Consider the following 57671-nt stretch of genomic DNA (forward strand, 5'->3'; position numbering starts at 1 on the left):
GCCATATCGCCTGAGACGAAAGCGCCGGTTTTTTCTGCCCCAGCTGAATCAGACGCATAATCTGATGTACCGGATAGTCATAAACATATGTATAATTACAGCTGGCGCTGCAATTCCCGCACTGGTAACATTTTGAAATCTGCTGCCCGCTGCGTTCTTCAACCACGCGGATAAAACTCTCATCCCGGGTCTTTTGAATCTGGAGGCATTCCATAGCGTCTGAGTCTTCCTTTCTGCTGCACGGAATCTGCAAAATATAAGGTAACGCTGCAGAGTTAAACGCCGATACAACTTACCACAACTCAACCAAATTACCACTCTCGTCGAATATCATTTCCAAAGGCAATCCAATAACATCCAAGTCACTTCTTTTTTTCGTTTCATCCATAAATCCATGAGAAACAAACACCTCGAATAAATCAGACGTATTTCTAATCCATACGATTTTTACACTATCCATTTCGACCGGCCCTGCCGTTGCCAGGGCAAAATCCAGCGCTTCTCTATCATTTTCACAAATAACTGGAATTCTTGCCTTTTCAGGCGTTGTTGCCGTAATACTATTCACATACGTCGATCTGTAGTCAATTTTATCAAATACTTTTCGGGTGATGAAATCAGCCAATCCCATACCGATGGCATTTCCATGACTACCGTCCGACAAATTTCTTAAAATAATTCTCGTGATTTTTGGATGTGTCAAAGGCGTTTCATATATATTCATCAGACGACCCACCACCTTGGTGTCCATCCCCGTACCGCTTATATGCTTGCCGCATTCATCAACTATCAGAATATCAATATCGTCAAAAGGTAACTTTGGCGTAATACCTCTCGATAATTCCAATAGTTTTTTTTCGGTTTCGTAAATATTTCCAGCATCAACCGCCGTAATCTGCGCTGTTTTCCCGTATCCGTTTTCTATTATTCCGATACCGATGCATATCGGCGCATTTTTTATAATGCTTTTCCCAATAGCCGTTAAAACCTTTTCATAGCCATATTTTACAGCGTACTTGTGGGCAATAATTGCCCCTTTATGCTTCCCCATTCCGATGACCATCATCTTCATCAGACCGCTTTCGATACATCCATTAAATTCCGTATGCTTTTTGATCCGATTGACAACGATGATGTGATCGGCTTCGGAGGCATGCTTATCTATATATACAGGAATACCGTTTTCCGTCTCCCCGATGTTTACGGTTTCCATTGAAGAAACAACCGGAACACCCATAGTGCGTTCTGAAATTCCGTAATCTTCTATAATCTCGAGCTGACCGGATGCTGTAGCTCCCCCGTGTGACCCCATAGCCGGGAATATGAACGGATCGGCTCCGATGGTTTTTATTTCATCAACAACGGTTTTGATAATTTCCGCGATATTCGAAATTCCGCGACTCCCAGCTGTAATCGCCACCCTGTCCCCGGGCTGAATTTTATCGCTAATATTAATTTTTTTTAATTCCGACCTGACTTCAGCATCAATATCCTTTACTTCACGTGAATCCACCCTTTGTCTGATTTTCACCATTTTTGGATATAACATGTATATCTACCTCGCAGCCTCAGCTTTCTCAAATTCAGCTTTATTCAAACCCTGAAATTTTAACCACAACCGAACACTCATTAAACCGGCATGTATACATCTTTTTTTGAAGCCCGGGCTTCATTATTTTTTACTGTCGACAGTACGATGCTTCATACACGGAGTTCAAACGCATTACGCGATCGTAATTTATATCATTTGTTAAAAATATCCGGTAGTGGCATCCTGAATTGCCGAATTCTCAAATCCGTTCGGAGCAAATTGACAGATGACGACAACTGCAACAGACCTGCCTTCTGCGACAAGGACTTCCGAACATACCGGATTGAAAGGTATAACTCAGATCACCGGTCCTACCATGTAGATATCCATGGAATTCGTATAGCCGGATATCTCGGCTTTTGTCAGTTTTCCGGATGCGACATTCAGTATCTCCTGAAATATCCTATTTCCCGCACTCGACAAGCTTTCAGTACCCGCTATTACGGAATTGACCTCAATATCCATATGATCTCTGAGTTTTTCCCATGTCACCTGATTTCCGGTAATCTTGATAACCGGAACAAAAGGAAAACCCTGCGGAGCCCCCCGTCCAGTGGTAAAACAAATGACAGTACAGCCGGCAGCCGCAAGTCCTGTTAAAATTTCCGGCTCCCGGCCAGGTGAGTCTATCACGACAAGCCCCTTTACTTGAGGAATTTCGCCATACTCATACAGTTCCTGTATCGGAGCATTTCCGGCTTTCGCAATCGCCCCCAGAGATTTTTCCTCGATTGTCGTCAAACCGCCCTTGATATTACCGCCGGTGGGTTGCCCGCCCCGGATATCGGCACCGGCCGATTTTGCTCTGTTCTCCATTCGTTGAACAAAATCCAGAACCTTCTGCCCGACCCGTTCATCTTTACCATGTTTGGCAAGCAGATGCTCGGCTCCGATAAACTCGGTCACTTCTCCCAACACGGAAGAGCCTCCATTTTCAATTACCAGATCCGAGGCAATCCCCAATGATGGATTTGGCGCCAAGCCGGAGGTGGTATCGGAACTTCCGCATTTCAAACCCAACACGATATCACTGACCGAACACGGCTCCTTCTGGATGCAGGATGCTTCCTGGACCAGCTCCTGAGCCAGAAGCGTTCCTTTTGCAATCGAGTTGACGGCCCCACCGATTTCCTGAATAACAACCGTTTCAACACGTTTTCCGGATTCGGCAATTTCTCTGGCCACTCTTTCAACCGAAGTACTCTCACAGCCCAGACTTATCAAAAGAACAGACGCCAGATTCGGATTTTTTCCGAGTCCAATCAACGTTCTATTCACACGCTCGATGTCAACCGGAGTTTGACAACAGCCTTGATGATGCATAAAACAGGTCGTCCCCTGAACCCGTCTGGAAATTTCATCCGCGACTTCATTGGCGCACACCACCGTCGCTATGATACCGACATAGTTCCGGGTCCCTACCGTCCCGTTACTTCTTTTGTAACCGTTAAATTCCATATTAATTACCCCCGCCTTCCAAATCACCACGTCCACGAAGACTTTCTATGTTGTGAATATGAGCATGGGTACCGGACGCAATATCTTGTGTGGCCCGTCCGATGATTTCACCATATTTTAATATGTCCTCTCCTTTGGATATACTTTTGACAGCGAATTTATGACCATACGAAACAAATTCCTGAGCCAGCACCTGGATCTGCTTTTCATCCATTCCGACCCTCACTTGTTCTCCGGCCTTTATATCACGCAACGCGGTTGCCACATTATCAATGTGGTTGATCATAATCGCATCAATTTTCATATTATGCTTTCCTTTTTATAATTTCGATCTCACCTTTTTCCGTATCCACTTTCACGGTATCTCCGGTATTGATAATATCGACAACATCTTCACTGAAGCCGTAAATCATTGGTGTCCGTACCAAAAGTGCTCCGGCCACGGTCTGCCCCATACCGTCGTTGCATACCATCGCTCTGGGCGCCTTTCCGCTGCGAAACAGGTAATAATAGCCAAAAGTATCTCCGGCCCCGCCCTTACCTTTGGGGAAAACCAAAATTTTATCCGCTACATTCTTGCCACGCGCTTCATGACCGATTTCAACGATTTCACCCGTTTCCCAGTTGGTCCCGGCCCAGAATGCAACCAGATCCGTTGTCACCAGCGCTTCACCTTCCACGACTCCCATGTTACCAATGCTTTTCCCTTTATATGTCGTCATAATTATTTTCTCCCTTCCCATTTACCTGATACAGCGGACTGAACACATTCTCTAGTGCTTCCGAATCGAACCTTGCGCGAGCCGTCCGAAGAAAAACCAGCATAAAAGAACACGGCCTTAATGGAATTGGTTGCAATGGTCCCTTTTGCCTGAGTACCGGCAAAAGCAATACACATATCGGGTACAATAATTCCACCGGCATTCCGAATGACCTGAACATACCCCAGATCCGCGGCCTGCTCGAGCATTGTCTTCTGTGTGGTCACGATAAGCTTGACATCTTTATGGACTTTTTTACCCTCAAGTTCTTCAGCAACCTCTTTTAGCTCTCTTAACGTCAGATGGGGGCAGCCCATCAGAATAAAATCAACATCCGAACCGGTAGCCGTATTGGCAAGCGCATAGGCTTCATCGATGTCATGTTTGTCAATCACAAACTCGTTCAAAGGTTTTTTGCCCATCAGTGCAGCCTTCAATGTCGGCGCTTCCGGAGTAATTCCGACGATATGCATCAGGGCCAACCCGGATTCGACTGCTATCACGGCCAGCAGATGCTTCATATCGGTGATCGGAGTATCCTTGGGAACACCTAAAAATACAGGCCTCTTGTCTTTACACTTTCTACTGGTCGCCAGGCTGAACGCATCCCAGTCCGCGTCATTGAAATTCTTGAAGTTCAAATCTTCAGAAAGTCTGATAACAACTTCCCCGTGCCTGTTTTCATCCAGATGGGCGCCTTCGTTGGGGACATAACCTGTAATAGCCGCTGCCAGGGATTTAACGCCGTCATCCCGTTCACACCTGGAACCAAACATGGTGTTGAACCATAGCGTTGCGATAGACTCGGAAATACTCACATGTTCTCCCAGCCACCCCCTGTAATAATAAAACGGCATGGCCGTGTATGTGGGCACTACACCCAGCTTTTCATAAAAATTTGCCGCATTTCCCTGAATTTCCGTCATTTCTTTTATAACATCATCCGAATACATCAGATCTTTTGCGATAGACATATCACAAAATTTAGGTTCAATCGTGCAGGGAACTTTCAGCTGTTTGACATCCTGCGTCAATTCATACGTCATATCATGGGCCCACTGGCCCTGCAGGCCATAGGGCATGAACATCACATCCGGCGGCATGAGATGCGCATAATTTATTTTAACAAGTTCATCAGCCTCCTGTGCTTCGCCGATTCCGACCAAGATTTCCATGGATTTTTGAACACCACGTCCTTCTTTCCCCGCCAGCATGTCTTTTTGCTCTTTATTCAGTTTCATAAAAGCTCCTTTACAAATTATTAATATTTCGAAAGCTTATTCATTTTCAACATGCAACATTCATTATAAATTCCCGTTTGCTATTTATGCTGCTACAGTTTCCTCCTTTCCTGTAGTATTTACTGTTTTTTCACAGCCATCAACGAGATGGATGAGTGTTTATTTTTATCAGGGGCAAATAACATTTCATGTATTTGTGTTTTACACATCCGATAAATACCCCTGTTTGATAAGCGCAATGCTCCAGCACATAGATAAAAAAGAAAACCGGGTAGGACAGGTTTGGTTTTCTGATGCAAAAATCAACGCCCGAGCAAATCATCAACAATCCAAAACCGGCAATCCAGACAGGAAAATAAATCAGCCCTGTTATAATGAATAAAATTAAAAAATATCGAATCATGAAAAAACCGGCATAATAGAATAATGATAAATGGCTTTTGAGCGTAGATAGACACAACTTTTTCAACGTAATTTCTTTTCCGATATCCGGATTGATTTTTTTTAAATTTTCTTTCTTACGGATGACATCCAGACCGTAAAAGAGGATGCACAAGCCTGCGAGCACGGGAATATTTAAAATAATCGCCGCAAAAAAAGCGATAAACGACAGGCTTGAACACACCGGCGCTACAAACTGTTTTTTTTTATCCGGATGATATTTATATAATGCCGCTTCAGACGTTCCGTATTCGGCTCTTCTTTTCAACATTTTCCCCAAATGATTTCTATGCTTGTGGGCAACCGATCCAAACGGCACGTACAACAAAAAATAGCCCTTCTTTCTCATTCTCCAGCATAAATCGACATCTTCTCCCACGTGCATGCCGCTTGTAAAAGCGCCGGCCGTTTCAAAAACGTCTCTTTGAATAAACATATTGCATGTGGGTACATAAAAATTTGATTCCGAGGACGCACCGAATAATATCCGCTTTCCCATGTTCAACGACGAAAATGCCGCTTCGTAGCGATCCAGCCGGCTACTTTTAAAATAACTGTCCACAAATCCCCCCACGGCACCCATGCCCTCCAGAGAAAAAAATGGGACTATTTTTTTCAACCATCCCTGTTCGGCAACGCAATCACTATCCAAAAATGCCAGGATATCTCCCGTTGCCTTTCTCGCCCCAACATTTCGGCTGGCTGCAGGTCCCCGGGAGATGGATTGTGAAATGAGCTTGACGTTAAAATCACGAACACGGGCAACGGTGTCATCGTTCGATCCGTCATCCACAACAATGATTTCAAGTTTATTTTTTGGATAATCGACGTTTGAAAGAGCGGAAAGACACTCAACGATATCTTTCGGCCGGTTTCTTACCGGAATAATTACGGATACCGACGGAAAATCGCCGTCATCTGGTATGAAATCATTTTGAAATAATTTAAGATATCCTTTTTGAATCATGATAAACAGCGTTTGGGTCAGCTGCTTTGACTCCGCTCGTTCTTTATCTTCGTAGATATCGCTCATTCGGCACCCTCGACCGGATATTTTTTCAATAACGCGGTTGACAGACTGCGGTACACGAATGAATCGCAACGGAGCATCGGTTGCCAGATACCATTTTGAATTCAGATTTTTTATATGTACATTATCTGCCAATTGAATACTTAGTGATCTGAGCATCATCAATCTCACCTTTTCCGGTTGACACCGCTTCGCTATCCAAAAATACTGCCAGTCAATTTCAAATTTTCCGAATAAAAGGCTATCTATCCCAGCCGCGGATCAGCATTTGTATTCGCAGATAATTTTTTTTTTGATTAAACATTTTAGGATGTGTGACCCAAATTCACTTCCCCATAGGAGGATTTTATTTAATTTTCAAATCTGGGTCACACAAAACAGCTTCATCTCCGTATATTTTTTATTACCACCAGACTTCCATCTGTACGCCGCATGTATAGCCGTCAGTCTCGTTTATGAAGGCGTCTCCCCCGACCAGGCCTTTAAAATCATCCGCCCAGTCTGCATACGTCGCAAACAAACGAACACTTGGACGGGCAAAGAAAAAATCGCCGGCCGATATCTGGAGGCACGGTGTCACCTTATACAACATCCCGTTATATCCATTGGATTCGCTGTCGACATAATCCATACCTGCCTCGACACATGCCGACAAATATTTGCTGAAATGCCATGTGGGACGAAGTCCAAAAGAAAACCAGTCGGTCTGCGAATCTTGATCGGTTCCGTCATCCATGATTCGATAGACCAGCGCAGTCTGCATGGAAAACTTTTCACACGGTTGAATTGTAAATTGATCGGTAATCAGGAATTGAGAGGAGTTATCCAGCGTAGGGGTCGGTGACTGGACATTCGGAGTAAAATCCGAGCCGGTTCCTTCCCCGTATTGAATCGAAAATTTGTTCGATCCGCCCAAAATTTCATTCAGGCTGTATACCATGCCCACCGCATACCCGTCCGCATCCGGATACTCCTGTGCGACGTTATTGGTATCCAGGTAATTTCCTCCCTCAACCCATGAGGGGGCCACCCATATCGTGCAATCCCCGACCGGCGCGCTGAAATCAAACCGGATATCAAACATGTTTTTGGAGACCCGTCCGACCTCCTCAATCTGATAACCGCCATCGGTCCCCTGCATAAAGGCAACGGCAAGCTTTCCGAATCCCAGATCGATATCTTCAACACCGCCGCCGTTACCGGTCGAATTCAGGAAGAAAAAATCGTTGATATGGATCCAGTCCCGCCGATACCAGCGTTTACCAGCCCAGAATTTTACCTCGGGAAATGCCTTCAGCACATTACCGGTTTCCACATATGCCTCGGACACCTTCACATGGTCCGTATCGTCATACCCAGTGTTTGCGTGAGTTTCATCCTGATACGTAATTTTAAAATAGGATTTAAAAAAAGCCCCGTCACTATCCGGATTGGTCCAGTTTTTAGCAAGATCCATTTCCAGCCAGGTATCAACTTCATTGCCCAGACGGTATTTAGCGCCAGCCCCGGGTGCCATGAACACTTCCTGGTCCCCACCTTCCGAATTTACACCTGCACCCGCCCGGCCGTAGCCATGAAATTCAACTCCCTTGAGTGCATCCAACGATTTGATTGTTTCCTGAGTTTCCTCGGACGTTGACTTGATTTGCTCATTCTGGGATTGAAGATCCATCAACTTCTGTTCCAGTTCAAGCAGCTTGGCGTTTTGCTGATTTTTAATGTCCTGAATTTCCTGTTTCAATAAATTAATTTGATCTGTGCTTTCCTGAGCCCAGACCGTCGATCCGCAGGCAATCAGCGTCATGCTCAACAGCAGAAGCATTCCCCGTTTAATTTCTCCCCATTTCTGCCACCAGTTTTGCTCCATCCCCACCATTCTCCTTCCTCTCCGTCAGCATAAAAATAGTTCTCTTCAGACCTCCAACAACTTGTGCAATCCTCTGTCAAAAATCATTTGCTTGTAGTACATTCTTCCCTTGGCTTTTATAAAATCAAGCATGGCACCGCCTTCCATAATTTGACTATATCTGACCGAGCCCGGCTCCGTACATTGCCGGCATAATTCCATACTGCCTACTTTTTTACGTATTTCCGCCGCTCCTGGCGAGGTCAGGATTTCGCTCAGGGATGCATATCTCAAATCGCCCACGCACGCATCCTGAATGGGACAGGGATATACCTTTCGGTCATAATCTATGAAGACGTAGTCAAACAGCGCTGTACACGTCCATTGTTTTTCACCGGATATGATGCTTTCGAAAATTTTTTTATAATAAAAATCCAGGTCCTTTTTCTCATCAGCATAAAACGTCGCGATCTTTTTCTGATCTCCTGCAGTCAATTCCAGTTGAGATCTGTACTTGTCATTCCTGAATCTCTTTTTTGATATAATGACAGAAGATATAATGGGAAACATTTGACGCTGTGATGCAAAATGAAACAGTTCTTCCAGTTCATTCACATTGGCATGCATAATGGTGGATTTGAGCATCGGAAAAAAGAAATCCGAATATATTTTTCTTAATTCCACCATCCCGTCGATGGTTGCTTTCTGCTTTTCAAAAGCACCCCGAGTTCCACGAATGATATCATGGGTGTTGCCGATACCGTCCAACGATGATACCGGTACAAAATCGATCCCCAATCCCTTGAGCCTTGCCAGAACCCTTTCCAGCGTTGTCAAAATTTTATCCGTCAGATAACCGTTTGAAGGCACAATGATCGTCTGCAGTTTTTTCAAATTTCCGTGCTTTAATTTCAGATCAACAATTCCAAATATTATCGCTTCCAGATCGTCCCTTAAATAAGGCTCTCCCCCGGTCAGATCGATCTCAACCAAATTTTGCATATAAGGATCCGACAAATAGCCCAGGATTTCATCAACTGTCATTTCCTGTGTTATCAAGTCCGGATTTTCTTTACCGATTTTCCATATGCTGCACATAATACAATGAGAATTGCAGCGCCCGGTAACGGCAATACTGACTCCCAACGGTTTCATGGGGGCACCGGTTTTTTTCAAACGTTGGTATCGAATGCTGTTGTTCAAAAGACGCTGTTCGATATACACCGCTTTTTCGTCAAAAGCGGCGACCGTTTCAGGCAATTCTTGTTTTGTATATGGCATCATGCAACACTTTCCCGAAGCTGAAGCTGAACCTGATATATGCATTCCGGATCCGGGCAATTCAGCTCGTTTTTAAGAAAAAATGCGACAGCCGGGCATCCCCCATGGCATATATCAAACCGGGGACAACTCCGGCACGATTCGACTTTCAAATCCCGAAGCATTTGAAATACCGACGATGTATCCCAGATTGTTTTAAGAGAGGTTTCCAGTATATTTCCTGAATAAAATTCGGCTTCCTGAAGAAACGCACAGGGATATACCCGACCGTCCGGAGATACGCTGCATGTCATTTTGGCAGCACCGCACATATTGAGTCCGAGATCCTTTCGGTCTTCGGCGGTGATGGAAAAAAAAGAATCCCCGGTCAGCACCTCCTTGTATTTATTCAAATAATCGGAAAGGCCCATAATCTGATCCTTGGTTAACTGAAGCCGTTTCCATGCGCCTCTGGCGCTTCCTGAAGGCCTGAACCTGGATAAACGGGTTTTGGCCTTATAAAACTTTCCCATTTTATATAAATCCGGAATTTCATGATAATTTAGCCGCGTTACAACCGAATTTATGCTTAAATTTGGAAAATTATATTTATTCAACAACTCAATCCCATGGATCGAACGCTCAAAGTTTCCCTTTCCCCGGTGAAGTGCATTGACCTCAGGCGTAGCACCATCGAGGCTGACCTGAATGTAGAGCATCGGCATCGTTGAAAATTTTTTGGCGACCTCGTCATTGATCAATGTCCCGTTCGTACTGACGCATGTAACGATGTTTTTTTCGTGGCAATAATTCAGTATTTCAAACAGGTCCTCCCGCAATATGGGTTCCCCACCCCCTATGTTAACCTGAAATACCTTTAAGCGATGCAAATCATCGATAAAAGACTTACACTGTGCCAACGTCATATCTTCTTTGCAGTTTGCCATCGTTCCTGCGGACAGGCAGTGACGGCAGGACAGATTGCATTTTTTTGTAATTTCCCAAGTGACATTAACAGGGGCACTCAGCCTCCGGTTATACAGATATTCTGTTTTCAAGAATCAGCCCCCTTTCAACCAATTTTGAAAGTATTTTTTGAATTTTTTTACTTTTGCTTTCACTCAGCCGACACAGATCCGATGCATTCTGACATCCGGACAGCTGCTCAGCATCCAACAGATCACCGGAATTCACAAATGTGAGATTCGTATCCTCGGCACAGTAAAAAAGAAGTCCGAACGATTCATTTCTAACTGAAACTCCGGACGCCAATCGATAAATGACATCCTCCATTTAATTATTTCCTTTCGGCTTCATAGATGTTTACGTCCATCTTTCCGTCAATCATATCTTTGTTCTTAAGAGAAAATTCAACAAAATGAGGCTCCTTAAAATGCATTTCAATCGCATCCTGGCTTTCCCATTCCTCAAAGAACAGAAATGTATCTGAATCCTCAGCCCCCACATAAAGATTATAACTGATACATCTTTTCTCCTGTCGGGAGCATGCGATCACAACCTGTGCCAAGTTCATAAAAGCATGCTTTTTCCCAGGTTTTACTTTGAATTTTGCCGCAATCACAATCATCGTATTTCTCCTTTGTTGCACTTTAATTCAAAAACAGCTTTCAAAAGCCATCGTCACAATTTGATTAGCAAAGCCATTCAATCAACCGGTTTTCTTGCATAAAGGAAATAATCCCCTCTGCCACTTCCCCGGGTTCTCCGTTAACAACCAGACCTTTTTTTGCTTCCATCCCCCCGGACACAAATGCATCAATTCGCTGCTCAGCCGTCAAATCCGGATCCGGTGTAAATATCAAGTGAGGTTCGGGTTTAAAGGGCAGCATCTGATATTTTAACCCGATCATCACATCCGGTTTTTGATACATATGCAGCAGAGACGTTAAAGGCATTTCCACTGTTTTTATCAAAAAAATCTCTGCATCTATTTTTCCAGGCAATGATGCCTCCCTGGGTTTGTTAATAGACGCATCGACCGTCACGACGGCCGGCAATTGACATTCGATGGCCTGACGAAATCCTTTTTCCTGTTTGCGTTTAATCAAAATACTATCCATCTGATCGGAAAGAAGAACTTCGGTCGCCGCCGATACCATCGGCATACCCAGAAACTCCGCCACCCATGCCGGTGTCGGATCGGCGTGATACATATCTCCGGTATCTCCGAAAAGGAGCAAATTAAAATTATTTTCCCTGACAAACCGTGCGACGGCAAAGGCTACAGCTACGGGAATTTCATTCAGGGGCCAATCATCGGCCCAGATTCTGTATGCATCGTCCGCCCCCAGTGCCTTACATTGGCGAAGCGATCGTTCCATTTTATCCGGCCCGACGCAAACCGTTGTCACCGAACCGCCGATTTTTTCTCTGATCCGAAGCGCTGTTTCCAGTGCGTTGATATCGGACGGATTCGTTACATATACGATCCTTTTTTTATCAATTCTGCCGGTATGCCGATCAACCTCAATTGATACCGGATCCGGTACCTGTTTTATGCAGACCAATATGTTCATCCAACCCGCCTCCCCTGTTATGCTTCTCTGAAGCTGACGCCAAAACCACCGTCCGGGTAATTCCAATCAATCCCGTTATTTGCACAAATCACATAACATGTTCCGCATTCGAGACATCCCAGACATGTATGAATCACCTCATTGCCGGAAAGTGTAAATAATCCGGCCGGGCAACAAAAAAGGCACGGTCGCTCTTTACATTCAGCGCATCGTTCTTTATTAAGTATTATGTGGGATTGATCATTGATCCGAAATCTTACCGAATCCAGTTTTTCCTGTATGTTTACCATCCTATTGCCCTCCCGCCTTCATACAGATCCCTTAAAATACGCCACCACGACACCGGAGATTGTTTGATTACGGATGATATCTGACGCCAAAGTTTCTCTTTTTCCCCCTTGCACTTGAAAATATGCTCTGCTGTTCTGCAAATCATATCAGGGTATACATTCTGAACACGCTCATTATTCAAGAAATGCGGTGTTCTTCTAAATTTCTTGAAATCTTTCAAAATGTTGTGCTCATCCAGAAATGTTTCATACCGTGCCAGACTCGATGCCGAATAATCTGCATCCGATGAAGCTTTTAAAACCGTTTTTGCTGCGGCTTCACCCGAAGCCATGGCATAATTCATGCCCTGAAGATAGTATCCAGTCACCAGCACAAACCCGACGGCATCACCAACAACAATCAACCCCGGAGCATAACGACGAGGAAACATATCCCAACCGCCTTCCGGTATCAAATGAGCCGAATATTCCTTCACGACTCCGCCCCGGATCAATGGCCTGATCGATCGGTGCTGTTTGAAACATTCCAGAAATTCATACGCTTTTTCTCTTTTCTCCACGAGTGATGACAGTTGTGTTATGACACCGATGGAGATACTCGAGCCATTCGTATACAAAAAAGCGCCGCCATTAACGTCTTTGGTAACTGATCCGACGATTTCATATGCAGCGCCCTCATTGGCATTCAGCTGGAATCTTTCATCAATCCGTGACCGATCCAGCTCTATAATTTCCTTGACTCCCAATGAAATCTCATCCGCACGAAACGTTCTCTGTAAACCCGCCTGTTTGGCCAGCAATGAATTTACTCCATCTGCGGCAATAACCACGTTTGCGTAAAGCTCTCCTTGAGGGCATCGGGTACAAACCCCTGTCACCATCCCCTCTTTTTTTATCAACCCATCCACAACGGTATCCGTAATCAACAACACACCCGCGTCCACGGCTTTGCGGGCCAGCCACTGATCCAGCTTGGGACGTAAGACCGTAAAGCCGCTATATGGTGCTTTTGAAAAATGATCGCACCTGAAATCCATGGTCAATAAATGATCCGGTGACATCATCCCCAATATCCGTCTGGATATATGCCGCTCAACAGCTGCTTCCCTGTAAAAATCCGGATATAACCGTTCCAGCAGCTGCGTATCATACAACGCGCCTCCGGAAACATTTTTTGCACCCGGATATTCGCCGCGCTCAATCAGAACAACATTTAAACCCTTTTGAGCCATAACCATTGCTGCGGTTGACCCGGCAGGCCCTGCTCCAACCACAATCGCATCAAAATTCCTACGGTTTTTCATTCGCGTTCAACCCTGTTTTTTGTGAAGCTCTTTACGTTCCCGAAGTTTTCGAATCAAATCCGGTAATATTTTATGCACATCACCCACGGCCGCTAAATCCGCTATTTTCATTATGTCCGCATTCGAATCCGTATTGACTGCCACGATCTTTTTACAGTCCTTAATGCCCATAACATGCTGAATCGCCCCGGATATTCCAAACGCAAGATACAAACTAGATCGAAGAATTTTTCCACTGGCGCCGACCATTCGATCCGAAGATATCCATCCTTTATCCTGAGCCATTCTCGATCCGCCGACCGGAACCTCCATCAATTCTCCCAGTTCCCACAATTGCTCATAGGTTCGACTGTCTCCGGCTCCATTGCCACCCGAAATAACAATGTCCGCCTCGGTCAAATCAATTTCATGGTAATTGGAAGCTATAAAATTCAAATGAGTGATACGAGCGTCATTTCGACAAACCGATTCCACACTGATAATTTCGGGTTTAGTTGACCCATCGAGGGCTTCAATTCCCCGGGTATCCGGCGGAAACCCCAGTATCAAAGTATTCTCTGTTTCGACAACCGTCTGTTCCTGGGCTTCCCCGTTGCAGATCCATCGGGCCGCCTCGACGTGATGGCTATCCAGCACTTTAGCGAAAATGCATCCGGGTATAAAATAAATCATCAGCCGGGCACTCAACAAGGAGGCAACTTCCCTTCCATTGTATGTCATCCCCACAAGCAGAAGTTTGGGCGGGTTGTTCTTTAACAGATATTCCAGATTATTCAGGTATAACTCCGAATTGTAATTCGACAGGTTTGTATCCTTTACCCAGTAAATGCATTCGGCGCCGTATTCGGCCAATTGATCCATGATGGGCTTTTGATACTTGCCGAATGTAACCGCGCAAACCTTACCTCCGGTTTTCCCCTTCAGTGTTTTTCCGATTCCGAGCAGCTCTTTCGTCAAATCCGTTATTTCGCTTTCATTATTCTCAGATATAATCCAAATATCTTTTGTCATGATAACGCCCTGTATCTTGTAAATTATAGTTGTATACCCACCCTGAACCCGTCCCTTATTGCCGAATCAACCCTTCTGGGCGCAAGACAATCCCCGATACGATATAATTCCTTTATTTTGCCTTTCAGTGCGAGATACAATTCATCGTTTGCCTGGTTCGGAGTTGCCAGCACCACTTGATCAATCCCATCCCATTGTCTGACTTTTCCCGAATAATTGTGGATCGCCGTGACCGTATTTTCCTTGATTCCAATCAGGGAATAATTCGGGGAAAGCGTCACACCCTTTTCCCGGACCCGCTTATACCAGAGCTCAAGATCAAGGGTTCTGCCAAGGTCCTGCCCCACATAGAGAGAGGGAGAAATGACCTCGACAGTTTTCCCTTGATCGGCCAGCATTTCCGCAGTTCCGGTCGACTGGTGGAACCCGATCTGATCGATCATTACAAGATTTGATCCCAATGCAGGTTTTTTTGTCAGAATATCCCACAGGGTAAACACATTTTCCTGATCACAGCCTTCGATACCGGGCTTCTGAAAAATTGAGCCTGTAGCGGCAATGACCACATCGGGCATTTCCCTCAATATGTCCGCCGCGCATATTATTCGGGACAGCCGGACATCGACTTCGGTATCATTCAGAGCATTGGTAAGATTTCTGACAACATCTCCAAATTCGGATCTGTACGGCAAGCGCCCGGCAACAAGCGCCTGACCCCCGAGTTCATCATTTTGTTCGATCAACGTCACCCGATGGCCTCGCTTTGCGGCTATGCACGCTGCTTCCATTCCGGCCGGCCCGCCGCCGATAACTATAACCTTCTTCGGGGTATCCGTACGTACGTTTCTACCGACTCCCCATTTCTTTTCATTACCTGCGGCCGGATTCTGGATACATCCAATGCTTCGATTGATTCCCACCCGACCGATACAATCCTGGTTGCAGGAAAGACACATGCGAATCGAATCATCCTGACCGTTGAATGCCTTATTGGCAAACTCCGGATCACTGATTTGAGCCCGCACCATCCCTACCAGATCGGCATGTCCCTCCTGCAGAATTTTTTCAGCATGCGTCGGGTCCTTGATTCGTCCGACCGAAATTACGGGAATATTCACGGCCCTTCGAATGGCCGACGTCATATAAACGCTGTAACCGGGAGGCATCGCCATGGTCCCCTCAACCATGAAAAGGGCATGGGTAGCGATCCCCACGCTGGTATTGATGTAATCAAACAAACCCGATTCATCCACTTTTTTCGCAATAGCAACCACATCCGGAACCCCAAGCCCTCCGTCTACAAATTCCTCACCGGAAAGCCGAATACCGACGACAAAATCAGATCCGACTTCACATCGAACGGCCTCTGCAATTTCTCGAACCAGCCGGAACCTGTTTTCGGGGTTTCCACCGTATTCATCTTCTCGTTGATTACTCAGGGGCGACAGAAACTGCCTCAAAATTGATGAATGCGATCCCTGAAATTCCAGTCCGTCAAACCCCCCTTCTTTGACCAGTGAGGCCGACCGGGCATAGGATGAAACCAACTGCCGGATTTCAATCTTGTCCATCTGTTTGGGCACTTCCCGGAAAAGTGGATCCGGAATGGGAGAGGGTCCCCACACCGGCAGTGCTGTATGAATGCTCGACCCCTGTGCGCCGTTATGATTGATTTGAGCAAAGATTTTCGCGCCGTACTGATGAACCCAATTCGTCATCAACCGGTATCCGGGCAAAACCGATTCATCAAACACATCAATAAGTTTTTCATAGGCCCGATCTGTAGGATGCACCGTCTGCTCTTCCGTAATAATCAACCCGCAACCGCCTTTAGCGCGTTCAGCGTAATAATAGGAAAGTCGTTCGCTGGGCAACCCACGCTCCGCAAGATTGGTCAGGTGCGCCGGAAATACAATGCGATTTCGTAATCTTACATTCCCGATTTCAATCGGACTGAATAAATGTTTAAACCGTTTTGACATAAATATGCACCTCAGATCGTTGAACCTGCTCGGTATCCTTCCCAAATGGCTGCGCTGACATTTCTTGGCGCAACGCAGTCTCCAACTGCCAGAATTTCAAAGCCCTTTCCAACCAGAGCATCGTACAAGCGATAATTCGGATAGCCCGGTGCTGCCAACACGAACGTATCGATTCTGCTCAAAGACCAAAATTCCCGGCTGTATTTATCCTTAAGATCAACGGTCGTTCCCTTGACCCGTATCACCTGTGTTTGAGGGATAAATTCAATTCCTTTTTGGCATGCCTGTTGATACCAGTTTATAAATTCTCCATTTTTGCTCAATTGAGACGATATAAATAAATCAGAGGTTACAATTTGTATCTTCCGAACGCCGTCATTCAAAGCCAATGCGACGCCGACAGCCTGCCATGCGCCCTCCAAATCAATAATCAGAACATTTTCTCCGGCATCCTGTCCTGAAATAATATCTTCAGGCCATTTGATATCAGCGCCGGCTTCTATCTCGAATGGAATCGGAGGCCTTTGTCTTCCCTCAGCAACAATTACAACATCCGGATATTGCTTGATGATCATTTCCTCATCAGCATTATATCCCAAATTAAATTCAACCCCCGATCGAAGGGCACACCGTTCCAGATATTTGATTATTTGACCGTATCGCCCGCATCCTTCTATTTTTGAAAGTAACTTCACCCGACCGCCCGGTTCCTTTTCACGTTCAAAAAGAATTACCTTATGTCCTCTTTCAGCCGCAGTGACAGCCGCCTGCAAGCCCCCCGGGCCAGCGCCCACCACTACAACCCGTTTTAATTTACCCTCGGATATGTCCGCTTTGAATTTGATGTTTGTTTTGCCGACTTCAGGATTAACCGCACATTTCAACGTCGGATTCATTCCCGAATAAATGTAGCAATCCTGGTTGCAAAGGATACAAGGTCGGATGTCATCCATGAGATTAGATTTTATTTTAATTCCGAATGATGGATCGGCAATCAACGCACGGGTCATTTCGACAAGTTCGATTCCGTCAGTCAAAACTCGTTCCGCACTGTCGAGAGAAACAATGCTTCCGGTTGCGCACACAGGTATATTCACCGCCTCTGCCATTATTCTGGCGGGCTGGACCGCATAATCTTCAGGGTATCGCATGGATGCCCGTGTCATATGAACGCTGTACGGGCCGCCTACTTCCACAGCCAGATAATCCACCCATCCATTTTCACAAAGGTATGCCCCGATTTCCCCGCAATCTTGGGGCGTCAAGCCGCCCCATGGCGCATACTCATCGCCGCATAACCGCATACCGACAATAAAGCCGGGACCTGCTGCATGACGAACATTTTCCAGAACCTCTTTGGCAAACCGCGCGCGTCGGTTCATGTCGCCGCCGTATTCATCCGTTCGAAAATTGCTCAGTGGGGAAAGGAATTGACGCAACAGAGACAACTGACCGGCATTAATTTCCACGCCGTCAATACCGGATTCCTTCATACGAAGTGTCGCCGATACAAATCCCTTGAGAACTTCCTGAATGTCTTCTTTTTCCATTATTTTAGAAATTTCGCCAGAATTGACTTCCGGTGTTGCCGAAGGCGCCCATATTTCAGAACGGGATAAACTGCTGTCTGCCTGGCCGCCGAAATGATTCAATTGTGCCAAAACAATTGAGCCATGTTTTTGAACAGCCATAGCAATCCGTCGATACGCAGGAATCACATCGTCTCTAAAGGCGAAAATCGCTTTTTCATACGGATAATCGGATGGATGAACCACAGCGCCTTCAATTACAATCATCCCCGCCCCACCTTTCGCCCGCATTTCGTAATATCTCACATGAGATTCTCCGGGCTTATGGTTTTCAGCAAAATTTGTCCTGTGGGGGCCAAAGACGATCCGATTTTTGACTATTTTTTCCCCAATTTTTTTCTGGCTCAATATCTTACTGGATTGCTTCACAGCTGTTTTAACCCCTTTTTTGGTAATTAATTATAACGCCGGCTCAGCGCATCAACTCATCAAATATCACGGAGTTTTTTTGTTTTATTTTTTTAACTACTGAAATATTAATTTCATACCACTGGTTTTCTTGACTTCAACTTAACAGTTTTAAAAAAGGATCGGATGAAGTTAAACCTCGTATCTATCCGGGCGAGAAACTATTTGCGGGGGGATTATAGGCAATGTAACGGCAGTGGATTTTTAATTCAGGAGAGAATGCTTTTTCACATATCGGATGGATCACTTTTTTTTTCGACATCTCGATACAGCATTTTATGTGTAATAAGCTTTTGTACGGTCTGAGCACCCCTTCACCCGATCCTTCAACTTTACATCATCGCATAAAACTTTTATACGTCATGATTTATATTAAAGAACACTACCCGTCCTTACTTTCGTCAAAACATCTCTTTGGTTTTATAGAGCCGTTCAAATGAATACTTGAGGTAACGATTTAAATATTTTTTTCCTTCCGCCGGTTTTCAACTTTAAAGCAGTTATGATCATTTTGTAATTATCAGAAGCTTATCCGTTTTTATTGTGCCAGTTTCCAAAACCACCTGTATCAAACCAGCGGAAGGGCGTTGTCCATTCTAAGACTTTTCAAATCAGTCGCGCTAAACTCCTGATCTACGGATTTAATAAACCCCGCATATGCCATCAATTGCGAGTTCTTCTATTTCTACTTCCTCAATCCCTTCAATCTGATCCTTGTTTTCTTTGGTGTTATCGATTTCTTCCGGGCATGAAATGTTTTTATTAATCAGTTCCGACATTTTTTCTCCTTAAAATCCAAATAGTTAAATAATTTAATGCACTATTTCCAACTTTTATATGTTATTTAGCTTCTTATCTTCATCGTTTCCCATCCCCCCGCCCTAAAAAATAAGCGGAGAGTATTGAAACGCATGGCTACGTAATGTTTGCCTATACTAAAAGTTAAACAGATTCATATACTCTTCTCTCGGCACATCCCACACGGCATTGGTCGGCGGCAGAGGCTCTTTTGTCATCCAATCCGGAAGCCCGTCTGCTTCTTTACTGATACCGGCGTTGATGTTAAACGCTCTTTCTTTTCTGAGGACCTCTTTTCCCATTTCGAGATAATCATCCGCCGTCCAGTCGACCCCATAAAACGAACTGATCAATGCTGCGGCAATCACCGGCGGCATAAAGGTAAACATGCAAAATCCGGCAGAATCCAATGCGGCATGAAATATCTGCGCATTTCTGGATCGTTCGACCTGACCCACAGGGGACAGGGGGTCATCGGCTACCAGGCCCGCGGTATGATCACCGCCCATGGGGCTAGTGGCATACGTTACGCCCCATCCTTTAAGGGATCTGGCGGCATGTGCCGGAATCGCCTGGCCCTTGACCGCCGGAATACGATCGATTCCATAGGCTTTGCCCGTAGCAAGAGAACCACTTCCCAGTATTCTGCCCATGGGACTTCCTTTGCCGATTTCGTCTATGTAATCTTTTGCCTTAACGGAATCTCCAAATTCAAACAGGCCGACATCATTCAATATACCGATAGTTGCCCCCACCTCGATGGTATCGACACCGTAATCATCGCATTTACGTTCCATACGAGTAATTTCATCCAGATCATCGATACCAAGATTAGATCCCAGCAGACCGACGGTCTCGTATTCAAACCCCGCCGTAACGAATTTGCCGTCTTTATCATTAAAAACGGTCGAACACTTAATTACACAACCCGGCATGCATCCATGCCCTTTGACGCCGCCACGACTGTCGACCAGTTCGATATATTTTTCATGGTTTATATTGGCGACTTTATCGAAGCTTCCCGACCGATGATTATAAGAAGGAAGACTGCCCCGGTCGCTGTCTTCCTGGGTTGATCCATGGGTCCCGATCGCGTGAAAAAAAGGCGTAAACAAAAATTCCTTGATATGTTTTACTGCCTGCTGAGCCGCTTCCCGAAACTCATCCTTTCGTGCCGGCTGCCGAAGCTTTCCACCGGCATCATCCACAACAACCGCTTTGAGTTTTTTCGCACCCATTACGGCGCCGAGTCCACCCCGTCCGCAGTGTCGGGAAGGTCTTCCTTCCATGTCCGTCACGGCTACGGTAGCAGCGGCCATCCCCATTTCACCGGCCGGTCCGATACACGCAACAGCTATCTTGTTTCCATAGCGTTCCCGCAGACGATCGCAGGTATCATAATTTTTTAATCCAACGATATCTCCGGCCGGCTCCAGGAAAGCACCTTCTTTTGTTATTTTCAAAATCTGCCATTCATCTGCTTTTCCTGAGACCATCACAGCCCGCAAGCCCAACCGACTCAGAGCAAAGGCAATCGTTCCACCGGAATTGGCTTCTTTGATTCCGCCTGTTAGGGGACTTTTTCCCCCGACCGAAATCCGATTGATCTGTGGAGCCGCCGTCCCACCCAGCAATCCGGGAGCCAGAACAAATATGCTTTCCTCCGAAAGTGGATGAGCAGTCGGGGGACAGTACTCCGTCATGAGATACGCAATCATCCCACGGCCCCCTACGACAACATCTTTTGGAAAAGCCTCAGAAATCAAATTCTTTTGGCTCATATCGACTTTTAATATTGTCATCGTTTTAACCCTCCCTAACTTCCCCGATTATTTAAATTCCTTTTGTTTCGTACCTATCTTCAGGCTTAAACTTCAGCAGCCCCCAGCGTTCAATCCTCCGGCCCAGGTTAAATCAGACCTTTTTTGTGCCAAACCTCTGCTTTTGTTCTAAGCCCGTCGGTAAATGTTGTACACCAGGAAAAAGCCAATGATCATAAACGGCGTTATCAGAAACCAGTAGCCTTTCCATCCAATCGTGACAACAAGTCCGAGCCAGATACCGGGGGTTGCCCAGTTAACGATATTTCCGACAAAAGTTACAACCCCGGTCCCGGTTCCAGCTACTTTTGGGTTAAACACCAGCGGCGGCATCACGTTAAAAGTCGGCATCATGACGCCCATACCTAACGGGAAAATCACCAAACAGGATATAAACCAGTTTAAAAAACCACCCCTGGTACCCAACGTCGCCATGAGAACGGAACCAACGATCATGATCAAAAAACCCGTCATAACGACCGCTGACTGTGCCTTTAACGGATTCATATTTTTAGACATGGACGTTGTAACGGCACCGGATATAATCGCGCACACTACAAACAGAATCGTCAATGCCAATGATCCGCCAGCCAGCTGGCTTTTGGTTACCCCGTTTTCAAGCGCGAATTGGCCAAAACCGGCAAAAAACGGGTACAACATGAGCGTTCCGCACAACAGCGTCAGAGCCAGAATCCAAGTTTCCTTCAATGCCAGGACCGTTCCCAGTCCAACGGTTTCTTCCTGAGCCGCTTTCCCTTCCGCCTCTACCATGGTGGAACCCACAGCGGTCGGAGACTCTTTTCCTAGTATCAGTGCCAGCACAATTGAGATGACGCACAATACGCCAACCAGATAATAATTGCCCGGATACGGTGCCAACGAAGCCAGAAAATTTCCGATCGTCCCGCCGGCAAGCAGACACCCGATGAGAAATCCCATGGCCAACGTACTCTTTTCAGCACCAAACCACCCGATTGAGGTCACCACCAGCGGCACAAATGCAACATTGCATAATCCCTGCACCAACCGCAGGAACCATACCATCCAAAAGCTGGAAATATACGGGATGGCAAATTGCGGCACCACCAGACAAATTCCGGCAATCAGCAATGTTTTTCTAAAACCGATCTTATCATACAATGGTCCCCCGAGAAGAAAACCGACCACCTGCCCCACGGACCATATACCGAATAATCCCAAGCAACCCCACGGACCAAAGGAATTTGCATATTCAGCCGTAACGCCCAACTGTTTGGTAATTTCCCCACCCGTCATCGAAAAAATCGAAAGTGTAGACATATCAATAATAGCAAAAAAGCATGCTATTATGATCATGACCCATTTATAGCTTTGATTTTCCTGTCCCATATTGCACCCTTCATTCAATGTGTCGGGTGCGGATCCCGATGGATCCGCACCCCATTAGATTTAGAGCATCCCTACCAGCATTGCTTCGATTTCAGGCTCCGTCAGATCCCGGACATTGGCTTCCAGGTTCAAGTCGTTGACGGCATGTTTGGACATCCAGTAACAGTCATCCTTGGTAAGACCGTAAGTACTCAGGCGAACGTCCTTAATTCCGACACCGTTTCTCAACTCTTCACAGGCGTCGATAAATTTCTGAGCAGCATCCCATTTGCTCAGACCGGTGATATCAATTCCGCAGCAGTTTCTGGCCATCATTGCCATTTTTTCAGGTGCGGCAAATTTGTTCATTCTCAAGCCTTCCACCACGAATACAGCATTGGCCATTCCATGATGCATGTCATTGATCGCTGAGATCTGATGGGCCAGGGCATGAATCAGGCCGACGCCTCCGCCCAGTGCATATGTACATGCGCCCAGATGCTGAGCCCAGCACATTTTTTCACAGGCTTTATCATTCCAGCGGTTGTAAACAAATTCTCCGAGATTTTCGAACGTCATTTTCACGGCAGCCATACCGACCGCTCGGGCGCTCTCGTTCTCAAGTTTGGACATTACGCCGCCAAGTCCGTGAACCAGGGAGTCAATACCGGTCTGAGCCGCAATGTGCTCAGGCATGCAGCGGAAAAACAACGGATCATCATAGCCAACATTGGGCTGCATTCCGCCGTTTGCCATGATGTTGAATTTCCATCGGTTATCCCAGTCAGAGTAAACGGCAAACGGGGTAATTTCAGCGCCGGTACCACAGGTTGTATTGATGGCTACCTGAGGCGTCGTGATGTACTTTAGCTTCAGGGATGCTTCCATCCAATGCGGCTGAAGCAGCGCACGAGCGTCAAATATCGTTTTATCCGGGTTGGACAGAAGCAGACGAATGCCCTTACCGGTATCATGAGAGCTTCCGCCACCAATGCTGAGGACACCGTCGCATCCGGCTTCTTTGAATGCTTTTACGCCGGCTTCGGCATCCGTAATTCTGGGGTTGGAATGTGTCAAGGGACCAACTGTATAGGCAACACCGGCCTGTTTCAGAGTAGCCTGCATTTCTTCGACAATACCGGTGCCGCGCAGACCGGTTGTCACGATATAGGCATGTTTAACCCCAAGATCTTTCAGTCGATTTCCAGCTTCCGTATGGCAATTCCAACCTTGGACACAGGTACCGATCATCGGTTGTGCAACATAATTCCACGGAAACTGTTTTACGCGGGTGTTATAGGTGCTCCGCTCAACTTCAAAATTGTATTTTTCATTTCCATACTTCTGAATGGCAGGCTCATTGTTTCTTTTCTTTTCAGGTGCTCTTGCGATGATACCATCAACGAGTTTTGCATCTTTTTCACTAATCTTAAATTCTCCAGAAAATCTTGCCATTTTTTATTCCTTTTTTTTAATACGTTTTTAGGTCTCTAAATCGCTCAATTTCTGTTTTAGCCCCGTACATTCTCATACCAACAAGTTCTAACTCTCGTTTCCTGTCCCGAAAACCACCTCCTTTTCATAATGAAATTCGTGCTGAATCATCTTTTTTTCGAAACACTTTTTTGCAGTCAAAGAGTTAAATCAGCCCGGTTTAGCGCCCGTTTTTTAACTATTAATTACTTTATTCGACACAATTTTATAAAGTGACTGATAGGACCAGTTCAAATGCTCTTTCAAAAACCGTTTTGCCTCTTCTGTTTGTTCCTGTTCTAAAAATTTCAGTATTTTCTTGTGGTCTTCAACCGAATGATGTGTTCCGTCTGAGTAAAATTGCAAAAAATGATACCGCGCCAGATTCGATATCAGACATGTATATGATCGATCGATATATGGATTATCCAACGTTTGGACGAGTGCAACATGAAAATCGGTAATTTTTTTTCGAAAAACCCACAGACTTTCCGTATCCATATTGCTATGCCCGTCGATCCAGTCCGAGGTTTCAACAATCGATTCTTCAAGAACCGCCAAATTGTCATTGTTAAAAGTTTCGATAGCGTACTGCTCAACCATCCCGCGAAACTGATAGATATGCTTCAGATCGCCTATCGAAAGGTCCACAACGCTCATGCCTTTTCGGGGTGTTCCCACCAGCAACCCTTCCTGTTGCAAAATCCGAAAAGCCTCTCGAAGCGAAGGTCGGCTGATCCCCAAATTCTCAGCTAACTCGGATTCAACTATCTTTTGAGATGGCCCAAGTTTACCAGATATAATTTTTCGTCTAATCGCCTTGGTAGCTGCTTCTGTCACCCCGATAATTTCTATCATTAGCACACTCACGTTTGTATTTTTGTCTGTTTGTATTTTTGTCTGTTTGTATTTTTGTTAGTTTGTATACAATTATACATTAAGTGTCAAGAAAAAAAATAGCCTTCTAAATATTTAAATATTCATTTATAATTAAATAGTTGTGATTTTTTTAAAGCATCGGCTTAAAAATTTGGAAAAATTTCATTCGGGGATAGGGGGTTGTAAAATTGAAACAAATGCTGATTTTATTCCGGTGCAACCCGAAACGAGGGATACATTATCGATTTTTTTTGTAACAGGCTGGTGAGTCAAATTTGTCCGTCTGTTTGAAACTTTAAAATTTTGGCAACTACTTTCCAACCGCTTTCACAATTTTTTTTCAAACGGACAAATCAAACTTATATAACGAACAGGCGATAGTAAAACAAAATTTTGCTATTCACTTTCAATAAAATTAAGTTGTTGGCTCTAACGGAGAATAGCGGGGCCTGATGAATCTGCCGAGAACACCGCATATTTTTCTCTTCAATTCTTTATAATTCCCCTGAAACGCATCCATAACCGAATTCTGGAAGCGGATTCTGTAATTCCATAAAAAAATCTTTGTTTTGCCGATGATTTTTGCTGTCGGCGGCAGCAAATGCACCGTTTCACTTGCAAAAACAATTGGTTATATAAAATTAACCGCCAATTTCTTTTAAGACTAAATTAACATACGCCTCAACCGAACAATTTAAATCTAAAAATTTTGTTGATTAACGGTCCCAAATTAAGTTATTATGCAAAATTCAACCCAAATAATAGATATATTCATTTCAGCACGTTCTGGCTTCCCGCCTACTTGGAAATGACGGGTGTGGGTACTTTTTATGAGTTCATCAATAAGTAGAGCTGTTTCTAAATTTTTACTGATTGCAAACAACCATTTATTTACAAACATCCCCCATTTATATGGCGGTACAAACAAATACGAGCACAAAATCCATGATAATCTTAAGTGTTACTGAGGCGGCTATCGAACTAATTCGGAAGAAAATAATTCTGGGAGAATTTGCACCGGGCGAAAAACTCATCGAAATGAAATTATCTTCCGATTTCAACATCAGCCGTCCGCCGCTCAGGGAGGCCTTTCGCGTATTGCAGCAGGAAGGCCAGATCATCAGCGTTCCCAGAAAAGGTATCTATGTCCGGGAGCTATCCATCAAGGAAATAACCGATATTTTTCAATTTCGACAACTAATCGAATTAGATGCCTTGAGGCATCTTGAACAGGCAAACATCCGAAAAATACCAGAAATGGAAAAATTGCTGGTCGAAATAAAAGAAAGCAGATTTCAAAATTCTTTGACTCCTGAAAATATTTACAGATCTCAAAAATTAAGTTTAAACTTCCATAAAACGCTCGTCGACACGCTGAACAACTCCTATATCAGTCGAAACATTACGACGTTGATACGTAATCTGAGCAGATATATTTATATTTATTTTTCCGATGCTAAAAACTCGAATCAGGCCCATAACGATCATGAAAAAATTTTCGAATCAATCAAAAACGGAGATTACCAGACCGCCAGAAAACAATTGACGGCGCATCTGGAGGTATCAAGCAAAAATATTTCCACTATCGTCGGCCATATTCTTAAAAAGCCAAAGCCCTCTCTTACAAAATGATTCCTCTTTCTTATAAAAAGCCATCCCCCTCCTTTCGGCCCGCAGGTCAGCATTCCTGGCTCTTATACTATCATGGTGACAGTATGTTTAAAATGTGCGCGAAGTTTTGCATCCAATTATCAGGGGTTCGTTCGGGCACCATGTGATTCCTGTTTTCGGTTATGACTGACCCGGCAAATCAGTTACTTTCAAAAATGCCCTTCAGCTTTTGAAGTTCTGTCTCGGCATCATTCACCATTTCGCTCATGATTTCCCGGATACGTTTAACTGTATCGACCAGGCCGACGGACTGTCCCGCCATGATCGAACCCCCTTTTATATCCCCTTCCACAACCGCATTTCGTAACGCACCGATCCAGAAACGCTCGACTTCATGCTGGGCCTCCACACGGTCAATCTCATTTTCATCCAGTTTTTGAAGCAATTCCAGCTGGAGTTTTCCGAATTTAACGGTCCCTTCATTTTTGAGAGACCGCACAGGAATGACAGGAAGCCTGCTGTCAAATTGAGGAGTTGCCATGGCATCACGGGCATTGGCTTTTTTGAACGCCTCCTTGAAATTCGGATGCGCACTGCATTCTTCAGACATGACAAAGCGAGTTCCCATCTGAATCCCGGCTGCCCCCATCATCAGCATATGAGCCATCATACGGCCTGTTGCAATTCCACCTGCAACAAAAATCGGCACCGTGTCCACCTTGAACAGAATCTGCTGAAGAAGAACGGTCAACGATACCGGACCGATATGCCCCCCGGCTTCGGATCCTTCAAGAATGAGTGCATCAGCCCCCCGATCAATCAGACTCATTGCCAGCGTTCCGGTAGACGCGAAACAGATCACTTTTGCCCCGGAGTTTTTAGCCATTTCAATTTCGAATGATTTCGGGATAGAGCCGGCGAATACGACCACGTCACATTTTTGTTCACAGACCATCCGAAGCTGATCATGGTATACCGGAGCAACGGTAATCAGGTTAACCCCAAAGGGATTTTCTGTCATCTGACGGGTAGCGAGAATCTCGTTTTCAAATATCTCTACCGGCGAGTTACCTCCGGCCAGCAACCCGAAGCCTCCGGCATTGGCAACCGCACTGACCAGCTTGGGATCGCTGATCCATGTCATGGCGCCGCACATAATTGGAATTTCGCACCCCAGAAAATCTTTTCCGCGTTTAAAAAAATCATCGATTAACATCGCTTTATCCTTGTTTAAAATTCTGCTGTTCTACGTTTAGCCAGCGTTTTTCTCCTACCACCGCATCAAGACCGCCCCATACGTCAGTCCGGCCCCGAAGGCATCCAGGAGGACGGTCTGTCCTTCTTTTATTCGACCGTCACGTACGGCTTCATCCAATGCGGTCGGAACCGTAGCCGCGGATGTGTTTCCGTAACGATCCAGATTGATGACAATTTTTTCCATCGGCACATTGATGCGCCTTGCCACCGCTTCGATAATTCGCCGATTGGCCTGGTGCGGCACAAACCAGTCAAGATCCGCTGCCGTCATGTGATTGCTTTCCAGCGCAAAATTTGCATAATCCGAAAGCGCCCTGACCGCCACTTTGAAAATTTCAGTACCATTCATGGTAATTTTGTGCAGCTTTTGCAGATAGCGTTCAGGCGTGACCTCCATTGCGCTTCCGCCGGCCGGAATATGAAGCAGTCTCCAGAGGTCGCCGTCTGAACGCAGATGGCTGGATAAGATTTTACGCGATGAATCGAAAGGCACACTTTCGACAACTGCGGCGCCCGCACCATCGCCGAACAATATACATGAATTCCTGTCTTCCCAGTTGACAAATGAACTCAACACTTCTCCGCCGACCACCAGAGCGGTTTTTACCTGACCGCATTGAATGAATTTTTCAACGGTGGACAATCCATACAAAAATCCTGAACATGCGGCATTTACATCCATAGACCATGCATTTGACGCACCGATTTTATGTTGAAGCCAGCAGGCGGTGGACGGCATCAGTGAATCCGGTGAGCATGTGGCATAAATGATCTGATCAATGTCTTTCGGGCTCTTGCCAGCCATTTCAAGCGCCTGCAAAGCGGCAGCCTTTCCGAGGGATGAATTGCGTTCCTCAGGATCATGCGGATCGGATCCCCGCCTCTCGCATATCCCGGTTCTTTCCCGTATCCATGCGTCACTGGTTTCAGCCCCCATTTCGGCCAGCTTTTTTACGATATCCTCATTGGTAAAGGACTGTTTTGGGAAAGCAGACCCGGTTCCGGTAATTCTAGCGGCATAAATCATGGTGTAACGTTCCTTTCATTATGATTTTTACTTTACCCTCAGCGATATCCCCGGTTCAGTCGCAGATTTACAGGATTAATACGGAAGATAAAAACGGAGGCGGAAAATGGTGATAATTGGATTGAAACCGTGTTTATGACACAGGATCACGCACATAACTAATTTAGATGAAAATTTATTTCTTACATTTATTTTATATTCTATTGATTTTGAACATTATTCTATTTTGTTAAACCGTCACGAATAAGTACCCGGTTAAGTAATTTATACGCAACATAATGTCAAGCTTTTTATTTAATATTTTTTGAATTTAATTGTCTTTTACACGCGAAATCATTAAAATAAATGACCGTGACGACAGTGGATTTAAATCAATAACATATTAATATATAAAATAATATGTTATTACAAAGACACTATGGCGCCGAGCTGAACGGAAAAGCACAAAACCTTTTCACCCAATAATTGCCCCTCAATCAACGCACTGTGTTATTTACGTCAGAACGGTTTCAGCTGAAAAAATAGACTTATGTATCCGACACAATTCGGCTGAAATAATTTTATATCTATCTGTTTTTTATATTTTTATATAAATATAATACATTTTATTTATTACTCTTTTTTTAAAAAAAGAGTAAATTACGATTCATGATCGGGCTTGCTCATAAATAATTGACTGAACGTTCTGACCCAAACACGTTTCAGGCCCAATCGATGATAAATTCATCCCTTCATAATGAAAAGAGAGACGGAAAAAAACGGAGTTGATTAACGCTGCAGTCTTTACAAAAACCCTGTGAAAAATTTATTTTAAGCGGGGGCGTTGCCGTCATGAGACGGCCTGTTTCGAAAAACGCAGGTCAGCCCGAAGGAATAAACCAACACGATTTCCGGAAGTCGAAAAGTTTCAATCTTGACACCACTTGCCATTATATTTTATTTATCTATAAAAAAATTACGTTCTCGGAATTTTCCTGCCCCTGAACTCAGGCCGCGGAATGGAATCTTAACGGCCATGGTTTTTCCAGATCGTACTGTGACAATAGCATATGCAAATTCATACTGAACGGAATCCGAGATGAATGATATCAGAGTTATACTGGCTGCCAGGCCTGGGGAACCAACTGAAATCTACCTTGACGCGATCAAAAAATTCGGCATTCTTATCGATATTGTCCATTCAATCAAGGCATTACACGATTCCCTGCTTGAAACTGCTCATAATGGAATTCTGATTGACCTGCCCATCCTGATCAAATCGCCTATAACGGAAAAAAAATTTCTTTCCACCATCATCGATCAATTTCCGATTATGCAACTCAATTATGATGCCGTAAAAAACGAAATTCATTCCCTGTATTATGGCAAAACCAAGGGCGACGTGAGTCTGGATGCCTTCGTCCGAACCGAATGTCGCAGCTTTCCGGCAAGAAAGATGCGATCCGCTCTTCGGAAAAATGTCCATCTTAATGTTACCGTCTGGTACAAGACGTCTCCCCCCCCGTATGATACAGAAAAAACCGTGACACTCGACATATCCAAAGGGGGCTGCTTTATTATCACAAGCACGGCAAGGCAGATTGACTCGGATATTGAGTTTGTCATTCAGGAGTTGAGTGAACAATCACCCATTTCAGGACGGATTCGCCGTATTATCCCGTGGGGTGAAGGAATGCAGTTACCCGGCATTGGCGTGGAGTTTATTCATATCAAGGAAAACCAGCTCAACGAGCTGTGCGACAAGTTCAAGCTTTGCCAAGGCTGAGCCGGCTGGTTTTCCTTTTCCATGGCATCGGATCAGAAATCATAAATCCCGGTATAATTTTCAGGCGTGATGGCCCACAGTTCTTCCTTAACGGATTCGGATACGTCAAGTTTCCGTATAAATTCTGCGATCACATCCTGATCGATACAGATATTGGTCCGGGTCAATTCCTTGAGCGCCTCATAGGGTTTTGGATACCCTTCCCGGCGCAGAATCGTCTGGATCGCCTCGGCCACAACGACCCAGTGGTCCTGAAGGTCTTTTCGAATCACATTTTCATTTAAAATCAGCTTACCCATTCCTTTCAGCAGGGATTTCAACGCAATGAGTGTATGGGCCAGCGGAATCCCGATATTGCGGGTAACCGTCGAATCGGTCAGATCTCTCTGGAGCCTGGAAACCGGTAATTTGGCGGACAGGTGTTCAAACAGGGCATTGGCTATCCCGAGATTGCCTTCGGCATTTTCAAAATCAATGGGATTTACCTTATGCGGCATAGCCGATGATCCAACCTCTCCCGGCTTGATTTTCTGTTTTATATAATCCATAGAGATGTAAGTCCATATATCCCGGGCCAGATCAATAAAAATGGTATTGATGCGCTTTATGTTATCAAAAAAGGCCGCCAGGTTATCATAATGCTCGATCTGCGTGGTCACTTTTGAACGGTCAAGTCCTAAAACGGAATTTACGAACTGGTTTCCGAATGATATCCAGTCCATGTCCGGATACGCCACATGATGAGCGTTGAAGTTACCGGTAGCCCCCCCGAATTTTGCCGAAAACGGAACCGATTCCAAAAGCTGCATCTGGCTGTTGAGCCGGTCCACAAACACATAAAATTCTTTTCCCATGCTGGTCGGGGAAGCGGGTTGACCATGGGTACGCGCCAGCATCGGCACATCTTTCCACTGCCTGGCCATCTGCTCCAGTACGTTGACCACATCGTCCAGGACCGGTTTAACCACCTCCATCCACGCCTCCTTCAACGACAAGGGAAGCGCCGTATTGTTAATATCCTGGGAGGTCAGGCCGAAATGGATGAATTCCTTGTAAGCTTCCAGTCCCAGGTGATCAAATTTTTCTTTCAGCAGATATTCCACCGCCTTTACGTCGTGATTGGTGATTTTTTCAATATCTTTTATTTTTTCAGCGTCTTCGATGGTAAACTTTCTATAGCACTGCCGGAGCGGTTCAAATTTTGTTTTGTCAAAATCTTTTAATTGAGGAAGCGGCACGTTGCACAACGCAATAAAATATTCCACTTCCACGCGAATTCTGTATTGAATCAGAGCGCCTTCCGAAAAGTAATCCGCCAGTTTCCCGCAGGCTCCGCGGTAACGGCCATCCACCGGGGAAATGGCAGTTAAAGATGACAGCTGCATAATGTTTTACCTCATTTTATGGGTTTGGTCAGACCGGATAGCGGCATAACCGTAACAATCTTCAGGGCTGCATTTTTAGGAAGACTATAAAAAACCCTGCTGATCGTGTCAATGTCTAAAGACCGAAGGTACAGATGAATGAATAAATGAATAATCCGGATGGGAACCTGCCAGTTTTGTAGTGAATGGCGGGTGGTGGAGGCGACGACTGAGGACTCACGACTGCCGATGGTTGACTGCCTCTGCATATGGTATTATATAAATAATTTTCTAATTCATCAGACACAAGAGCCTCGGCAAAACCATATGAACATTTCAGAACACTCTCTTATCACTCTTGAGCAGGTTACCGTTCGCGTCAGAAACCGGATGATACTTTCCGGCACCAACTGGGACATCAAAACCGGTCAGAACTGGGCCGTAACGGGTCCAAACGGTTCAGGCAAGTCATCTCTGGTGAAGGCCGTTGCCGGCCGGATGCCTGTTGTGCAAGGCAGGATTCTCCGGCATAACGGTCCATCATCTATTCAATCCATCGGTTATGTATCATTTGATCTTCACCGCCAGCTGATTTCCTCGGAAGATTCAATGGATCATTCCCGTTGTTTCAGCGGCGATCTTTACAGCGAAACCACGGTGAAACAGCTCTTGCTGCCAACTACATCACACATCCACATCCGTCAGGCAGATGTGGATAACGCCGTTGAGACAATGCAAATTTTTCCCCTGCTCAATCGAACCATACGGGCACTGTCCACCGGTGAAATGCGAAAAGTTCTCATTGCCAGGGAACTCATCAAAAAACCGGAACTGTTGATACTGGACGAGCCCCTTGACGGTCTGGATGTGGACAGCCGAAAACAACTGGCCGTCATTATCGGTGAACTGACAGCAAACGGAATGCAGCTGATTCTGGTAACCCATCGGCCGGAAGAAATTATCCCCGCTGTGACCCACATGATTTGTGTTGAAAACTGCCGGGTGATTGCGCAAGGCAAAAAAGAGCATATCCTGAAACGGCATCCAGTCGACAGCCGGTCGGACTGTTTCAATCCGATATTCCTGCCATATCCTGCTTCGCCATCAATACCCAAACCCGCCGGAGATGACCGCAGGCCCCCATTGCTGATTCGAATGATCGATGTCAATGTGGACTATGGTGATGTGCGGGTGCTCCATGCCATTAACTGGACTGTCAGATCCGGGGAAAACTGGACCATTCTGGGGCCTAACGGCGCCGGGAAATCCACACTGCTCAGCCTGATTTCAGGAGATCACCCGCAGGCGTACACCAACGATATCTATCTGTTCGGACGAAAAAGAGGAAGCGGGGAAAGTATCTGGGACATCAAAAAGCATATCGGCATGATTTCTACCGAATTTCAAATCCGCTACCGAAAACGCCTGCGCGGCATCGATGTGGTGATGTCCGGCTTTTTTGATTCGGTAGGCCTTTACCACAAATTCAGCACTGAGCAAGAACACACTGGCCGATACTGGATCAGCCTTCTGGAAATCGAATATCTGGCCACCAGATGGTTTGACCAGCTCTCCTTCGGTGAGCAGCGCATGGTGCTTCTGGCCAGGGCCATGGTTAAATCCCCCCTGCTCCTGATTCTGGATGAACCCTGCCAGGGACTGGACACAATCCATCGGCACCATATGTCAGAATTGATCAATGTCATCGGTCAGCAGAGCCCGACGCATATCCTGTATGTGACCCATCATCCAGAAGAAATCCCGGCATGCACCCATTGTGTTCTGGAGTTGAAAAAAACACCGCAGGGATCTTACACCTCAGAAATTCGACGACTCCCGACCCCGACTCAGGCTCAGACTCAGACTACACCATTTTATGCTCCAGATAGTTATCGCCATGATGTCGGATCGCCCTTCGGGTAAACAATGACAAGGCCTTATCCAAGGTCAATCGAACGTTTCTTTCGCATACCAGGTCCTCTTTCACGACTACCGGACCGGCCTGCCTATACGCGCGGACCTCCCACGCCCGCCTCCGTATCACGGCAACCCGTGCCAGTTCCTGAAGCAATACCTTTTTCATCTGCTGATATTGAGGCCACAGCTGCACAACAATTTGAGCCACTTTACCCTTCCGGTCAATGCCGATGTCAAAAAGGTCCATAAACAGCATTCCACCGGGTATCATTCTCCGGCATATTTCAATGCCTCTTTCATCGCTATAACAGGTTTGACCCCGGCCATCCGAATACACCTCATATTGTGACGCCTTGAAACTCAGGAGGATATTTAACGTGCCCGGTTCCAGCTTATCTTCCTTGGGGGTAAGAACAATATTCCAGGTTTTCGGTGTAATATCGGCAGCAAACTGTCTGATTCTTTCCCTGTCAATTTCCGTAAACATTTTCTTCATTGTTACACCTGCAAAAAATTCATTTAGGCTTAAATCGTTTTTATTCCCACTTCACCCAGGAGTTGACCAGCTCGCTTTGTATAAACGTTTCCGGTGACGGGAGCTGGCTGTTTTCCGTATTTTTTCTCAGTTTCTGAAGCAGGCGGAGACTATCACCCTGCAAATCAAGCCCATGTCTGGCAAGATAACAACCGACAACCGTACCGGTTCGGCCTCTTCCGCCCCAGCAGTGAAGATAAACCGGTTTTTCATTCTCAAGAGCCCGGTCAATCCTGTCTAAAATTCTGCACATTTCACGCCGCGAAGGTACCCAGGTATCCTTAATCGGCATGCTGACCAGATCGACAGAAATTCCCATCGAATCGGCGACTCCGTCTGTGTACCCGGCATAATCAGTCAAAGCCTTACGGCTGCAACATAATTCCTCCGGCTTCATCAGGTTGATGACCAGACGAACACCCGTGCCAAACAGGCATTTCAAGTTATCAATTGTCTGATCCGGACGGTTTGCTCCCGGATACCCTCCAGCCATGAATCTGTCCGGTATCACCCAGTAAGCATGTGGAAAAGGAACACGGAGCACAGGCTTATCTGTTCCATATGAATGCTGCATAATCAAGACCTATTTTTATCTCATACAATATAAAAAAACTGGGCTTGATCATAACCGCGGCCATATTCTCTTACGTGTAGCTTCATGGCCCCGGCATCCCCCCGTATCGTGCTGGAGAAGCCGGGAACGGCCGGGACGGTTCTCACGACGTTATGGCCGCAGTTATGATCAAACCCTAAAAACTCAAAAAAATATTAGGCAGTGTTATCATACATCCCGTCAAACACAACCGGATCAACCCTATAAGGGCAAACTTCCAATTAACAGACCGGACATTTTTTTGTGCTTCTGTAAGCCTTCAGGCGTCAGCTGTCCATAGAGCTCGTCCAGAAATGAAATAATTTTTCAAGTTCAAAGAAGACGAAGATTTTAACCGGAGGAATACATTGAGTATTTCGAGGATTAAAATCTGAGCCTGACCCAGAAATTGGGGAAAATAGCCATTTCTGGATGAACACTCCCTATCAGCAGGGCCCCGGCAAAAACAAATTGCACCTGTCTGCGTGTCTTTATATCATGTCCCCCGCGTTGTATCAAAGGGCACATGCAACGAGTATACACGCTTTGATATGTCTTGAAGACGAACAAGGAAAGGTCTCTTGCGAAACGCCGAAATCAGGCGCAATCCCAGCGCAATTTATTCTTGCCTATGCCCTTAGGGCTCACTCAAAAATAACTTCACATTTTAAGCGCCGATGCATCCTGCCTGGCTTCGTTACGAAAGCTCGGGATATGCTTGATATTCCTGTGCTTTCGTGCCTTGCCAGACAGGCGCCTCAACACTTAAAATTGCAAACTTATTTCTGAGCGAACCCTTAGTGGATTGATGATCATACTAGGCGGCAATATTTACCTCGATTTCAGGGGCAAAGGCGAGTTTTATATGTCTGAAATCATCAAATTCGTCCTGATAAAAAAACTTTGCATTCCCGTTGATCACGCTCTCCCCGCTGATGCTGATTCAACCGGCCTATAACATCCACGCGGATAGTCATCCTTCAGAGCGCCGTCCCGCCGGTAACCGCCATCCCCATCGTGGTGGAACGCGCCGGCGGAAACCGGAAAAACGCCAACCAGTTCATCTTCACAAGCTTTGTGGCGTCGCTGGTTTCCATACCGGCGCTGGTGTTTTTATTCGGCATTGTTTTTGGTAACTGACGAGACGGCACTAAACAAAAAAAGCCGCCGGGTATTTTTGTAAATACCACAGCGGCTTTTTTTAATTGTTGTCGATCAGAGTTATGGATTATAACCGGCCGTAAAATTCTGCGTAACCTCTTCGGCACCCAGCGCCCGGTTAAACACCGCCACCAGGTACAGTTCACCCAGCCAGGGACGATCGCCGGTCAATTCATTGGCCAGAGCCAGACGATAACCCGCATCCCAGCTGGAAAAATCTCCCGGAATGATCCCCGCCCCCGGGCATAAAAAAGGCCTCGATTATTCCGCATATTCCGGATAACGAGGCCATGGGTTCCTATACCGCCCGGCTTTTACTGAACCAAAAACTTTTGCATATTAACAGGGCGCCGATGTTTATCAGCTACCGCTGCACCCGGCCCGGCTTTTTTAAACGACTCAAATCTGATGGCTATTTAAAATAGTCATATTCAGACCTTATTTGTCGTTCCACTAAATTAATAATTCAGTCATAATAAAAGGCTTTCATCGGTTCTTCTTCCTTTTGATCACGCTTCGGTTGCACTTTTTTTTGATCGCTCTTTTTTTGAATCAGTTCCATATTGTGTTTGAGACGGATAAATTTCATCAACAGGTTGCCACGGCTTTCCATGCCTTGCTTTACCATTTTCATCAATTCAAGGACAATCACATCCCGGCTCTTCTTACCGTCTGTCAGATCTGATAGCCGTTGTTCCATGCAATCGATCCTGTTTTCCAACAGACGAAACCGCTGTCCCATGAGCTGAAACCGGTTTTGAGACAGATCAAAACCGGTTGCCTCGACTTCGACAGATTCGACATTATCGGAAGCATCTCCGGCAGGATGATCTCCGCCGAATTTCGTAAAAATGCCTCCGGCTTCCCTGGCCGTGACAACATTTTCAATAACCTTTTCATCAATGGTCTTCAACCCGTCGGCAAATCCATACACCAGCGCTGTATCACAAAGGATATTGATCAGTCTGGGAATACCTTTGGAATAATTAGAGATTGATTCGACAGCTTTCTGCCCGAAAATATCGTGTTTTTCAGCACCGGCTACCTTTAACCGAAATCGGATATAATCATCCACCTCCTCCGGATTCAATGCGTCAAGATGACAGTGAACGGTAATACGCTGGACAAACTGTTCCAGCTCCTTGCGCTGAAGTTTGTATTTCAACTCGGGCTGTCCGACCAGCACCATCTGAAGCAGATGATGCTTTTCAGCTTCCAGATTGGAAAGCAGCCGGAGCTGTTCCAGCATTTCAGTGGCCAGATTCTGGGCCTCATCAATAATCAGCGTCACGCGTCGGTTCCTGGAAAATTCTTCCAGGAGAAAACTGTAAAAGACACCCCTCATTTCCGTCTCATCCATCCCGCTGACTTGAAGCTCAAACTCCTGACAAATCATCTTCAACAGCTGGCCGGGTTGAATGCAGGTATTGTTGATCAGCGCTACCTGGATATCCTGTTGAATTTTATTCAACAACAAATTAATCAGTGTGGTTTTACCGCTGCCGATTTCCCCGGTAATCACCACAAACCCTTTATTTTCAAAAACCGCATATTCAAGATGGATATAGGCATTTTCATGCCCTTTGCTCATAAACAAATAGCCCGGATCCGGCAGTATCTGGAACGGTTTTTCTTTCAAACCATAGAACGATTCATACATGGGCTATCCCCTGCTGGATTTTGACTTATTGAGCACGGTTCCAAAAACCGGTCTTCCGTTTAACAATTCCAAAGCTCTTTTGATATCATCACGGGAGGTTTTCTCCTCTTCCGATACGAACAAAATGCCATCTGCAAACCGGGATAACACAACGGGATCCGCATATTTGAGCAGCGCCGGGCCATCGATAATGATGACGCGATCTCCGGGATAGCGGCCCTTCATCTCGTTCATCAGCGACTCCATACGGGGAGAGCCCAGGAGCTCTGCGGAATTCGTCAGCGGCTGACCCGCCGGAAGTATGGTCAGCTTCTGAATGCCGGGATTAAGCAGAATTTCAGAAATCTCAAGGCGCCCCATGAGATAATCCGAAATTCCCTGGTCAACGTCGATCCCGAAAAAATCACTGGAAAAGTCATAATGATGAACTGACGGCGTTTTTAAATCCGCATCCACAATCAAAACCGTCCGATCCATTTCATACGCGATGCTGATTCCCAGATTGATGGTGGTAAATGTCTTCCCTTCACCCGGATTGGCGCTGGTTATCAGGAGGGTATTGCCTCCGGATTCCTGAAGTCTGGTCAGCACCTGAGTTCTCAGCATATTGATCTGCTGGGTCATAGGATTATCCTGAAAATACGAAATCACCCTATTTTTCTTCAGAATTTTCGGATCAATCTGTTGTACTTTGGTTTGTGAATAGGTTACCTGAACTTCCTGGCGGAGACTTTCACAATTTATCCGGTTCAACTTCAGTGTATAATCCGAATACTTCCTGAGCTGATCCTGGGTACATTGATTGATTGTTCTGTCTTCTTTTGCTTTTTCCAGAGCTTTTTTCAATTTGCTCATACGAAGCTCCCTGTATAAAAATTATACGTTTAAAAACAGTTAAAAAAATCAGAGATTCAGAGATATTAAATTAAGTGATGTGGCTCACGTTACGAAAAAAATAGAAAAAGGAGTCAGAATCCTGTCCCGGATAACCCACTCAGATTCGACTGAATTTTATTGCATACAAATTAACTTTTCACTCTTTCCAATACCGTTTTACACAAATTATCAGCTGGAATATTGTAGTAATTCATGAGCAAAATGAACAGGCCAACAAGAGACGTGGCAAGCAAAACCCATAACAATTTCCGGATACGACGTGACCGTCTGTCATATTCAGTTTGCACCATGGTCACAACAGAAAATACCGGGATATTTGTAAGCCTGAAAAATTCTTCCGCATTTTTAACGGAATGGTCAATATTTTCCTGAACCGCAGCAACCGTTATGCCGGAACCCACAGCTAACATAAAACCTAATAGAATTATGGCCAACCGATTGGGCCTGTAGGGTTTTCCCGGCAGAGGAGCCGGTTCGATGATGGTAAATCGTTCACCATGCTGACCCGATTCCATACCCTGAGCAAGTTTTGCCTCAAGCACTTTGCTGACTATATCATTATATCTTGTCATGGCACTGTCATAACCGCGGGTTAATTCCTTATACTGCTTTTCCACTATCGGACTGTTGCCAAGCTTCCTTCGCCCCTCCTCCAATTCGCTTCTGATTTTATTGCGTTGTGTGACAAGGCTGTTGATGGTAGCGTCCGTTGAACCGATCTGTGCTCTCAGGCTGATATATGCGGGGTTATCCGGCTTTTCCCCGGATATCTTTTCAACTGCTGAAACCGTTCCGGAACTGCTCAACTCAGCCGAGAGATTTTCCACCTGTTTTGAAAGCGTTATGACATCAGGATGTTTTGATCCCAGTGTGCCCGTCAGCACAGCGAGTTGTCCTTTCAGCTCGTTATACATCCGCACCTTTTCCACCGAATCATCCGTATTGCCTACCTGATGTTCCAACTCGGCGATTTCTCTTTTCAATCGTATGATATCCGGATGTTTTTCCGATAATGTCGATTGAAGACTGATCAAATCCAGCCTCTGGATTTTCAGTCGTTCTTTCGGATTCATGGACACTTTGCCCTGATCTGTCAAAACCGGAATTAACGGTTCCACTTTTTCAAGCTCTCCTGTAAAGAAAATTTTTCTCTCCTGCAAAGATCTCAATTCCGTATTGACCCGATCCAGGTCGTTCTCCAGCCTTGCCAGACTCTGAAGACTCAGCCCGTAATCGTCCGGAAGTTCTCCTAAATGCGCCATTTTAAACTCACTGATTTTCTGTTCGTAAAGATGGATCTGTTTCTTTAAATTTTCCGCTTCTTTTTCAAGAAAGTCTGTCGTCATAGAAACCATTTTATTTCGCGTTCTTAAATCTTCTTTGAGATAGAGGGAAGACAGCTCTTCAGCCACTTTCTGTACCGTTTCTGGCTCTCTGCCCTCATAGGACAGTGTAAACGCAATGGTCGCCGTATTGGTTCGGCCGGTTTTTTTATTCACGATATCAGAGCTGATGGTTTCCAGCTGAATATCATCCCGCAATTTTTCAATAATAGACTCTGTCTCGTATGTACCTCTTATATCCGGGTATAAATTAAATTGATCAATTATTTCCAGAAGCCGGTTCCGGCTCATCACCTGACGGGTAATCATCTGGATACGTTCTTCCACATAACTGGTCAAGGTAGATTTTACATAATCCTGGGGTATCTGCTGGTCTTCGACCAGGATCATGGATTCTGATCTGTATATGGGTGGCAGCATAAACGCTACGGCTACCGAAATCAGAAAAACGGATAAAAAAATGGCCGCAAAAATTTTTTTTCGTCTTCGGATGAAACCCTTGAGATCCTTAACATCAAACTCCTGATTCATGGATTTTTCCTTATAGGGGGTTATTAATTTATCACCATTTCTGTGGAAAATTAAAATTAACCGCAATCCATATTCTGCTGCGAATGGCCTGCCCTCCTTGAGCCTGCTCATCATCATCTTCCGCATAGCTGTAGGCCAGCTGCAAATTGTGTTTTTCCGTAAGCTGATAATTTAAAGACGGAATCACTTCAAAATATCGGATATCGCCATCCGATTCTCTTTCATACCGGGTAAAGTAAAGATTTCCTGAAAACCCAACGCCAAGCCGTCCAATAATTTTACGATTCGCATGGCAATATATTTTGTCCACCTCAATCAATTCACCGGATACATCATTCTGAACATCGCGGCTATATCCGGCATCGCAGGAAAAGTTTTCTCCCTTTTTCAATAAATTCACATCCGCCACCCATCCCCAGCTGGTATCGCTTTCTCCTTCCTCTCTTAAATCCGTATATCGGCTGCCCAGAAACATTTTAAGACTGTGAATTTCTGTAAACAAACGGGTCCACCCGAGAGAGATCCCATAATTATCCGCTTTGCTGACATCAGATTCCCGTTTGGAGTAATAGGGTTGGATGGTCATGAGATCCAGCTGGTTATCGAGCCGGTAATTAAAGGAGGCCTTAATTTGATTGTAGTCATAGTCCTCATTTGAGGGATCGTCATATTCGGTTTTACTGTAATCGTAATTGATTTTTGCATCAGTTGTCATGGATATTTTATAAGAACTGCCGACCCCTGCGTTATATCTTTTGCGATCGGATCTGGTGTTTATCAGACCTGTTTCAAAAAGTTCGGATTCAAGTGTCGTGTCTTCAATATACGAGGCATTTCCCGATATACCGGAACGTTCCGTTATCTGATACCCGGCATCCAATCCGGCATACAGATTTTCGGTATTCAGATCGGTTTCATCAACATAGCGCAAAAAATCAGCCGCAATTTTAGTCGAAATATTTCCCTTGCTGGTAGCAGCGCTGAATTCAAGCGACGGGCTTATCGTCGTCAAAAAATCTTCTCTTTCATTGTCTCTGTCAAACGCTGCGTTATCATTGTATTCACCACTGACACCGAGAGAAGGTATCAGATTATATTCAGCAGCAATTGAGTACGAACTGTAACAGGATAGAACAATTATCAGGAATAAAAAAAACCGTCTCAAAAAAAATACTGTCTTTGATATCATGTCGTTTAACCTTTTTATTGATCAGCCTTTATTAATATCAAGGAACTACGATCACATCCCCCCGATTTAATGTTATGTTCTGTTTTAATTCTTCCCCCTTTACAACATCCTTGTAATTAAACGGAACGGATATCGTATCATTTTTTACACGGCGGAGGACATGAATGCCTCCCGGTGAAGCAAAGGGGTTCAAGCCACCTGCCTTGGCCAGCATCTGCATCACGCTGGTATCCATTGAAATTGGAAATTCCCCGGGGTTATTGACCTTTCCGATAACATATGCCTTGAGACTGTTGATTTGCATCAGAATAACCGAAATCGTTGCATCCGGCACAAATTCTGAGATTTTTACCTTAACTGCGTTTCTCAAATCCGTAATGCTCATGCCTTTCACGTCTATATCGCCTATCAATGGAAACGATATGATTTCATCCGGAGGCACCACGATTTGACGGCTCAACGCTTCATCTTTCCAGACTGAAATTTCCAGAATATCCCCCGAGCCGATAAAGTAATTACCCGCATCAGCAGAAACCGGGACAGCACTTATGACTAGTAACCATAACAGGATGGCAGTGATATTTCTCATCATTATGATTTTCCTTTCTCTACCAAAAAATTGATCAGTTATTTTAAAAAAGGCTTGTAGAAAGACCACTGATAAACGGAAGGACATAAACATTGAGTGAGTTAATTCACCTAACCGAATTGATTTAATGTTTTATTTCATACTAACTTAATAGCATGAGAAATTTAATCGGTAAAAAGATGATCTGGAAAGCAGGAAAACCTTATTTTCATATCATCCAAAACCTGATATCAAAATAATGTTTCGATATTAAAAACCGAATTATACGAAATTTTTCAAACATATGGTGAGCACAACGGGTAAAGCCGAGGCCAATACCTTTGGAACGTTAACGATAGATCTAATTCGAAGCTCGCCAAGTATCACTTCAAATCCGAAATAGCATACGATCACCTTAACTAATATGAAATTCATCTCCATATTTTTAATTAATTCATCCGGCAAATTCGGAATCACTATAGCAAACAAAAGGATTAAAAAATCGATGGGGGAACTTTTAAACCCACGAGTACGCCTGGTAAATTTAAGGGTTAATATGACACCTGCGGCCAGGATTAAAAACGAAAGATTATATATCATCAACACGCCGGAATGACACCAGGAAGCTCTGTTGGTTTCACCGAAATAAATCAAAAAGGGCGTAAACAAATACAAGGCAAATCCGAGTATACTGAGAACCCATTTCCGGCATGCAAACCATGTAGCCGTAATCAAAGCCAGAATTATCACTGATCCCACCGTAAAATGGACCGGATAGCTTTCAGGAAGAAAACTGGTAAACAGAAGGAGCAAAGGAATCCCGATTTCAATCGTCTTAAAAGAAATTTTGATAATTATATTAGATTCTTTTAACTGTTTTAAACGGCCTTTAATCACTTTATCAACGATTTCATTCCGTTTGAATTTCCATCCAGTTTGCCTGGCGCTGAAAAATGCAGCGAGAATAATTCCGGAACAAACCAGATAAACTGATAAAATAACCCATTCGTTATGTGATTGATAGACAAACGCGAAGGCCAGGAACACAACATGAAAAAGGTATATTATCAGAACGGATTCCGTGTGATAAAATCCCAAATCCATCAGCCGGTGGTGAAAATGATTTTTATCGGCGGCAAAGGGAGATTTTCTTTTGTAAATACGCGTAAGCATGACGGTCAAGGTATCCAGAACAGGAAAAGCAAAAATAAGCAGCGGCAGCAGCGGGCTTAAACCAAAATTATTCTGGGTGAGCTTCAGAGAAAGTGATATCAAAACAAATCCAAGGAGTTGACTTCCGGCATCTCCCATGAAAAGCCTTGCCGGATATGTATTAAACCTGAGAAACCCGAAAATCGCCCCGATCATTGCAGCTGCAATAAATAAAATAACGAAATGCCCCGTGTGCCAGGCAAGGTAGCTGATACAGGAAAAGCTGAGTATGGAAATACCGCCAGCAAGGCCGTCAAGCCCGTCAGACAGATTGATGGCATTTGTTACACCGACTATCACAAACAATGTTAAAGGAATGGCTACGATATCGGGTAAAAGTGCATCGCCAGGGAGTAACATGCCAAAACTTTTAATCTTTAATCCGCCATATAAGACAACGACTGCTGCCGCGGCGCACTGAGCTGCAAATTTTGTCCCGGAACTCAAATTTTTCACATCGTCCCAAATTCCGGCCGCTATGATAACTCCAGCGCCGATCAACAATGCTGTCATAAACTCGTTCCGGCCCCCCCACAGCAAAATCGGTACCAATGTACCTATTGCCATAGCGACACCGCCACAACGGGGAACCGCCGACAAGTGTACCTTCCTCTCATCCGGAATATCTACCACATTCAAACGCATAGCTATATCCCGACAAACCGGAATCATCACAATGGTAATAAACATGGATAAAAGTAATGCGGACAGAAATATCATGGTTTTCCCCACCCTGGTTTATCGCGAATTTCTCAGGCAGCAGCTTAACAGGCTGTTTAAAAACAAGAATCGAGTCGCCAGACAATGCGCGCAATGATTCGAAAATCGCAGTATATCAAGCATATGTGAAGAAGCATTGGCGAAAGCCGCACAATACCGTATGGAGGCCTGAGGCGCAGGATTTCAACAGCCGGTTCAAGAGCATTGACTTCAGAATTGACAATACCGTTCAATCAAATTTTTAGTTTCAATGATGTGCTGGCGACTTGAGGCGCCAAACACAACGGATCGGATAGAATTGTGCTGACAGACATACTTTACAGCTTCTTCAGGGGGGACTGCTCCCGAGGCTAAAATCGACATGGCCACCGGACGAAATTTTTTATCTTTAAGAGTGGCTTCATATGAATTGATATCCGGGTTCATTAAAAATCCGGCTTTATTGACAGATGAACATACAATAGGATTTTCGATACCACAATCTATCAGAAATTCAACCATCTTCGGCATATTCATGGTAACAAACCCAGCTTCTGCATGATATTTTTTTCTGATATAAGAATCAAAAGCAATAAAAAAATCCTTGAGTCCAAAACCGAGCAGAAGATCAGAAACAATATTCTGCAGGAAAACGACCTTAACGGTAAGATCCCGATAAATCTTCATTTCAATATCAACCAGCAACTGCATGACCTTGATCATGTCCTTTTCAAACAGCGACCCACCACCTTTTGTTATCATACCGATAATATTACCCATACTGAAATCTGCCAGAATGGTTTCTTTCAAAGTGGCGAAAATGCCTTTTTCAGCTACCATATTGGCGTATTTATGTGCATACGGCATGGAAGGATACAGGCATAAATCCGGATACCGGGATGAGTTGGCCCTCAGGTAATCACAAATATCCCTGGCTCTTTCATTTGAATTGATCATAAATGATTTTATACCGGAGTCGTATGCAATCTCTATAATATCGGTTATCGCCTTCAAATCCGAGAACTTTTCAGACAGATTACGGGCTTTTTCTTCGGACATGTGATTGATGCCGAAAAACTGATTATCTCCGAAAATAACGTTGTCAATCATGCGATGGGCCCCCGTTTGATTTATTTTTTTCCAAAAGCAGATGGTTTTTCAGAACTTTTTCTCAAAAACAATCTGCTCCTCAGATCGTTATCCGGAAAAGAATGGTTGTATGAGGCGTCCAGTGCAATCTGTTCCATTACAATATCTGTTTTAAATGCCTCGTCAAAACCAGCAATATTTCCTATAGTTTCGTTCCGGATGCGACCGACAAAATAATCCAGCTGCCGGGTGAATTCATTTCCTCTGACATACAGTCGGACACTTTGCGCCAAATCGGGAAGATAAGCTGTATTCCAACCCTTATCCAGTTTATGCTCCGGATCCGCTTCTTTTAAAAAAATCTTATATGCATGTTTATCGGCAACGATTTTCCCCTTCGTCCCAAAAACCGTTAAAATATTTGTCGGCTTCCGAAAAGATTCGTCACTCCAGTTGGTCATTATTTCAACCGTACAGCCGTTTTCGTAAATCAGAGTTGAACTCACGAGATCTTCAGAACCGGATGAATAAATGCTCTGCATCACACTTCCCGCAACCTTTTCAGGCTGACCAAGCAGATACACAGCCAGATCAATACAATGGGAGGCAAAATCATACAGACAACCGCCACCTGTCTTTCTGTGCCCCCGCCACCCTGATTTTGAATCTTTTACAACCGTAGCCCCGTACATTTCAGAATAGCAATTACTGACATCTCCGATGACGCCTTCATCAACCAGTTTTTTTACTTCAATGAACACTTCATTGAATCGGTTTACATAACCCACCTGATGAATTAAAGACCTGAATTTGAAATCCGAAAGAATATTCTGTCCTTCCGCAACAGACAAAGTAAATGGTTTTTCAACAAATACATGCAAATTATTCTCAAGCGCAAACTGAACGATCTGTGCGTGAGAGTCGGGTGGCGTTGAAATAATCACAAAATCAAGGGACGATTTTTCAATCATCTCCCTGTAATCGGTAAAGGTCATTACATTGACGTACTTTTTCAGTATGCTGAGCATAGTAGTGGATTGATCGCATACCGCAATGACATCCACCGACGGATGACTGTTCAAAATCGAATAATGGGTAATTCCCATCCTGCCGAAACCTATAAATCCTGCTCTGAGCATCAAGAGTATCCCTCCTTGAAAATTAAAATATTTTGCCGCTAATCTGCGCGGATCATCGCGGATCTTTCTTTTATGATTAATAACTGAAACTTCGTTTGAGTTGTTCTTTTCTATCCGCGTTCATCCGCGTAAATCAGGGGCTTATTTTTTTGCGTTTCTTGCGACTCTTTGCGGCTATTAATTTTTGGATTCTGTTCAGCACCCTTGCGGGCGGACTGAGGAGCCTAAAATTGATCTAAAAATGGAAATGCCGATACTATTAAATTAGACTTTGTGGAAAAATTTCGAAAACGCTCAAGAGACTCGCTCGGGCCGGTTGGTTAGCAACCGTTTTAGAGACGGTGTGATTCTTTATGTTTGAACGATGAGGCGGGGGGTGAAATAAAACGTTTACCTTCTGCGCATAATTTCCTTTGCAACAAGCCATATGACTAAAAAACTGTAAATATTTCTTTTGAACATCCTGGGTTCAAATGACAGTCGATACAGCCATTCCATCCCCAAATTTCTGAAAACTCCGGGTGCCCTTTTAACTGTATCTGAATAAAAATCAAAGGCTGCGCCGACACCTATCATCCAGGGCGCATGAATTTTACCCATATGTTTGTTTATCCATTGTTCCTGTTTGAGCAGGCCTAAACCCACCCACACAATATCCGGTCTGGAATCATTGATCAGTTCAATGACGTGATCATCTTCATCAGAAGTCAATTCGCGAAATGGCGGCGAATAAGTGCCGGCAGTTATCAGTCCATGATATTTTGAAGAAAGGCTTCTGCTTAATAAATCGGCTACGCCCGGCTTTCCTCCATAGAAAAAATGCCGCCATTTTTTCGCTGTTCCATATTCGCAGGACTTGAGCATCAAATCCGGGCCATTGAGTCGTGGAATGCTGTGCCCCAGAAGTTTACCGGCAATCACGACACCAATCCCATCGCAACATGAAAACCTCGCGTTATGAATATATTGGAAGTGTGACGGCACCCTTAGCGCGTGATATAACGACTCTGTATTGGTAATACATATACAGCCGCTGTCCCTGTCATTGATTCCTTTTTGGATTTCACGCAAAATTTCACTGAATTGACAACAGGAAAAGGGAATATTAAGAATATTAGCTCTTTCGAATGCTGTTTCCATATTCACCAATCTTTTCAATCGTTAACGCTACAACGCTTAACGGATTCCAGACGTTACAACTACCTCGTCGGATCGTCCAGCATGATTTCCCTGAAGCAATCTTCAAGTCTTCCTGACAGAATTTTCCAGTCATACTGCTGTTCAGCAATTTTTCTCGCGTTCAGCCCCATTCTGGCGTTCAACTGGCTGTCATCCAGCAGGGTGAGAGTTTTATCCGCAAAATCATTCGGATCTTCAGAGGCTAATAATCCTATCTCATGTTTTTCAAACAATTCGGTTATATCGCCTGTAGGATTTGACACTACCGGACGGCCAGCCGCCATGTAATCTCCAATTTTATTGGGCCATCTTCCGATATTTAATGTACTGTTTACATAAGGGAATATAAACACATCGGCACTGGGTAGAAAATCCGTGTACCTGTCATATGGAAGAAAGCCCAGTTCAATTATTCTTTCCGTATCAAACAGCTTTCTTCTGTATTTTTTAACCAGGCTGGCGCCGGTTGTGACCAGTACCACGTCTTTTCTTTTCTTCTGTATAATATTAACCGTCTTTATCAACAATTCTATATCGTAATGAGTACCGGCAGTATATGCAATAATTTTTTTATCTACAGGCAGTCCCAGACGTTTCCTTATTTCAATCCTCGAACCGGGCAATATGTTTTCCACATCTGCGCCCCCGGGAATCCTGACGATCCTGGATTCCGGCACCCCCAGTTTCAAAGCCATATTTCTCAAACCGCGAGATATGACGATCAGTTTTTTCGCGATTTTTTTGCTGGTTTTTTCGGTAAAATCTTCATAGGGCCTGATGAGTTTCTGAAGACATTCAGGCCGATTTTCAAGTGATCCACCCGTACCATGAAGATCTGTCCATTCAGACACGAGATGCGTTTTTTGCAGATACCTGCTCATCAAGGCAGGATACAGCACAGCGGGTCTGTGATCAAAATTTTCAACGATATCGAAGTGTCTTCTCTGAATATACAGGCATCTCAATGCCGTATCAATAATTCCCAGACCGCCGTTTCTCAATCGCCTCCCGAACACATCCGGCATGCACACGACTTCAACGCCCTCGTGCATTTCTCTTTTCGGGGTCAGGATATAGGATGGCGCTGAGGTCAAAATAACCACGCTATGCCCAAACCGAACCAGATGTTTTGCGAAATTGAAACATCTGATATATGTACCAACGCCTTTGATATTATGGTTCAGAAACAATATGTTCATTGATCAATACCTTACCCGATAAAATGTCGACGTGCCGCAAGTCCTTTTCAATCAATGCCAAAAACCGCTTTACCTTGTTATCCATGTTGAAAGCCTCCAATACCCGGCTTTTCCCGTTGTGCCCCATACTCACGGCAGTTGTCGGGTCTGTCAGCAGGCGTATGACTGCATCTTTGAAACCATTCTCATCCGCCGGAGGCACAACGTATCCTGTAACCCCGTGTTCGACAATTTCCGATGACGCTCCGGCATCAAACGTAACCACTGGCAATGACAGTGCCTGGCCTTCCAGCAGAACATTGGGAAATGATTCACTTTGCGATGTCAGCACCAGCAGGTTCGCCTGGCTCATCAGGTAAAGACAATCCATCCGGCTTAACTGACCGGTCATGATAACCTGCCGATCCAGTCCGCCGCATGAAATCCGGTCTCTTATGCGCTGCCGGTTCATACCATCTCCGAGCAACAGCAACCGAACCTCGGGCACATACCGGCGGATCTCTTCAATACACCTGAGGGTAAACAGCTGGTTCTTATTGTCATCAAGGGTTCCGACCTGAACGACTGACGGGAATCCTTTAAAACGGGCAAGAATGGCTTGAATTCTCTCATCGGGCCTGTAGTCCGCTACCGCTTCAAACTCCCCGGGTTTGAGTCCATTATATAATGTATGGGTCGGGTATCCTTTCGAGACCGATCGGATTTTCCGGGCCAGACGATCCGAATTCGGCAGGAATCTGAATATTCTCTTCCCCGGAATTTTCGTAAGGCAATGATTCACGGTCTGGTTCAGGATATCGAAATATTGTCCATCCCTTCCCCGGAACGTATTAAAATTCTCAAAGGTGTTCAGGCAGCTGTATACCGCGTTAATCCCGTTTAAAAAGGCACAGACCCTCCCGAAAAGCAGTGCAGCGCCCAGGCCGACGGTAACCATTGCATCATATTTACGGACGTTCAGACAACTGGAAAGCGACTGCCATCGTAACGGATTATAGGTCCCGTTACGACTACTGGAATATATCCTGATCCTTTTATCGGAAAACATTTCGGGGAACTCGTCATCTCCGTTGGAAAATCTGAAAATATCTATTTTTACATGAGGTGGAATTGAAGTGACAAAATTAAACAACTGCTGCTCCGCCCCCCGCTGTTTCAAATTGTTCACGACAAATATCACGTTTATGGGCTGTTGAGCTGTCAACGTTCCCCCCTGGATGTGATGGATGATTTTTCAGAAGGTCAATGAATATAGCCGCCCTTAATGGACGGATACTGCGGGCGGTTAGGTCAGACTTGAAAGATGTAACGATCGGTCAGGTGAAGCACACCCGTAAAGATATATTCAGGAAGCAACTACGCAGGGTTGAACCGACCGGGATTACCCGCTCGGGGGGGGTAGGGAACCAGGCGGTGACCGAAAATCGGGGAGCGGGTTTTTCGGCGGATGAGATCTTTGAATGATGCCTCCGGATGAGGATTCGGTGAACCGTATCCTCATCCGGAAAGCATTTCAGAACTGCATTACAGTGTTACAGGTTTACTGAAACAATCAAGGGGCAGCCACCACTTTCAATCCAGTCGGGATAGACGGTGTCGAAGGCACCACAGCCTGCTCGATGATTTGAACATCATCCCATAAGCAGGCATCATTAAAACTTCCGATACCGACATTTCCGGATGCAAAGGTGGAATCAGTTGCCTCCACCGCCAGAGCATTGTCAAAAAAGACCTTAATGCTGTCACCGGCCCGCTCAACCATCAAATCATGATACGCGTTATCCGGAACAAAAAGATTGGATGCATCGGATATCAGCTCCCGGGTTCCGTTGACAACCTTGAACAGCTGGCTGTTGCTGGATACCGAGCTTACCATTACGTAATAATAATTATTCAAATCCTGGAAATTGAATACCGCGCAGTAATCCGCTGACGCATTAGCGGACAGATCTTCCGTGCTTCTGACCTTTGCCTTAAATGTAAAGTCGCTGTAAGTTTTATTGTTAACCAAGCTGTACTCACCTAACCGGCTTACCGGCAGGCTGCTGTAATCTGATGTCACGATTCCATAGCAAAGATCGCCGCCATCGGAAACTACCGCCCATCGACCGGATGTAAGGGGAGCCCAGTTCAGGCTGTCGCCTGTAACCGAATCGATAGAACTGAAAACCGTTTCCTGAACCGCCGGGGTGTCCGATTCGTCAGCTGCCTGTTCGGTATCATCGCCCGCTGTATCACCAATTCCGGCTGAAAATGCATGCAGCCATTCCTCAAGATTCGTGTATCCGTCCCCGTCATCATCTGCGGATGAATTGGCAGGGATAGTCAATGCCCGATAATTTTGGGCAAGATTCGGCCATCCACCAACATCATACTGGCTGTCAATGCGACGTCCGGTTCCATCCTCTACCCCCTTGACCACCCGGGTATCCACGGAATCACGGTCGAACGGCCGGGCGCCGGCGTTATCCAGGACATATGTCTTTACCAGAGAACTTTCCATTGTTGAATAATCGGAAGGCCATACCGGAGCGCTTTTTACCTCAACCTGGCTTCGATATCCCTTCCTGTCATCGACACAGGACCATGGATCACTGGCGCTGTTGACACATTCATTGTTCGAGACATAAACATGTGATCCGGAGCCGGCATGGGCCATTGACCAGAGAGTCAGGGTATAGTTTACATACGAGCCTGAATCCGGCCCCGGAATCACCACATTACCGACAACGCTGGCCTCGACGGCGTTTTCAACATCCTCGATCATGGCACCCCACAACCCGGCATTGTATATCAAGTTATTGGATACATTGATGCTCTTGGAACGGATATAGGGATTTCTGAAATAGTTGTCTGCAAACAAATTTTTAATGATGGAAACATTGCTGATGTTCGGCCCGGCAATCACACCCGCAGAATGCGCTCCCTTGGGATGCAGTGAATCATACAGCGCCTCGCTGATGATAGAGTTGCTGACGGTAATGTCATGCTGCCCGCTGTACCACATCTCAATGGTTTCATCGATTGCCCAGCTCAATGAACAATGGTCAACCACTACATTATAGACAGGTGTGCCTTCATTCCCAATAGACAGGGCATCTCGATAAATCGGGTCAATTCCCCCCTGATCTCCGCAACGCAGTCTCAGGTGCTGAAGCAGCACATCATGTGTCCGGACAGCTACCGTAGCCCCTTTCAGCGTAATTCCCGGAGACGGAGCCGTCTGGCCGGCGATGGTAATATACGGATTTTTAATGGAAAGGTACCCATTAACTTCAATTGTACCGGAAACCTCAAACACAACGACCCTGGGACCTGATGCCTCTACCGCTGCCTTTAAAGAGCCGGTCCCGGAAGAGTTAAGGTTTGTCACTTTGATCACCTGGCCACCACGACCGGCAACAGTCTGAGTTCCAAAACCTTCTGCGCCGGGAAATACGGGAATCGCAAAAGCCGCTTCATTGAACGCAAATGCAATAATCAGCATTGATAAGATACAAATAACATGTTTTTGTATTTTATACATTTTAAACATCTCTCCTTAACCTTAATTAAAAAGCAATACTAAATAAATCAAGGTTAAGCAAAAGAGATGCCATTATCCTGTTCCTGTCATTTTTATCACCCATCAGGAACCCGGGAAAAAAGGTCACAATGCGCTGAGAGGGTATAATTTCAAGTGCCAAACCGATATCAGGCGTCTGGTAAAAATTTTAAACTTCAGCTAAAAAACCAGCGATCGGATGGGCCCCCTCATCAATTACAAATTACGTTCTTGAATTACATTTAAGGTGTTTTGTAATTGGATATCATCCCGCCGAAGCAACAACGTTCCTGTAAACCGCATCCAGCGCTCTGATATTATTCAGCATATTATACTCTACATCAAAAGACCGTCTGGCATTATCCGACAGTGTACGCCTGAGACCGGCATTATTTAAAAGACGTTTGATACAGACTGCCAATGCTTCATGATCATCAACCGGGAATGTCAACCCGTTGCGGTAGTCGGTGATAAAATCTCTCAGACCCGGCGCGTCAGAAGCAACGATCGGAAGCCCGCATGCCATTGCCTCGATCATGGCAATGGACAGCCCTTCATATCGGGATGGCATGACAAAAATATCCGAAACATCCATAAGTTTCTGCACATCGTTTCTGAGCCCGATCAGACGGATGAAATTTTCAACGTTCAGGTCTTTGATCAGCTTTTCCAGTTCAGGCCGCTGCTCTCCCTCCCCGGCTATCACTACCCGCAGACTGGAGTTTCCATCCGCTGCCAGTTTTGCTACGGCCTTCACCAATATATCAAAGCCTTTTGATACGACCAGTCTTCCGACAGCGACAATCTTCACCCCCATTTCGGTGGTATCGAACACCTTTTCCCAGGATATCGATGGCTCATGAACATCTTCTACGATAATACCATTTTTCAGAACCAGTATTTTTGAATCCTCCAACCCGTAACGTTTCCGGATGATGATTTTAATTTCTTCAGAGACCACGATGACATGTTCAGCCAACCGGTACAGCGCATGGTTCAGGACGTTGATCAACAGGGCTCTGGGATCCCAGAAGTTCCTGGTATCCAAAAATGCCATGGTGCTGTGTACGGTTGGAAAAGCCGGAATTCCTGATATCATCGAAATAAATATGGACATCTGGTTGGCTTGTCCCAGATGGGATTGGATGAACTGTATATCACGGCTTCGAATCACCGAAAGGATATCCTGTACCAGCGCCAGAAACGCAACGACAAATTTAAAGGGGGTTTTCAGGACGGCCATTTTTTTACCCAGGCGCACCGGCACTCCCATAGATTCGATTTTTTCACGAACTGGCCCGTCATTGCCGAAACAATACACAAAATGTTCGTAATCCTTAAAACCGAGCGCCCGGATATGATGACACATCAAAATTTCCGCCCCCCCTACGCCCAACGTCTGGACAAGGTGAAGCAGGCGTATTTTAGACTTTCTGTCTGTGCGCATTTTCATATTCCAAGGATGGGTATCAATGATGAAATATCGAGACAATAATCCACAAATGAGAACATACCTGCGCCGAAACGAATTCGGGTTCGATCATAACTTCGGCCATAGCTCCGAAATGCAACTGCGGAAGCTATGATCGAACCCACGAATTCAAACGACCTTACTTGCCGAACGGCCGGCGACTGCACCTTCCTGATAATCCAGCTGGATATATTTAAACATCACCGCCGTATAAATCCAGAACATATACCTTGGGGTAAACAGATTGACGCTCAACATCGAAAGCGCATAGCCAGAAAACCCGGCGATATAGCTGATATACAGCGCTTTTTTCCAGACGTCGGTAGATCGCTCCAGACGGTTCCAGACATTCTGAAATATTTTCAGGTAAAGAATGATAAACACACCGAACCCGATGATCCCATACTGCACCAGATACAGAAGATAATCATTGTGAGAATTTCCTGATATGCCAAAGCGTTTCCGCATCATCTTGCCGAAGCTGTCCTGCCCGTAACCTGTAAGCGGGCTTTGCAGAAAAAGTTCAATGCCATTGACCAGCAGTGTAATCCGACCGAAGGTATAATCATCCAGAGTCTGAGATTCACTCATGTCCAGACGATCGAGCACGGTTTCTTCCAGCTGAGCATTCGTTACGAAAAAAGAGACGGTAACGATGGCCAGCGTCGCCGCGATGATCAGCTGAAGCGTGATCAACCGTACCATTTTCTGTCGGTACAGAATAAAAAAATAGACTCCCAACGCAAACAGCAGGGAAATGAATCCACCCCGCGAACCAGTGCCGATAAGATCGATCAGCACCATCACGAGCAGCACGGCAGCGGCAATTCTTGTCTTAACGACCGTGTGATTGAGAATATAAGTGATGATCAACGGGATAAACAAGACCAGGTAGGATGCATACTGATTGGGCTCGACAAACCCCGCCGCCCGGCCATCTTCAAAAACCTTATCTGAAACCGGGTCCACAATTCCGTATGTCACGAGCTGAGTAGTGGTAACCGTAACCGCCAGCAATACCATCAACCCAAGGATTACCCTGCTGTTTGTCACCTCATCATCTATAATATTGTATACCACAACAAACAAGACGAGCGGGTTCAACCATGATTTCAAGGCAATCATCTCATCCCTGAGGATCATATCTCCGGCATGGCCGCGAATCTCTTTCAACACAATAGAAATGACGACCACAAACGTCATCAGCGCCAGATATTTATAAAGCGGATTAGGCTCAATGATCTTGCGCCGGGTTATCATGGAAACCACCCAGACGATAAGCATCAGATAGAGGCACAGATTCATCAGACTCAGGCCGGTAATCTGTGTCAGTTTAAAGTCCAGAGACTGCTCCAACCAGAAGGTGAGCAGCAGAAAATAAATAGAAATAATATTCATAGAGATAATTTCCCGTTGTCTGTCAGACAGGATTTATTCGTTTGCCTCTGAGAGTTTCCGCTGTTATCGAAAGGGTGACCGATTTTTCCTTCATCTTTAACGGTGGCACTGCCAGTGAAACTTTGCCTTTAAGAATTTCGGCTGCCGTCGAAAGGGGGACGAAGGTGATTCCCATGGAGTCGATATATCTGAAAACGTCTTCCAGGCATTCCCAGACGCGGTCGCAATCATGTTGAGTGGCTGAAAATGGACTGCTGCCGGTTTCCAGTTCTGAGGAGTGAATCATACAATTGAGCACCGGCATCTTCTGCCGGATACAGCTGTCGATCATCCTTCGCAACGCGCCATCGCCATATCGGGGGTCGGGGCGAAGCATCCCGCTTCCTTTGATCAGTTTCCGGTAAAGCCGGTCGACCCTGTCGCTTCCCGGCATACAGGCCTTCAGATATCTCATGCACAATCCCGGCAGAAAAGACTCGGGGCGATACACCGTCAGTGGAATTTCCATCAGAAAAGCCTCATCTGATCTGCAACCGGACCGCGACCTCCAGGCAAAAGGTGTAGCAGGAGAACTGTAAAAGGAGGGTCCCCTGCGGGATTTTCCCATGCTGCTGGACCAGCTCATGATAGGGACGACCGACGATTCGGCTGTAAAGCCATGTTCAATGAGCCAATCGACACCCCTCTGATCGATACCCCATCTGCCGGCCCGGTGTGATGTGGGAGATTTTCCATATGTTTTTTCTATTTCAAGACGCAGGCATTCTGCTTTTTCGCTGAACAAACTGTCTGGCAGTTCAAACTGGTAGGCCTGAAGCCATGCGGAATCAATCCCCGAAGGATCTTCCCTTTCAAACGGAGGCGTTGTCCATGTGTGCAGATGATGACCGATTTCACATTTTCCGGCATCGGCTATTGGCTTAAGGACCGAAACGGCCTCGTCACGAGTGGCGCATTCGTACGTCACCAAGTAGGTCGGAACGATTCCATAACGCTCGCAACATGCCTGAAATGCCGGGATATTCGAAAGGTTTTTCAGCGAGATTTTGTCAGGATGGCGCCAGGCATCATCCGATTCCACATCCACGGTCATGACAAACATCGTGTTCGATAAAGTCGAATTAAGGTTGTATAACATTAGAAAGCCTACTCTTCATACCATTTGGTTAACGGATTCAGCGCATATGAATACTTGAACGACAAGGGGGCGTACCATTTAAAGGAAAGATGAATCAGGCTGTTTCTGAGTTTAATGCTCAGGGGATGATAAGTTTTCTCATACCATAAGAGTGGAAACGGCTGGGCCTGAAACGACTTTTTCAAGGTATAGTGCGTCGAATTTATGGCAGTGGAACCGAAATCAATATAGCGTACTCCGCTCTTCTCCGCATCGGTTATCAACCGCCAGAACACCGCCTTGTTAATCTCGTAGTTGTCATATTGTTCCAGTCTTACCGCCCCTTTCAGGTGCCAGCAATTTTGGTCAATATAGCAGTAAGCGCCACCGACGGGCTTGTCTTCAACTTCCGCGATATACATTTTCCCATATGTCAGGATATTGTGACTCAACACATCGAACTCTCCGGAACGCGGGCATAAATTGCCCAGCATGTTCCACGTTTTCACTTTCAGGGTAAAATACTTTTTGACATCATCCGTGCGCCGGACCTCACGAATCCTGAGTCCTTTTTTTTCCCCCTTGCGGATACGGTTCCTGAGCCGTCTGGACATGTTTGCAAAAACAGCTTCACTGCCGCCCTGTTCGAGATCCAGGACAAAGCTGCATTTGCCTTTGTCCTGCTCCTTGAACCCAAGGGATTCAACGGATTCTTTCCAGAAAGGAGTGTTGCTGCCTAACACTCCCGCCATGATGACGGCCTTGGCCACATGGCTTTCACGGCATATGCCGTCGAATTTACGAAGAAGCGCGGTGGAGGCTTCCTCGGAACTGCATAAAGGTCCTCCGGCCATTCTACCATCAGCCTGAGTGGATATGGCATAACGGTGCAGAGGCATTTTCAATATGGCGGCTCTGAAGATACCAGCCATGTTATTCTTCCGGTCCCTTGCCATCAGGCTTATCGGAGTAAAACCCAGTTTTTTCAGAGTATCATGCCAGAACCAGTGCTGCGCATAAAATGCACAATGACTGGTGCAATAGGTATCCCATTCCTGCTGATTCTGCGCTGTAGCTTCAATAACGGTAACCGACATATTCTGACCTCTTTCTGAAATAAAAATAGTGAAAAACGACTTGA

General features: G+C 45.3%; 48 protein-coding genes. 3 read left to right on the forward strand and 45 right to left on the reverse strand.

From position 1 onward, the window contains the following. From PHQ97_08255 to PHQ97_08360, 22 genes are all read right to left on the reverse strand, one after another. Positions 1 to 214: hypothetical protein (locus PHQ97_08255; GenBank protein MDD4392719.1), on the reverse strand; the 214-nt coding region annotated here is incomplete at its 3' end. 78 nt (positions 215 to 292) lie between these two features. After that, positions 293 to 1549, reverse strand: coding sequence for a lactate racemase domain-containing protein (locus tag PHQ97_08260; protein MDD4392720.1), 1257 nt, complete (start codon positions 1547 to 1549; stop codon positions 293 to 295). Positions 1550 to 1888: 339 nt separating this feature from the next. Next, entirely contained in the window at positions 1889 to 3049 is a 1161-nt protein-coding gene (locus PHQ97_08265) for a UxaA family hydrolase (protein MDD4392721.1), read from the reverse strand. Position 3050: 1 nt separating this feature from the next. Continuing rightward, the gene (locus PHQ97_08270; GenBank protein MDD4392722.1) at positions 3051 to 3353 is read right to left on the reverse strand and encodes a UxaA family hydrolase; all 303 of its coding nucleotides are present in this window, start codon (positions 3351 to 3353) and stop codon (positions 3051 to 3053) included. Position 3354: 1 nt separating this feature from the next. Then, positions 3355 to 3771: a DUF126 domain-containing protein gene (locus PHQ97_08275; GenBank protein ID MDD4392723.1), complete on the reverse strand. Its 417-nt coding sequence runs from the start codon at positions 3769 to 3771 to the stop codon at positions 3355 to 3357. A 2-nt stretch (positions 3772 to 3773) separates the two neighbouring features. Beyond that, positions 3774 to 5051 (reverse strand): aconitase X, encoded by a 1278-nt coding sequence (locus PHQ97_08280; protein ID MDD4392724.1) that lies wholly within the window; start codon positions 5049 to 5051, stop codon positions 3774 to 3776. Between the two features lie 139 nt (positions 5052 to 5190). Further along, the gene (mftF, locus tag PHQ97_08285) at positions 5191 to 6681 is read right to left on the reverse strand and encodes a mycofactocin biosynthesis glycosyltransferase MftF (GenBank protein ID MDD4392725.1); all 1491 of its coding nucleotides are present in this window, start codon (positions 6679 to 6681) and stop codon (positions 5191 to 5193) included. Between the two features lie 244 nt (positions 6682 to 6925). Next, positions 6926 to 8389, reverse strand: a complete 1464-nt coding sequence (locus PHQ97_08290) for a carbohydrate porin (GenBank protein MDD4392726.1) — start codon at positions 8387 to 8389, stop codon at positions 6926 to 6928. Between the two features lie 45 nt (positions 8390 to 8434). After that, positions 8435 to 9652, reverse strand: a complete 1218-nt coding sequence (locus PHQ97_08295) for a radical SAM/SPASM domain-containing protein (protein MDD4392727.1) — start codon at positions 9650 to 9652, stop codon at positions 8435 to 8437. Continuing rightward, entirely contained in the window at positions 9649 to 10686 is a 1038-nt protein-coding gene (gene mftC, locus PHQ97_08300; protein ID MDD4392728.1) for a mycofactocin radical SAM maturase, read from the reverse strand. Before mftC ends, PHQ97_08295 begins: the two co-directional genes overlap by 4 nt. Next, entirely contained in the window at positions 10664 to 10921 is a 258-nt protein-coding gene (gene mftB, locus PHQ97_08305; GenBank protein ID MDD4392729.1) for a mycofactocin biosynthesis chaperone MftB, read from the reverse strand. Before mftB ends, mftC begins: the two co-directional genes overlap by 23 nt. A 4-nt stretch (positions 10922 to 10925) precedes the next feature. Beyond that, positions 10926 to 11216 carry a putative quinol monooxygenase gene (locus PHQ97_08310; GenBank protein ID MDD4392730.1) on the reverse strand — a complete coding sequence of 97 codons (291 nt, stop codon included), beginning with the start codon at positions 11214 to 11216 and terminating at the stop codon, positions 10926 to 10928. Positions 11217 to 11280: 64 nt separating this feature from the next. Beyond that, complete coding sequence (locus tag PHQ97_08315; protein ID MDD4392731.1) at positions 11281 to 12165, reverse strand: hypothetical protein; 885 nt, start codon at positions 12163 to 12165, stop codon at positions 11281 to 11283. 283 nt (positions 12166 to 12448) lie between these two features. Further along, positions 12449 to 13759 carry an FAD-dependent oxidoreductase gene (locus PHQ97_08320; GenBank protein ID MDD4392732.1) on the reverse strand — a complete coding sequence of 437 codons (1311 nt, stop codon included), beginning with the start codon at positions 13757 to 13759 and terminating at the stop codon, positions 12449 to 12451. A gap of 6 nt (positions 13760 to 13765) precedes the next feature. Then, on the reverse strand, positions 13766 to 14770 hold the full coding sequence (locus tag PHQ97_08325) for an electron transfer flavoprotein subunit alpha/FixB family protein (protein MDD4392733.1): 1005 nt from the start codon (positions 14768 to 14770) through the stop codon (positions 13766 to 13768). A 23-nt stretch (positions 14771 to 14793) separates the two neighbouring features. After that, positions 14794 to 16752 carry a mycofactocin system FadH/OYE family oxidoreductase 2 gene (locus tag PHQ97_08330; GenBank protein ID MDD4392734.1) on the reverse strand — a complete coding sequence of 653 codons (1959 nt, stop codon included), beginning with the start codon at positions 16750 to 16752 and terminating at the stop codon, positions 14794 to 14796. Positions 16753 to 16763: 11 nt separating this feature from the next. Beyond that, positions 16764 to 18710, reverse strand: coding sequence for an FAD-dependent oxidoreductase (locus tag PHQ97_08335; GenBank protein MDD4392735.1), 1947 nt, complete (start codon positions 18708 to 18710; stop codon positions 16764 to 16766). A gap of 680 nt (positions 18711 to 19390) precedes the next feature. Then, the gene (gene mftA, locus PHQ97_08340; protein ID MDD4392736.1) at positions 19391 to 19528 is read right to left on the reverse strand and encodes a variant-type mycofactocin precursor; all 138 of its coding nucleotides are present in this window, start codon (positions 19526 to 19528) and stop codon (positions 19391 to 19393) included. Positions 19529 to 19684: 156 nt separating this feature from the next. After that, a complete protein-coding gene (locus PHQ97_08345; protein MDD4392737.1) occupies positions 19685 to 21349 on the reverse strand; it encodes an aldehyde ferredoxin oxidoreductase C-terminal domain-containing protein in 1665 nt (554 codons plus the stop codon). Positions 21350 to 21496: 147 nt separating this feature from the next. Continuing rightward, positions 21497 to 22735, reverse strand: coding sequence for an MFS transporter (locus PHQ97_08350; protein MDD4392738.1), 1239 nt, complete (start codon positions 22733 to 22735; stop codon positions 21497 to 21499). 60 nt (positions 22736 to 22795) lie between these two features. Further along, positions 22796 to 24169 (reverse strand): iron-containing alcohol dehydrogenase, encoded by a 1374-nt coding sequence (locus PHQ97_08355; protein ID MDD4392739.1) that lies wholly within the window; start codon positions 24167 to 24169, stop codon positions 22796 to 22798. Between the two features lie 213 nt (positions 24170 to 24382). Continuing rightward, the gene (locus PHQ97_08360; GenBank protein ID MDD4392740.1) at positions 24383 to 25045 is read right to left on the reverse strand and encodes a GntR family transcriptional regulator; all 663 of its coding nucleotides are present in this window, start codon (positions 25043 to 25045) and stop codon (positions 24383 to 24385) included. A gap of 966 nt (positions 25046 to 26011) precedes the next feature. Here PHQ97_08360 and PHQ97_08365 point away from each other — a divergent pair. Then, a complete protein-coding gene (locus PHQ97_08365) occupies positions 26012 to 26698 on the forward strand; it encodes a GntR family transcriptional regulator (protein MDD4392741.1) in 687 nt (228 codons plus the stop codon). 178 nt (positions 26699 to 26876) lie between these two features. Here PHQ97_08365 and PHQ97_08370 read toward each other — a convergent pair whose 3' ends face one another. Beyond that, positions 26877 to 27893 (reverse strand): nitronate monooxygenase, encoded by a 1017-nt coding sequence (locus PHQ97_08370; protein ID MDD4392742.1) that lies wholly within the window; start codon positions 27891 to 27893, stop codon positions 26877 to 26879. A gap of 54 nt (positions 27894 to 27947) precedes the next feature. Next, complete coding sequence (locus PHQ97_08375; GenBank protein ID MDD4392743.1) at positions 27948 to 28961, reverse strand: ketoacyl-ACP synthase III; 1014 nt, start codon at positions 28959 to 28961, stop codon at positions 27948 to 27950. A 1078-nt stretch (positions 28962 to 30039) separates the two neighbouring features. On the opposite strand from PHQ97_08375, the gene PHQ97_08380 reads away from it, so the two are divergent. Continuing rightward, positions 30040 to 30726 (forward strand): PilZ domain-containing protein, encoded by a 687-nt coding sequence (locus PHQ97_08380; GenBank protein ID MDD4392744.1) that lies wholly within the window; start codon positions 30040 to 30042, stop codon positions 30724 to 30726. Positions 30727 to 30758: 32 nt separating this feature from the next. On the opposite strand, the gene purB is transcribed toward PHQ97_08380, so the two are convergent. Then, the gene (gene purB / locus PHQ97_08385; GenBank protein ID MDD4392745.1) at positions 30759 to 32111 is read right to left on the reverse strand and encodes an adenylosuccinate lyase; all 1353 of its coding nucleotides are present in this window, start codon (positions 32109 to 32111) and stop codon (positions 30759 to 30761) included. 11 nt (positions 32112 to 32122) lie between these two features. Then, positions 32123 to 32359: a hypothetical protein gene (locus tag PHQ97_08390; GenBank protein ID MDD4392746.1), complete on the reverse strand. Its 237-nt coding sequence runs from the start codon at positions 32357 to 32359 to the stop codon at positions 32123 to 32125. 58 nt (positions 32360 to 32417) lie between these two features. Between PHQ97_08390 and PHQ97_08395 the strand changes: the two genes are divergently transcribed. Next, a complete protein-coding gene (locus PHQ97_08395; GenBank protein MDD4392747.1) occupies positions 32418 to 34013 on the forward strand; it encodes an ATP-binding cassette domain-containing protein in 1596 nt (531 codons plus the stop codon). Here the strand turns inward: PHQ97_08395 and PHQ97_08400 are convergent. The 19 genes from PHQ97_08400 to PHQ97_08490 all read right to left on the reverse strand — a co-directional run bounded on the left by PHQ97_08400 (position 33955) and on the right by PHQ97_08490 (position 57627). Continuing rightward, complete coding sequence (locus tag PHQ97_08400; protein MDD4392748.1) at positions 33955 to 34503, reverse strand: hypothetical protein; 549 nt, start codon at positions 34501 to 34503, stop codon at positions 33955 to 33957. The two genes, PHQ97_08395 and PHQ97_08400, sit on opposite strands and share 59 nt — an antisense overlap. A gap of 40 nt (positions 34504 to 34543) precedes the next feature. After that, positions 34544 to 35116, reverse strand: coding sequence for a hypothetical protein (locus PHQ97_08405; protein MDD4392749.1), 573 nt, complete (start codon positions 35114 to 35116; stop codon positions 34544 to 34546). Positions 35117 to 36114: 998 nt separating this feature from the next. Continuing rightward, positions 36115 to 36258, reverse strand: a complete 144-nt coding sequence (locus tag PHQ97_08410; protein ID MDD4392750.1) for a hypothetical protein — start codon at positions 36256 to 36258, stop codon at positions 36115 to 36117. Positions 36259 to 36761: 503 nt separating this feature from the next. Further along, positions 36762 to 37955: an AAA family ATPase gene (locus PHQ97_08415; protein MDD4392751.1), complete on the reverse strand. Its 1194-nt coding sequence runs from the start codon at positions 37953 to 37955 to the stop codon at positions 36762 to 36764. A 3-nt stretch (positions 37956 to 37958) separates the two neighbouring features. After that, positions 37959 to 38810, reverse strand: coding sequence for an AAA family ATPase (locus PHQ97_08420; GenBank protein ID MDD4392752.1), 852 nt, complete (start codon positions 38808 to 38810; stop codon positions 37959 to 37961). A gap of 170 nt (positions 38811 to 38980) precedes the next feature. Beyond that, complete coding sequence (locus PHQ97_08425; protein MDD4392753.1) at positions 38981 to 40726, reverse strand: Wzz/FepE/Etk N-terminal domain-containing protein; 1746 nt, start codon at positions 40724 to 40726, stop codon at positions 38981 to 38983. Positions 40727 to 40757: 31 nt separating this feature from the next. Beyond that, entirely contained in the window at positions 40758 to 41915 is a 1158-nt protein-coding gene (locus PHQ97_08430) for an outer membrane beta-barrel protein (GenBank protein ID MDD4392754.1), read from the reverse strand. Positions 41916 to 41952: 37 nt separating this feature from the next. Next, complete coding sequence (locus PHQ97_08435) at positions 41953 to 42507, reverse strand: polysaccharide export protein (GenBank protein ID MDD4392755.1); 555 nt, start codon at positions 42505 to 42507, stop codon at positions 41953 to 41955. 258 nt (positions 42508 to 42765) lie between these two features. Continuing rightward, positions 42766 to 44415, reverse strand: a complete 1650-nt coding sequence (locus tag PHQ97_08440; protein ID MDD4392756.1) for an MraY family glycosyltransferase — start codon at positions 44413 to 44415, stop codon at positions 42766 to 42768. 210 nt (positions 44416 to 44625) lie between these two features. After that, positions 44626 to 45504 (reverse strand): hypothetical protein, encoded by an 879-nt coding sequence (locus PHQ97_08445; GenBank protein MDD4392757.1) that lies wholly within the window; start codon positions 45502 to 45504, stop codon positions 44626 to 44628. Between the two features lie 20 nt (positions 45505 to 45524). Beyond that, a complete protein-coding gene (locus PHQ97_08450) occupies positions 45525 to 46622 on the reverse strand; it encodes a Gfo/Idh/MocA family oxidoreductase (protein MDD4392758.1) in 1098 nt (365 codons plus the stop codon). 390 nt (positions 46623 to 47012) lie between these two features. Further along, positions 47013 to 47762, reverse strand: a complete 750-nt coding sequence (locus PHQ97_08455; protein MDD4392759.1) for a WecB/TagA/CpsF family glycosyltransferase — start codon at positions 47760 to 47762, stop codon at positions 47013 to 47015. 59 nt (positions 47763 to 47821) lie between these two features. Next, positions 47822 to 49000, reverse strand: coding sequence for a glycosyltransferase family 4 protein (locus tag PHQ97_08460; protein MDD4392760.1), 1179 nt, complete (start codon positions 48998 to 49000; stop codon positions 47822 to 47824). Beyond that, the gene (locus PHQ97_08465; GenBank protein ID MDD4392761.1) at positions 48975 to 50204 is read right to left on the reverse strand and encodes a glycosyltransferase family 4 protein; all 1230 of its coding nucleotides are present in this window, start codon (positions 50202 to 50204) and stop codon (positions 48975 to 48977) included. The genes PHQ97_08460 and PHQ97_08465 overlap by 26 nt, the downstream gene beginning before the upstream one ends. A gap of 348 nt (positions 50205 to 50552) precedes the next feature. Next, on the reverse strand, positions 50553 to 52526 hold the full coding sequence (locus PHQ97_08470; GenBank protein ID MDD4392762.1) for a hypothetical protein: 1974 nt from the start codon (positions 52524 to 52526) through the stop codon (positions 50553 to 50555). A gap of 283 nt (positions 52527 to 52809) precedes the next feature. Continuing rightward, positions 52810 to 53991, reverse strand: a complete 1182-nt coding sequence (locus PHQ97_08475; protein ID MDD4392763.1) for a glycosyltransferase — start codon at positions 53989 to 53991, stop codon at positions 52810 to 52812. Positions 53992 to 54144: 153 nt separating this feature from the next. Further along, positions 54145 to 55413 (reverse strand): O-antigen ligase family protein, encoded by a 1269-nt coding sequence (locus tag PHQ97_08480; GenBank protein ID MDD4392764.1) that lies wholly within the window; start codon positions 55411 to 55413, stop codon positions 54145 to 54147. 22 nt (positions 55414 to 55435) lie between these two features. Further along, complete coding sequence (locus PHQ97_08485; protein MDD4392765.1) at positions 55436 to 56551, reverse strand: hypothetical protein; 1116 nt, start codon at positions 56549 to 56551, stop codon at positions 55436 to 55438. Between the two features lie 8 nt (positions 56552 to 56559). Continuing rightward, positions 56560 to 57627, reverse strand: coding sequence for a GNAT family N-acetyltransferase (locus tag PHQ97_08490; GenBank protein MDD4392766.1), 1068 nt, complete (start codon positions 57625 to 57627; stop codon positions 56560 to 56562). Between the last annotated feature and the right edge of the window lie 44 nt (positions 57628 to 57671).

Source organism: Desulfobacterales bacterium, from assembly GCA_028704555.1.
In the GTDB taxonomy this organism is placed as follows: domain Bacteria; phylum Desulfobacterota; class Desulfobacteria; order Desulfobacterales; family JAQWFD01; genus JAQWFD01.

Excerpts from the sequence above, each read along its gene's own strand:
- PHQ97_08260 (MDD4392720.1), bottom strand. The coding sequence starts at position 1,549 with ATGTTATATCCAAAAATGGTGAAAATCAGACAAAGGGTGGATTCACGT.
- PHQ97_08265 (MDD4392721.1), bottom strand. The coding sequence starts at position 3,049 with ATGGAATTTAACGGTTACAAAAGAAGTAACGGGACGGTAGGGACCCGG.
- PHQ97_08270 (MDD4392722.1), bottom strand. The coding sequence starts at position 3,353 with ATGAAAATTGATGCGATTATGATCAACCACATTGATAATGTGGCAACC.
- PHQ97_08275 (MDD4392723.1), bottom strand. The coding sequence starts at position 3,771 with ATGACGACATATAAAGGGAAAAGCATTGGTAACATGGGAGTCGTGGAA.
- PHQ97_08280 (MDD4392724.1), bottom strand. The coding sequence starts at position 5,051 with ATGAAACTGAATAAAGAGCAAAAAGACATGCTGGCGGGGAAAGAAGGA.
- mftF (MDD4392725.1), bottom strand. The coding sequence starts at position 6,681 with ATGCTCAGATCACTAAGTATTCAATTGGCAGATAATGTACATATAAAA.
- PHQ97_08290 (MDD4392726.1), bottom strand. The coding sequence starts at position 8,389 with ATGGAGCAAAACTGGTGGCAGAAATGGGGAGAAATTAAACGGGGAATG.
- PHQ97_08295 (MDD4392727.1), bottom strand. The coding sequence starts at position 9,652 with ATGATGCCATATACAAAACAAGAATTGCCTGAAACGGTCGCCGCTTTT.
- mftB (MDD4392729.1), bottom strand. The coding sequence starts at position 10,921 with ATGGAGGATGTCATTTATCGATTGGCGTCCGGAGTTTCAGTTAGAAAT.
- PHQ97_08310 (MDD4392730.1), bottom strand. The coding sequence starts at position 11,216 with ATGATTGTGATTGCGGCAAAATTCAAAGTAAAACCTGGGAAAAAGCAT.
- PHQ97_08315 (MDD4392731.1), bottom strand. The coding sequence starts at position 12,165 with ATGAACATATTGGTCTGCATAAAACAGGTACCGGATCCGGTATCAATT.
- PHQ97_08320 (MDD4392732.1), bottom strand. The coding sequence starts at position 13,759 with ATGAAAAACCGTAGGAATTTTGATGCGATTGTGGTTGGAGCAGGGCCT.
- PHQ97_08325 (MDD4392733.1), bottom strand. The coding sequence starts at position 14,770 with ATGACAAAAGATATTTGGATTATATCTGAGAATAATGAAAGCGAAATA.
- PHQ97_08330 (MDD4392734.1), bottom strand. The coding sequence starts at position 16,752 with ATGTCAAAACGGTTTAAACATTTATTCAGTCCGATTGAAATCGGGAAT.
- mftA (MDD4392736.1), bottom strand. The coding sequence starts at position 19,528 with ATGTCGGAACTGATTAATAAAAACATTTCATGCCCGGAAGAAATCGAT.
- PHQ97_08345 (MDD4392737.1), bottom strand. The coding sequence starts at position 21,349 with ATGACAATATTAAAAGTCGATATGAGCCAAAAGAATTTGATTTCTGAG.
- PHQ97_08350 (MDD4392738.1), bottom strand. The coding sequence starts at position 22,735 with ATGGGACAGGAAAATCAAAGCTATAAATGGGTCATGATCATAATAGCA.
- PHQ97_08355 (MDD4392739.1), bottom strand. The coding sequence starts at position 24,169 with ATGGCAAGATTTTCTGGAGAATTTAAGATTAGTGAAAAAGATGCAAAA.
- PHQ97_08360 (MDD4392740.1), bottom strand. The coding sequence starts at position 25,045 with ATGATAGAAATTATCGGGGTGACAGAAGCAGCTACCAAGGCGATTAGA.
- PHQ97_08365 (MDD4392741.1), top strand. The coding sequence starts at position 26,012 with ATGATAATCTTAAGTGTTACTGAGGCGGCTATCGAACTAATTCGGAAG.
- PHQ97_08370 (MDD4392742.1), bottom strand. The coding sequence starts at position 27,893 with ATGTTAATCGATGATTTTTTTAAACGCGGAAAAGATTTTCTGGGGTGC.
- PHQ97_08375 (MDD4392743.1), bottom strand. The coding sequence starts at position 28,961 with ATGATTTATGCCGCTAGAATTACCGGAACCGGGTCTGCTTTCCCAAAA.
- PHQ97_08380 (MDD4392744.1), top strand. The coding sequence starts at position 30,040 with ATGAATGATATCAGAGTTATACTGGCTGCCAGGCCTGGGGAACCAACT.
- purB (MDD4392745.1), bottom strand. The coding sequence starts at position 32,111 with ATGCAGCTGTCATCTTTAACTGCCATTTCCCCGGTGGATGGCCGTTAC.
- PHQ97_08390 (MDD4392746.1), bottom strand. The coding sequence starts at position 32,359 with ATGCAGAGGCAGTCAACCATCGGCAGTCGTGAGTCCTCAGTCGTCGCC.
- PHQ97_08395 (MDD4392747.1), top strand. The coding sequence starts at position 32,418 with ATGAACATTTCAGAACACTCTCTTATCACTCTTGAGCAGGTTACCGTT.
- PHQ97_08400 (MDD4392748.1), bottom strand. The coding sequence starts at position 34,503 with ATGAAGAAAATGTTTACGGAAATTGACAGGGAAAGAATCAGACAGTTT.
- PHQ97_08405 (MDD4392749.1), bottom strand. The coding sequence starts at position 35,116 with ATGCAGCATTCATATGGAACAGATAAGCCTGTGCTCCGTGTTCCTTTT.
- PHQ97_08410 (MDD4392750.1), bottom strand. The coding sequence starts at position 36,258 with ATGCCGAATAAAAACACCAGCGCCGGTATGGAAACCAGCGACGCCACA.
- PHQ97_08415 (MDD4392751.1), bottom strand. The coding sequence starts at position 37,955 with ATGTATGAATCGTTCTATGGTTTGAAAGAAAAACCGTTCCAGATACTG.
- PHQ97_08420 (MDD4392752.1), bottom strand. The coding sequence starts at position 38,810 with ATGAGCAAATTGAAAAAAGCTCTGGAAAAAGCAAAAGAAGACAGAACA.
- PHQ97_08425 (MDD4392753.1), bottom strand. The coding sequence starts at position 40,726 with ATGAATCAGGAGTTTGATGTTAAGGATCTCAAGGGTTTCATCCGAAGA.
- PHQ97_08430 (MDD4392754.1), bottom strand. The coding sequence starts at position 41,915 with ATGATATCAAAGACAGTATTTTTTTTGAGACGGTTTTTTTTATTCCTG.
- PHQ97_08435 (MDD4392755.1), bottom strand. The coding sequence starts at position 42,507 with ATGATGAGAAATATCACTGCCATCCTGTTATGGTTACTAGTCATAAGT.
- PHQ97_08440 (MDD4392756.1), bottom strand. The coding sequence starts at position 44,415 with ATGATATTTCTGTCCGCATTACTTTTATCCATGTTTATTACCATTGTG.
- PHQ97_08445 (MDD4392757.1), bottom strand. The coding sequence starts at position 45,504 with ATGATTGACAACGTTATTTTCGGAGATAATCAGTTTTTCGGCATCAAT.
- PHQ97_08450 (MDD4392758.1), bottom strand. The coding sequence starts at position 46,622 with ATGCTCAGAGCAGGATTTATAGGTTTCGGCAGGATGGGAATTACCCAT.
- PHQ97_08455 (MDD4392759.1), bottom strand. The coding sequence starts at position 47,762 with ATGGAAACAGCATTCGAAAGAGCTAATATTCTTAATATTCCCTTTTCC.
- PHQ97_08460 (MDD4392760.1), bottom strand. The coding sequence starts at position 49,000 with ATGAACATATTGTTTCTGAACCATAATATCAAAGGCGTTGGTACATAT.
- PHQ97_08470 (MDD4392762.1), bottom strand. The coding sequence starts at position 52,526 with ATGTATAAAATACAAAAACATGTTATTTGTATCTTATCAATGCTGATT.
- PHQ97_08475 (MDD4392763.1), bottom strand. The coding sequence starts at position 53,991 with ATGCGCACAGACAGAAAGTCTAAAATACGCCTGCTTCACCTTGTCCAG.
- PHQ97_08480 (MDD4392764.1), bottom strand. The coding sequence starts at position 55,413 with ATGAATATTATTTCTATTTATTTTCTGCTGCTCACCTTCTGGTTGGAG.
- PHQ97_08485 (MDD4392765.1), bottom strand. The coding sequence starts at position 56,551 with ATGTTATACAACCTTAATTCGACTTTATCGAACACGATGTTTGTCATG.
- PHQ97_08490 (MDD4392766.1), bottom strand. The coding sequence starts at position 57,627 with ATGTCGGTTACCGTTATTGAAGCTACAGCGCAGAATCAGCAGGAATGG.